At 72.0% G+C, this 54,919-nt stretch carries 57 protein-coding genes, 1 pseudogene and 1 riboswitch; of the genes and pseudogenes, 29 read left to right on the plus strand and 29 right to left on the minus strand.

The window, feature by feature from the left end:
* Positions 1-388 precede the first annotated feature (388 nt).
* A complete protein-coding gene (locus ACFW5B_RS15900; RefSeq protein ID WP_386439223.1) occupies positions 389-769 on the plus strand; it encodes an STAS domain-containing protein in 381 nt (126 codons plus the stop codon).
* Between the two features lie 57 nt (positions 770-826).
* On the opposite strand, the gene ACFW5B_RS15905 is transcribed toward ACFW5B_RS15900, so the two are convergent.
* The 3 genes from ACFW5B_RS15905 to ACFW5B_RS15915 form a co-directional block, all read right to left on the minus strand.
* On the minus strand, positions 827-1,315 hold the full coding sequence (locus ACFW5B_RS15905) for a glutathione peroxidase (protein ID WP_386439225.1): 489 nt from the start codon (positions 1,313-1,315) through the stop codon (positions 827-829).
* Positions 1,275-1,586: a hypothetical protein gene (locus ACFW5B_RS15910; RefSeq protein ID WP_386439226.1), complete on the minus strand. Its 312-nt coding sequence runs from the start codon at positions 1,584-1,586 to the stop codon at positions 1,275-1,277. The genes ACFW5B_RS15905 and ACFW5B_RS15910 overlap by 41 nt, the downstream gene beginning before the upstream one ends.
* A gap of 208 nt (positions 1,587-1,794) precedes the next feature.
* Positions 1,795-3,429 (minus strand): FAD-dependent oxidoreductase, encoded by a 1,635-nt coding sequence (locus ACFW5B_RS15915; protein WP_386439227.1) that lies wholly within the window; start codon positions 3,427-3,429, stop codon positions 1,795-1,797.
* Between the two features lie 249 nt (positions 3,430-3,678).
* Between ACFW5B_RS15915 and ACFW5B_RS15920 the strand changes: the two genes are divergently transcribed.
* From ACFW5B_RS15920 to ACFW5B_RS15950, 7 genes are all read left to right on the plus strand, one after another.
* Positions 3,679-4,797, plus strand: coding sequence for a SchA/CurD-like domain-containing protein (locus tag ACFW5B_RS15920; RefSeq protein WP_386439229.1), 1,119 nt, complete (start codon positions 3,679-3,681; stop codon positions 4,795-4,797).
* Between the two features lie 68 nt (positions 4,798-4,865).
* A complete protein-coding gene (locus ACFW5B_RS15925) occupies positions 4,866-5,300 on the plus strand; it encodes a cupin domain-containing protein (protein ID WP_386439231.1) in 435 nt (144 codons plus the stop codon).
* Positions 5,297-6,565, plus strand: coding sequence for a beta-ketoacyl-[acyl-carrier-protein] synthase family protein (locus ACFW5B_RS15930; protein WP_386439233.1), 1,269 nt, complete (start codon positions 5,297-5,299; stop codon positions 6,563-6,565). The genes ACFW5B_RS15925 and ACFW5B_RS15930 overlap by 4 nt, the downstream gene beginning before the upstream one ends.
* The gene (locus ACFW5B_RS15935; protein WP_386439235.1) at positions 6,562-7,812 is read left to right on the plus strand and encodes a ketosynthase chain-length factor; all 1,251 of its coding nucleotides are present in this window, start codon (positions 6,562-6,564) and stop codon (positions 7,810-7,812) included. Before ACFW5B_RS15930 ends, ACFW5B_RS15935 begins: the two co-directional genes overlap by 4 nt.
* A 15-nt stretch (positions 7,813-7,827) precedes the next feature.
* Complete coding sequence (locus tag ACFW5B_RS15940; protein WP_386439237.1) at positions 7,828-8,097, plus strand: acyl carrier protein; 270 nt, start codon at positions 7,828-7,830, stop codon at positions 8,095-8,097.
* Position 8,098: 1 nt separating this feature from the next.
* Entirely contained in the window at positions 8,099-8,572 is a 474-nt protein-coding gene (locus ACFW5B_RS15945) for an SRPBCC family protein (RefSeq protein WP_386439239.1), read from the plus strand.
* A gap of 55 nt (positions 8,573-8,627) precedes the next feature.
* Positions 8,628-8,960 (plus strand): TcmI family type II polyketide cyclase, encoded by a 333-nt coding sequence (locus tag ACFW5B_RS15950; RefSeq protein ID WP_386439241.1) that lies wholly within the window; start codon positions 8,628-8,630, stop codon positions 8,958-8,960.
* A 112-nt stretch (positions 8,961-9,072) separates the two neighbouring features.
* Here ACFW5B_RS15950 and ACFW5B_RS15955 read toward each other — a convergent pair whose 3' ends face one another.
* The 3 genes from ACFW5B_RS15955 to ACFW5B_RS15965 form a co-directional block, all read right to left on the minus strand.
* Positions 9,073-10,101 (minus strand): methyltransferase, encoded by a 1,029-nt coding sequence (locus tag ACFW5B_RS15955; protein ID WP_386439243.1) that lies wholly within the window; start codon positions 10,099-10,101, stop codon positions 9,073-9,075.
* Between the two features lie 7 nt (positions 10,102-10,108).
* Positions 10,109-11,209, minus strand: a complete 1,101-nt coding sequence (locus tag ACFW5B_RS15960; RefSeq protein ID WP_386439245.1) for a nitrous oxide reductase family maturation protein NosD — start codon at positions 11,207-11,209, stop codon at positions 10,109-10,111.
* Between the two features lie 493 nt (positions 11,210-11,702).
* Entirely contained in the window at positions 11,703-12,503 is an 801-nt protein-coding gene (locus ACFW5B_RS15965) for a TetR/AcrR family transcriptional regulator (protein WP_386439247.1), read from the minus strand.
* 433 nt (positions 12,504-12,936) lie between these two features.
* Here ACFW5B_RS15965 and ACFW5B_RS15970 point away from each other — a divergent pair.
* Positions 12,937-13,497, plus strand: a pseudogene (locus ACFW5B_RS15970) (ATP-binding cassette domain-containing protein); the annotation flags it as partial.
* 39 nt (positions 13,498-13,536) lie between these two features.
* Positions 13,537-14,397 (plus strand): siderophore-interacting protein, encoded by an 861-nt coding sequence (locus ACFW5B_RS15975; RefSeq protein WP_386439249.1) that lies wholly within the window; start codon positions 13,537-13,539, stop codon positions 14,395-14,397.
* Between the two features lie 7 nt (positions 14,398-14,404).
* On the opposite strand, the gene ACFW5B_RS15980 is transcribed toward ACFW5B_RS15975, so the two are convergent.
* Complete coding sequence (locus ACFW5B_RS15980) at positions 14,405-14,689, minus strand: VOC family protein (RefSeq protein WP_386439251.1); 285 nt, start codon at positions 14,687-14,689, stop codon at positions 14,405-14,407.
* A 430-nt stretch (positions 14,690-15,119) separates the two neighbouring features.
* Here ACFW5B_RS15980 and ACFW5B_RS15985 point away from each other — a divergent pair, with 430 nt between their 5' ends.
* Together ACFW5B_RS15985 and ACFW5B_RS15990 are read left to right on the plus strand one after the other, a co-directional pair.
* Positions 15,120-15,518 (plus strand): ArsR/SmtB family transcription factor, encoded by a 399-nt coding sequence (locus tag ACFW5B_RS15985; protein ID WP_386439252.1) that lies wholly within the window; start codon positions 15,120-15,122, stop codon positions 15,516-15,518.
* A 77-nt stretch (positions 15,519-15,595) separates the two neighbouring features.
* Positions 15,596-15,991 (plus strand): DUF6126 family protein, encoded by a 396-nt coding sequence (locus tag ACFW5B_RS15990; protein ID WP_386439254.1) that lies wholly within the window; start codon positions 15,596-15,598, stop codon positions 15,989-15,991.
* On the opposite strand, the gene ACFW5B_RS15995 is transcribed toward ACFW5B_RS15990, so the two are convergent.
* Positions 15,960-16,760 carry a CDP-alcohol phosphatidyltransferase family protein gene (locus tag ACFW5B_RS15995; RefSeq protein WP_386439409.1) on the minus strand — a complete coding sequence of 267 codons (801 nt, stop codon included), beginning with the start codon at positions 16,758-16,760 and terminating at the stop codon, positions 15,960-15,962. The two genes, ACFW5B_RS15990 and ACFW5B_RS15995, sit on opposite strands and share 32 nt — an antisense overlap.
* Positions 16,761-16,869: 109 nt before the next feature.
* Between ACFW5B_RS15995 and ACFW5B_RS16000 the strand changes: the two genes are divergently transcribed.
* From ACFW5B_RS16000 to ACFW5B_RS16020, 5 genes are all read left to right on the plus strand, one after another.
* Complete coding sequence (locus tag ACFW5B_RS16000) at positions 16,870-17,856, plus strand: zinc-binding alcohol dehydrogenase (RefSeq protein ID WP_386439256.1); 987 nt, start codon at positions 16,870-16,872, stop codon at positions 17,854-17,856.
* Between the two features lie 79 nt (positions 17,857-17,935).
* Positions 17,936-18,334, plus strand: a complete 399-nt coding sequence (locus ACFW5B_RS16005) for a 6-pyruvoyl tetrahydropterin synthase family protein (RefSeq protein WP_386439258.1) — start codon at positions 17,936-17,938, stop codon at positions 18,332-18,334.
* On the plus strand, positions 18,331-19,449 hold the full coding sequence (locus ACFW5B_RS16010) for a glycosyltransferase family 4 protein (protein ID WP_386439260.1): 1,119 nt from the start codon (positions 18,331-18,333) through the stop codon (positions 19,447-19,449). Before ACFW5B_RS16005 ends, ACFW5B_RS16010 begins: the two co-directional genes overlap by 4 nt.
* Entirely contained in the window at positions 19,446-20,318 is an 873-nt protein-coding gene (locus ACFW5B_RS16015; RefSeq protein WP_386439262.1) for an SAM-dependent methyltransferase, read from the plus strand. The genes ACFW5B_RS16010 and ACFW5B_RS16015 overlap by 4 nt, the downstream gene beginning before the upstream one ends.
* Entirely contained in the window at positions 20,318-21,424 is a 1,107-nt protein-coding gene (locus tag ACFW5B_RS16020) for a lysylphosphatidylglycerol synthase transmembrane domain-containing protein (protein WP_386439264.1), read from the plus strand. The genes ACFW5B_RS16015 and ACFW5B_RS16020 overlap by 1 nt, the downstream gene beginning before the upstream one ends.
* On the opposite strand, the gene ACFW5B_RS16025 is transcribed toward ACFW5B_RS16020, so the two are convergent.
* Positions 21,421-22,299, minus strand: a complete 879-nt coding sequence (locus ACFW5B_RS16025) for a RibD family protein (protein WP_386439265.1) — start codon at positions 22,297-22,299, stop codon at positions 21,421-21,423. The genes ACFW5B_RS16020 and ACFW5B_RS16025 overlap by 4 nt on opposite strands.
* Positions 22,296-23,048: a creatininase family protein gene (locus ACFW5B_RS16030; RefSeq protein WP_386439267.1), complete on the minus strand. Its 753-nt coding sequence runs from the start codon at positions 23,046-23,048 to the stop codon at positions 22,296-22,298. The genes ACFW5B_RS16025 and ACFW5B_RS16030 overlap by 4 nt, the downstream gene beginning before the upstream one ends.
* A 139-nt stretch (positions 23,049-23,187) precedes the next feature.
* On the opposite strand from ACFW5B_RS16030, the gene ribA reads away from it, so the two are divergent.
* Positions 23,188-23,871 carry a GTP cyclohydrolase II gene (gene ribA / locus ACFW5B_RS16035; RefSeq protein WP_386439411.1) on the plus strand — a complete coding sequence of 228 codons (684 nt, stop codon included), beginning with the start codon at positions 23,188-23,190 and terminating at the stop codon, positions 23,869-23,871.
* A gap of 90 nt (positions 23,872-23,961) precedes the next feature.
* Here the strand turns inward: ribA and ACFW5B_RS16040 are convergent, their stop codons facing one another.
* Positions 23,962-24,711, minus strand: coding sequence for a CbtA family protein (locus ACFW5B_RS16040; protein ID WP_386439268.1), 750 nt, complete (start codon positions 24,709-24,711; stop codon positions 23,962-23,964).
* Between the two features lie 15 nt (positions 24,712-24,726).
* The gene (locus ACFW5B_RS16045) at positions 24,727-24,945 is read right to left on the minus strand and encodes a CbtB-domain containing protein (protein ID WP_386439270.1); all 219 of its coding nucleotides are present in this window, start codon (positions 24,943-24,945) and stop codon (positions 24,727-24,729) included.
* 64 nt (positions 24,946-25,009) lie between these two features.
* Positions 25,010-25,095: riboswitch (cobalamin riboswitch) on the minus strand.
* 159 nt (positions 25,096-25,254) lie between these two features.
* Here ACFW5B_RS16045 and ACFW5B_RS16050 point away from each other — a divergent pair.
* The gene (locus tag ACFW5B_RS16050; RefSeq protein ID WP_386439272.1) at positions 25,255-25,827 is read left to right on the plus strand and encodes a histidine phosphatase family protein; all 573 of its coding nucleotides are present in this window, start codon (positions 25,255-25,257) and stop codon (positions 25,825-25,827) included.
* 135 nt (positions 25,828-25,962) lie between these two features.
* A complete protein-coding gene (locus ACFW5B_RS16055) occupies positions 25,963-26,403 on the plus strand; it encodes an SPW repeat protein (protein WP_386439274.1) in 441 nt (146 codons plus the stop codon).
* A gap of 159 nt (positions 26,404-26,562) precedes the next feature.
* Here ACFW5B_RS16055 and ACFW5B_RS16060 read toward each other — a convergent pair whose 3' ends face one another.
* Complete coding sequence (locus tag ACFW5B_RS16060; RefSeq protein ID WP_386439276.1) at positions 26,563-26,940, minus strand: hypothetical protein; 378 nt, start codon at positions 26,938-26,940, stop codon at positions 26,563-26,565.
* Positions 26,941-27,135: 195 nt separating this feature from the next.
* Between ACFW5B_RS16060 and ACFW5B_RS16065 the strand changes: the two genes are divergently transcribed.
* Positions 27,136-28,962, plus strand: coding sequence for an alkyl/aryl-sulfatase (locus ACFW5B_RS16065; RefSeq protein WP_386439278.1), 1,827 nt, complete (start codon positions 27,136-27,138; stop codon positions 28,960-28,962).
* Between the two features lie 99 nt (positions 28,963-29,061).
* Entirely contained in the window at positions 29,062-31,095 is a 2,034-nt protein-coding gene (locus tag ACFW5B_RS16070; protein WP_386439279.1) for an ATP-binding protein, read from the plus strand.
* A 16-nt stretch (positions 31,096-31,111) separates the two neighbouring features.
* Here ACFW5B_RS16070 and ACFW5B_RS16075 read toward each other — a convergent pair whose 3' ends face one another.
* Genes ACFW5B_RS16075 through ACFW5B_RS16095 form a run of 5 tightly spaced genes read right to left on the minus strand, consistent with a single transcriptional unit; the run spans position 31,112 to position 34,953 of the window.
* Positions 31,112-32,152, minus strand: coding sequence for a serine hydrolase domain-containing protein (locus ACFW5B_RS16075; RefSeq protein ID WP_386439280.1), 1,041 nt, complete (start codon positions 32,150-32,152; stop codon positions 31,112-31,114).
* Complete coding sequence (locus ACFW5B_RS16080) at positions 32,149-33,072, minus strand: DUF6895 family protein (protein ID WP_386439282.1); 924 nt, start codon at positions 33,070-33,072, stop codon at positions 32,149-32,151. Before ACFW5B_RS16080 ends, ACFW5B_RS16075 begins: the two co-directional genes overlap by 4 nt.
* Entirely contained in the window at positions 33,069-34,052 is a 984-nt protein-coding gene (locus tag ACFW5B_RS16085) for a DUF6895 family protein (RefSeq protein ID WP_386439284.1), read from the minus strand. The genes ACFW5B_RS16080 and ACFW5B_RS16085 overlap by 4 nt, the downstream gene beginning before the upstream one ends.
* Positions 34,049-34,750, minus strand: a complete 702-nt coding sequence (locus tag ACFW5B_RS16090; protein WP_386439286.1) for a hypothetical protein — start codon at positions 34,748-34,750, stop codon at positions 34,049-34,051. The genes ACFW5B_RS16085 and ACFW5B_RS16090 overlap by 4 nt, the downstream gene beginning before the upstream one ends.
* A gap of 17 nt (positions 34,751-34,767) precedes the next feature.
* A complete protein-coding gene (locus ACFW5B_RS16095; protein WP_018091704.1) occupies positions 34,768-34,953 on the minus strand; it encodes a hypothetical protein in 186 nt (61 codons plus the stop codon).
* Positions 34,954-35,562: 609 nt separating this feature from the next.
* On the opposite strand from ACFW5B_RS16095, the gene ACFW5B_RS16100 reads away from it, so the two are divergent.
* Complete coding sequence (locus ACFW5B_RS16100; RefSeq protein ID WP_386439287.1) at positions 35,563-35,970, plus strand: molybdopterin-binding protein; 408 nt, start codon at positions 35,563-35,565, stop codon at positions 35,968-35,970.
* Positions 35,971-36,023: 53 nt separating this feature from the next.
* Here the strand turns inward: ACFW5B_RS16100 and ACFW5B_RS16105 are convergent, their stop codons facing one another.
* Positions 36,024-37,265 carry a helix-turn-helix domain-containing protein gene (locus ACFW5B_RS16105; protein WP_386439289.1) on the minus strand — a complete coding sequence of 414 codons (1,242 nt, stop codon included), beginning with the start codon at positions 37,263-37,265 and terminating at the stop codon, positions 36,024-36,026.
* A 215-nt stretch (positions 37,266-37,480) separates the two neighbouring features.
* The gene (locus tag ACFW5B_RS16110) at positions 37,481-37,900 is read right to left on the minus strand and encodes a molybdopterin-binding protein (RefSeq protein ID WP_386439291.1); all 420 of its coding nucleotides are present in this window, start codon (positions 37,898-37,900) and stop codon (positions 37,481-37,483) included.
* A 308-nt stretch (positions 37,901-38,208) separates the two neighbouring features.
* On the opposite strand from ACFW5B_RS16110, the gene ACFW5B_RS16115 reads away from it, so the two are divergent.
* The 3 genes from ACFW5B_RS16115 (at position 38,209) to ACFW5B_RS16125 (ending at position 41,671) form a co-directional block, all read left to right on the plus strand.
* Positions 38,209-38,604 (plus strand): molybdopterin-binding protein, encoded by a 396-nt coding sequence (locus ACFW5B_RS16115; RefSeq protein ID WP_386439293.1) that lies wholly within the window; start codon positions 38,209-38,211, stop codon positions 38,602-38,604.
* Between the two features lie 150 nt (positions 38,605-38,754).
* On the plus strand, positions 38,755-39,558 hold the full coding sequence (gene modA / locus ACFW5B_RS16120; protein ID WP_386439295.1) for a molybdate ABC transporter substrate-binding protein: 804 nt from the start codon (positions 38,755-38,757) through the stop codon (positions 39,556-39,558).
* A gap of 91 nt (positions 39,559-39,649) precedes the next feature.
* The gene (locus tag ACFW5B_RS16125) at positions 39,650-41,671 is read left to right on the plus strand and encodes an ABC transporter permease (RefSeq protein WP_386439297.1); all 2,022 of its coding nucleotides are present in this window, start codon (positions 39,650-39,652) and stop codon (positions 41,669-41,671) included.
* 18 nt (positions 41,672-41,689) lie between these two features.
* Here the strand turns inward: ACFW5B_RS16125 and ACFW5B_RS16130 are convergent, their stop codons facing one another.
* From ACFW5B_RS16130 to ACFW5B_RS16165, 8 genes are all read right to left on the minus strand, one after another.
* Positions 41,690-42,136, minus strand: coding sequence for a nitroreductase family deazaflavin-dependent oxidoreductase (locus ACFW5B_RS16130; RefSeq protein WP_386439299.1), 447 nt, complete (start codon positions 42,134-42,136; stop codon positions 41,690-41,692).
* A gap of 271 nt (positions 42,137-42,407) precedes the next feature.
* Complete coding sequence (locus ACFW5B_RS16135; RefSeq protein WP_386439301.1) at positions 42,408-43,862, minus strand: SulP family inorganic anion transporter; 1,455 nt, start codon at positions 43,860-43,862, stop codon at positions 42,408-42,410.
* Between the two features lie 17 nt (positions 43,863-43,879).
* On the minus strand, positions 43,880-44,482 hold the full coding sequence (locus ACFW5B_RS16140; protein WP_386439303.1) for a carbonic anhydrase: 603 nt from the start codon (positions 44,480-44,482) through the stop codon (positions 43,880-43,882).
* A gap of 90 nt (positions 44,483-44,572) precedes the next feature.
* Positions 44,573-45,019 carry a hypothetical protein gene (locus ACFW5B_RS16145; RefSeq protein ID WP_386439305.1) on the minus strand — a complete coding sequence of 149 codons (447 nt, stop codon included), beginning with the start codon at positions 45,017-45,019 and terminating at the stop codon, positions 44,573-44,575.
* A gap of 121 nt (positions 45,020-45,140) precedes the next feature.
* Positions 45,141-46,451 (minus strand): MFS transporter, encoded by a 1,311-nt coding sequence (locus ACFW5B_RS16150; protein ID WP_386439307.1) that lies wholly within the window; start codon positions 46,449-46,451, stop codon positions 45,141-45,143.
* A 31-nt stretch (positions 46,452-46,482) separates the two neighbouring features.
* Positions 46,483-46,998: a hypothetical protein gene (locus tag ACFW5B_RS16155; protein ID WP_386439309.1), complete on the minus strand. Its 516-nt coding sequence runs from the start codon at positions 46,996-46,998 to the stop codon at positions 46,483-46,485.
* A gap of 52 nt (positions 46,999-47,050) precedes the next feature.
* Complete coding sequence (locus ACFW5B_RS16160) at positions 47,051-48,289, minus strand: hypothetical protein (RefSeq protein WP_386439311.1); 1,239 nt, start codon at positions 48,287-48,289, stop codon at positions 47,051-47,053.
* 131 nt (positions 48,290-48,420) lie between these two features.
* Positions 48,421-48,576: a hypothetical protein gene (locus tag ACFW5B_RS16165; RefSeq protein WP_386439313.1), complete on the minus strand. Its 156-nt coding sequence runs from the start codon at positions 48,574-48,576 to the stop codon at positions 48,421-48,423.
* A gap of 362 nt (positions 48,577-48,938) precedes the next feature.
* On the opposite strand from ACFW5B_RS16165, the gene ACFW5B_RS16170 reads away from it, so the two are divergent.
* Entirely contained in the window at positions 48,939-50,645 is a 1,707-nt protein-coding gene (locus ACFW5B_RS16170; protein WP_386439314.1) for an enoyl-CoA hydratase-related protein, read from the plus strand.
* A 91-nt stretch (positions 50,646-50,736) separates the two neighbouring features.
* Here ACFW5B_RS16170 and ACFW5B_RS16175 read toward each other — a convergent pair whose 3' ends face one another.
* Complete coding sequence (locus tag ACFW5B_RS16175; protein ID WP_386439316.1) at positions 50,737-51,282, minus strand: winged helix-turn-helix domain-containing protein; 546 nt, start codon at positions 51,280-51,282, stop codon at positions 50,737-50,739.
* 966 nt (positions 51,283-52,248) lie between these two features.
* Between ACFW5B_RS16175 and ACFW5B_RS16180 the strand changes: the two genes are divergently transcribed.
* The gene (locus ACFW5B_RS16180) at positions 52,249-53,205 is read left to right on the plus strand and encodes a hypothetical protein (RefSeq protein WP_386439318.1); all 957 of its coding nucleotides are present in this window, start codon (positions 52,249-52,251) and stop codon (positions 53,203-53,205) included.
* 155 nt (positions 53,206-53,360) lie between these two features.
* On the plus strand, positions 53,361-54,866 hold the full coding sequence (locus tag ACFW5B_RS16185; protein WP_386439320.1) for an amino acid permease: 1,506 nt from the start codon (positions 53,361-53,363) through the stop codon (positions 54,864-54,866).
* Positions 54,867-54,919: the final 53 nt, after the last annotated feature.

A 54,919-nucleotide genomic window follows, 5' to 3' on the forward strand; every position in this document is an offset into this window, starting at 1 on the left:
TGCGCGCCGGGCCGGATCCGGCCGCCCGGTCCGGGCATCTGGGCGGGATTGTCCCCCGCCGGCGGGGGCGCGGGCCCTTGGTCACCTATCTCGGCCACGCCTGCGAGGGGCGACTTTGAGACAACCTGCAGTTGTCGCGGGTGCCGGGACTTGGAGGCCGTAGCCTGCGGGTAAGCCGTAGACAACTACGGACAGCTGCAGAAACGCAGGACCACAGACGACACACCGCCGCACCACCACAGGCCCGGAAACGGGCCGACCGCCCGGATTGCGCCGGGCGCCCCCCACACCTACCGAACATCTCCGCCGCAGACGCGTGGCCATATCCCGCGCCTCGGCACGAAAGTGGGCCGGGCCGATGGATGAAGGTCAGTACTACCCGAGACTCGTGGGACCCAGCCGCGCGGCAGGCGGCACGACCGTGCTGGAGCTCCGCGGCGAGCTGGACATCCTCGCCGTGTCGGTGCTGTCCGACCGGCTGGACGACCTCACCGGGGCCCAGGGCGCCGATCTCCTGCTCGATGTGCGCGCGGTGACGTTCATCGACTGCGCGGGTATGTCGCTGCTCAGCCGCGCCCGCTACCGGGCCCGCCAGCGGGGCGGCCGGCTGCGGCTGACCGGGGTCACCCGCGGCGGGAGCGTGGCGCGGCTGCTGCACATGACCGGACTGACCGGCACGTTCGAGATCGTGTCCGACGAGGACGGTGCCGCGGAAGCGGCCGACGGCGCTGCCGGACCGGCCGAGGTCACGGGCGGCGCCGTCGCCTGACCGGCGCCCCGCCCGTACGCCCCGTGGCACCGTGCAGGCGCCGCCGCGGCAGTCGGCTCAGGCCGGGAGCGCCGCCTCGATGGCGGTGACCAGCTCCTCGGCCTCCGGCTCGGTCCGCGGCCGGAAGCGGCCCGCGACCCTGCCCTCGGCGTCGATCAGAAACTTCTCGAAGTTCCACTGGACGTCGCCGGCCGCACCCTCGGCGTCCGCGGCGCCGGTCAGCTGCGCATACAGCGGGTGCCGGTCCGCGCCGTTGACATCGGTCTTCTCGAACAGCGGGAAGCTCACGCCGTACGTCGCCGAGCAGAAGGTGGCGATGTCGTCGGCGGTGCCCGGCTCCTGGCCCGCGAACTGGTTGCTGGGGAAGCCCAGCACGCTGAAGCCCCGGTCCCCGTAACGCTCCTGCAGACGCTCCAGGCCCGAATACTGCGGGGTCAGCCCGCACTTGGACGCCACATTCACCACCAGCAGGGCCTTGCCCCGGTAGTCGGCGAGTGAAGCGGGCTCACCGGTCAGGGTGCGCAGGGGGATGTCGTACAGGCTCACGGTCATGCTCCTTGTCGCGGTTCCGCGGACGGGGACGTCCTTCGTCCGTCCCAACAGCGGTACCCGCGCGGATCTTCCCCGGATCATCGACCGGCCAGGAGACCACCGGCCGGATCTCCCCCGAGCGCCACTCCTTGAGCAGCTGGTCGAAGATCGGCGTCTCGCCCTCGGCCGGGCGCCGGGCCTGCGGGGCGGGGGGCGGCAGCGCCGGCGGCTGGTGGGGGAGCGAGAGGCGCTGAAAGGGGTGTGCGGCGGGCTGGTTGGCGTCCATGCCCGGACTCAACCGGAAATCGGCCCCCGAGTTGCGGGACGCGGCCGGGACGGCCCGCAGATGCCCCTGCGGTGGTGACGGGCAGAAGATACGTTCGCGCGCCGGAGGGGCCGGCGAAACGTCCGCCGGCCCCTCCGTCTTCGCTCGTCCCGTGCGCCGCGCGGCCCGGCCGCGGGAATGCGAACGGGGCCGGGGCGCGCCGGGCCGGTCAGCTCCGGCAGAGCAGCGCGGCGAGCACCTCCCGGAGCGCCGCCTCCGGGTCGGCCACCCGTCCCTCGGCCCGCCAGGCGACGAAGCCGTCCGGGCGCACCAGCACCGCGCCCTCCGGCGTCGTCCCGTGCTTCTCGGCCCAGTCGGCGCCCTCCTCGGGGGCCAGGTCGTCGTTCGGGCCGGTGCCGATCATGTAGCACTCCAGCCCCAGGGCGAACTCCTCGTTGGCACCCTTGGCCGCGGTGCGCCACATCTCACCGTCGGTGCCGGTCAGCAGGACGAAGGACTTCTCGTACAGGTCCAGGGTCGAACGGCGCTCGCCGGCGGCGTGCAGCCACATGTGCGGGGCGCGGGTGCCCGGCTCGCCGGTCAGCCGCAGCTGCTCGGGCACCACCGGCAGCTCGGGAGCGGCGCCGATGACCGCGCCGTGCGGGTAGCAGTACCCCAGGGCCACGGTGAGCACCCCGCGCTGCCGGCCGCCGCCCGTGCCGGGCGCCGGGACGTACCCCGGGTGGCTGTGCTCGGCGGAGCGGGCGGAGGCACGGGCGCTGGTCTCCCGTGCCACCGGCTGCCGCTCCGCCTCGTACGACGCCAGCAGGCCGGGAGCCGCCCAGCCGTTCAGCACGGCGGCGAGCTTCCAGGCGAGGTTGTGGGCGTCCTGGATGCCGGTGTTGGAACCGAACGCCCCGGTGGGGGACATCTCGTGCGCCGAATCGCCGGCGAGGAAGACCCGGCCGGCCGCGTACCGTTCGGCGACCCGCTCCGCGGCGTGCCACGGCGCCTTGCCGGTGATCTCAACCGGCATGTCCGGTACGCCCGTTGCCCGGCGGATGTGGTCGATGCACCGCTCGTCGGTGAAGTCCTCCAGGGTCTCCCCCTGGTCCGGGTGCCACGGCGCGTGGAAGACCCACTCGGCCCGGTTGTCCACCGGCAGCAGGGCGCCGTCGGCCTCGGGGTTGGTCAAGTAGCAGGCGATGAAGCGGCGGTCGCCCACGGCGTCCGCGAGCGCCGGTGCCCGGAAGGTGATGCTCACGTTGTGGAACAGGTCGCCGGGCCCCGTCTGGCCGATGCCCAGCCGCTCCCGGACCGGGCTGCGCGGGCCGTCGGCCGCGATCAGGTAGTCCGCGTGGACGGTGGTCAGCTCACCGGTCCCCCGGTTCTTCAGGACCGCGGTCACGCCCTGCGCGTCCTGCTCGAAGGAGCTCAGCTCGGTGGAGAACCGCAGGTCACCGCCGAGCTCACGAGCGCAGCGCACCAGCACCGGCTCCAGGTCGTTCTGGCTGCACAGGCACCACGCGGACGGGCTGAACCTGGCCAGGCCGCCGCCCGGGTCGATCTCCTTGAACAGCCACTCCTGGTCGTCCCCGGTGAGTGAACGGGCCTGCAGAATGCCGTGGTTGTCGGACAGCGTCGACGCGGCCTCGCGGATCCGCTGCTCCGCACCGGCCACGCGGTACAGCTCCATGGTGCGGACGTTGTTCCCCCGCCCGCGCGGGTGGTGGGAGGTGTCCGAGTGCTTCTCGACCAGCATGTGTCGGATGCCCAGACGGCCCAGGAACAGCGACGCGGACAGGCCGACCAGGGACCCGCCCACGACGAGTACCGGAACCCGGTCTTCGGCGGTGGGATTCATTGCGTGCTCCAGCTCCGGCGACGTGTACGGCAGATGGAGCACGAATGCCCGGCTCCGGCCGTGTTCGATCACGGTTCACCTGCATGGCTCACAGATCTCGCGCCACCCGTGGGTCCCGGCCACGATCGAATCCGGGACGCCCCCGGACACCGGGCGGGCCGCCCCCACCATCCGGCTCAGTCACCGGATCGCACCGGAACTGACGACGCACCACTGGGGCCGTCGGGCCCCGAAGGAGATGCGTAGACGATGACAACGCTGTCGGAACGAATATCCCAGTCAGCCTTCGACGGCTCGCGGCTTCGGGTCGTGCTGCTTCTGGATCTCCACGAAGGAGCCCAGCAGGACTTCCTGGAAGCCTACGAGCACCTGCGCAACCAGGTCGCGTCCGTCCCCGGGCACATCACCGACCAGCTGTGCCAGTCCATCGAGAACCCCTCGCAGTGGCTGATCACCAGCGAATGGGAGAGTGCACCGCCCTTCCTGGCCTGGGTCAACAGCGAGGAACACGTCAAGATGGTCCAGCCGCTGCACGGCTGTGTCCGCGACACCCGGTCGCTGCGCTTCAGCGTGCTGCGCGAGACCTCGAACATCGCCAGCCTCACGCCCGAGCCCCCCAAGGGGCGGCTGCAGGCCAACCCCCGTGTCGGGGACGGCGTCGTCCGGCACGCGCTGACCTTCACCGTGAAGCCGGGCAGCGAATCGATGGTCGCGGAGATCCTCGCCGGCTACACCTCCCCGGAGGCCCGGGTCGACGACACCACCAGGCTCCGCCGCACCTCCCTCTTCATGCACGGCAACCGCGTCGTGCGCGCGGTCGAGGTGCAGGGTGACCTCGTCGCCGCGCTGCGGCACATCTCCCAGCAGCCCGAGGTCAGGGCCGTCGAGGAAGCCATCAACCCGTACCTGGAGCAGGACCGCGATCTCAGCGATCCCAACTCCGCCCGGGTGTTCTTCACCCGTGCCGCACTGCCCGCGGTGCACCACGTCGCGGCGGGCGGGGAGCAGCCCGACGGCATCCGCCGGCACGCGCTGTACTACCCGGCCAAGGAAGGCTGCGGTATGGCGCTGGCCCGGATGCTGGCCCGCCAGGACGAACTGGCCGCCGACGACGCGTCCTGCCCCGTCGCCGGCAGCACCATCTTCCAGCGCGACGACGTCGTGGTCCGGATGATCGATCTCCGTATCCCCGTCGACAGCGACCCGATGCTGTCGCTCGGTGTCCGCGGTCCCCGCAAGACGGCCGTGCTGCGGCGTCTCATCGACACCGAGGTGGCCGGCGGCCTGTCGAACGACCGCGAGATCGCGCACTTCCTGGAGCACTCCGACATGGCCCTCATCACCGACCGCCGGGCACCGGGCGCCTGACGCGCCCCCGGCCGTCGCAGGCCTCACCCCCCATTCAACCGCCGGCCCCACGCCCTGGAGGAACAGCCATGACCACGCACCGCCCACGCATCGTGGACCTCAGCGAGACCCAGCCCAACCGCCGGCGCGGAGGTGATCTGCGCGCCATGCTGACACCCAGCGCGGTGGGCGCCACGAGCGGCTTCATGGGCATGGCACTCGTGCAGCCCGGCGAGCGCATCGGCGAGCACTACCACCCGTACTCCGAGGAGTTCGTGTACGTCGTGCAAGGCGCGCTCGAAGTCGACCTCGACGGGGAACCGTTCCCGCTGCGCCCGGACCAGGGACTGCTGATCCCCCCGTACATGCGGCACCGCTTCCGCAACGTCGGGGACGAAGAGGCCCGCATGGTCTTCCACCTCGGACCGCTGGCACCGCGCCCCGAGCTCGGCCACGTCGACACCGAGGGCACGGAGGAGAGCACACCGGCCGCGCCACCGGAACGCACGGAGCCGGTGTCATGACCCGCCGCGTGGCGGTCACCGGCGTCGGTATCGTCGCTCCGGGCGGCGTGGGTGTGCCCGCCTTCTGGGACCTGCTGTCCTCCGGTCGTACGGCGACCCGTGGCATCACCCTCTTCAACCCCGAGGGTTTCCGCTCACGTATCGCCGCCGAGTGCGACTTCGATCCCGCGGCCCACGGTCTGAGCGAGGAGCAGGTGGCCCGCTCGGACCGGTACATCCAGTTCGCGATGGTCGCCGCGGACGAGGCGCTGCGCAGCGCCGGTCTGGACACCGGGGCCGAGGACCCGTGGCGCATCGGGGTGTCCCTGGGCACCGCGGTCGGCGGCACCACGCGGCTTGAGCACGACTATGTCGCGGTCAGCAGCCACGGTGCGCGCTGGGACGTCGACCACCGGCCGGCCGGCCGGTGGCTGGAGCGGGCGTTCTCCCCGAGTTCGCTCGCCTCGGCGGTGGCGGAACAGATCGGCGCCCACGGCCCGGTGCAGACCGTGTCCACGGGCTGCACCTCCGGCCTCGACGCCATCGGCTACGCCTTCCAGTCCATCGAGGAGGGCCGGGTCGACGTCTGCATCGCCGGCGCCTCGGACTCGCCGATCTCCCCGATCACCGTGGCCTGCTTCGACGCGATCAAGGCGACCTCGGCGAACAACGACGATCCGGCACACGCCTCCCGTCCGTTCGACGCCAACCGCGACGGATTCGTGATGGGTGAGGGCGGCGCCGTGCTCGTCCTGGAGGAGCTGGAACACGCCCGCGCCCGCGGCGCGACCGTCCACTGTGAGATCCGGGGCTACGCCACCTTCGGCAACGCCTACCACATGACCGGTCTCACCCAGGAGGGCCTGGAGATGGCCGAGGCGATCAACCGCGCGCTCGGTCACGCCGGGGTCGACGCCACCCAGGTCGACTACGTCAACGCGCACGGTTCGGGCACCCAGCAGAACGACCGGCACGAAACGGCCGCGGTCAAGCGGTCGTTGGGGGCCCATGCGCACAAGGTGCCGATGAGTTCCATCAAATCCATGGTGGGCCACTCGCTCGGGGCGATCGGCGCGATCGAGATCGTGGCCTGTGTGCTGGCCCTCACCCACCAGGTGGTGCCGCCGACGGCCAACTACGAGACTCCGGACCCGGAGTGCGACCTCGACTACGTGCCCAAGACGGCCCGGGAACTGCCGCTGCGTTCGGTGCTCTCGGTCGGCAGCGGCTTCGGTGGATTCCAGTCAGCGGTGGTATTGACCCGACAGGGTGGGAGGGCATCATGAGCTCCCCGGAAGCACGTCGTTCCGTCGTCACCGGCATCGGTGTCATCGCCCCCAACGGGGTGAGCACCGAGACCTTCTGGAAGGCGACGGTGGAGGGCATCAGCGTCCTCGACCGCGTCACCCGTGAGGGGTGTGAGCATTTGCCCCTCAAGGTCGCCGGTGAGGTGCGGGGCTTCGATCCGGCGGATCTGATCGAGGAGCGCTATCTCGTCCAGACCGACCGGTTCACCCACTTCGCCATGGCGGCGGCCAACCTCGCGCTGGACGACGCCCGGCTCGGCCGTGCCGACTACAACGACTCACCGTTCGCGGTGGGAGTCGTCACGGCCGCCGGATCGGGCGGCGGCGAGTTCGGCCAGCGGGAGCTGCAACGGCTCTGGGGCCAGGGCTCCCGCCATGTCGGCCCGTATCAGTCCATCGCCTGGTTCTACGCCGCGAGCACCGGACAGATCTCCATCCGTGGCGGCTTCAAGGGGCCGTGCGGAGTCGTGGCCAGCGACGAGGCGGGCGGTCTGGACGCCCTCGCGCACGCCGGCCGCACCATCCGGCGCGGCACCGACGCCGTCGTCGTGGGTGCCGCCGAGGCACCCCTGGCCCCCTACTCGGTCGTCTGCCAGCTCGGCTACGACGATCTGAGCCGGCTCGACGATCCGGTCCGCGCCTACCGGCCGTTCACCAACGGCGCGTGCGGATTCGTGCCCGCCGAGGGCGGCGCGATGCTGATCGTCGAGGAGGAGACGGCGGCCGAGAGCCGCGGGGCGAGTGTCCGGGCCCTGCTGGCCGGGCATGCCGCGACCTTCACCGGGGCCTCCCTGTGGGAGGAGTCCCGGGAGGGGCTCGCCCATGCGATCCGTGGCGCGCTGGCGGATGCGCGGTGCGCCCCGGAGGAGATCGACGTGGTGTTCGCGGACGCGCTCGGCGTTCCCGCGGCCGACCGGGCCGAGGCGCTGGCGCTCGCGGACACCCTGGGCCGGCACGCCTCACAGGTCCCGGTGACCGCACCCAAGACGGGCACCGGGCGGGCGTATTGCGGCGCCCCCGTCCTGGACACCGCGGCCGCGGTGCTCGCGATGGAGCACGGCGTCGTGCCGCCCACCCCCAACGTCGTCGACGTCTGCCACGACCTTGACGTGGTGACCGGCCGGGCCCGCCCTGCCGAGTTGCGGACGGCGCTGGTGCTGAGCCGGGGACTGATGGGCTCGAACGCGGCGATGGTGCTGCGGAAGGGCCCCGGGTCCCCCTCATGAGAAGGAGAACCTCAGATGACCGCTCAACTGACGCTCAATGAGCTGGCCGCGCTGATGAAGTCGTCCGCCGGCCTCACCGTCGACCCCAAGGAGCTGGCGAACCGGCAGGACGCGACCTTCGCGGACTTCGGCCTGGACTCGCTCGGCCTCCTCGGCATCGTGGGCGAGCTGGAGAACCGGCAGGGCCGGCCGATGCCGGTCGACGCGGAGCGCTGCAAGACGCCGCGCGACTTCCTCGCCCTCATCAACACCGCCAATGACACCGTGCCTACGACAGGAGCCTGACATGCCCGGCCACACCGAGAACGACATCACCATCGCGGCGCCCCTCGACCTCGTCTGGGACATCACCAACGACATCGAGAACTGGCCGCAGCTGTTCAGCGAGTACGCCTCGGTCGAGGTGCTGTCCAGGGAAGGCGACAAGACCACCTTCCGGCTGACGATGCACCCGGACGACAACGGCACGGTCTGGAGCTGGGTCTCCGAGCGGACCGTCGACCGCCGGAACCGCTCGGTCCGTGCCCGCCGCGTCGAGACCGGCCCGTTCGAGCACATGGACATCCACTGGAAGTACGCCGAGATCCCGGGCGGGACCTCGATGCACTGGACCCAGGACTTCGCGATGAAGCCCGACGCCCCGGTCGACGACAAGGGCATGACCGAGATGATCAACCGCAACTCCCGGATCCAGATGGAGCTCATCCGGGACCGGATCGAACAGCGGGACCGCGAGCTCCGGTCCACCACCGTCAGCTGACGGCCCGCCAGGCCGCCGCTCGGACCGCCACCCGGCGGCAACGAAGGGACCCCTGATGCATCACGCTCTGATCGTCGCCCGCATGACACCCGGTTCGGCTCCGGACATCGCCGAGGTCTTCAAGGCCTCCGACCGTACGGAGCTGCCCCACCTGGTCGGTGTCTCGCGGCGGACCCTCTTCCAGTTCGGTGACGTGTATCTGCACCTCATCGAATCCGACCGGCCGCCCGGCCCGGAGATCGCGAAGGTGACGGAGCACCCCGAATTCCGCGCCGTCAGCGACAAGCTGTCCGCCTTCGTCAGCGCCTACGACCCGGAGACCTGGCGAAGCCCCAAGGACGCGATGGCCCAGCAGTTCTACAGCTGGCAGCGCGACGGCAGCAGCTGACGCGCACGCGGAGCCGGGGCGCTCCTCCGGCTCTCGCGCCTTCCCGGACAGGGGCGAGGTCGCCCGGCGGGGAGCAGTCTTCCCGCCGGGCGACCTGCCGTGCCCGGACCGGTCATTCAGGGACCGTGCACTCGAAGGCGTGCAGATACGGGTTGACGACCAGGATGTCGCCGACCTTCAGACCGGCCTCTGCCATCCGGCTGACCAGGCTCGCCTTGGTGTGCTTGGCGCCGCCGACATTGAGCAGCAGCAGCAGGTCCATGGCGGTGGTGAACTTCATGGAGGGGCTGTCGTCGACGAGGTTCTCGATGATGACGACGCGGGCGCCGGGACGGGCGGCCCGGACGACGTTCCGCAGCGTGCTGCGGGTGCTCTCGTCGTCCCACTCCAGGATGTTCTTGATGATGTAGACATCGGCCCGGACCGGGATGTCCTCGCGGCAGTCCCCGGGCACGATGCGTACCCGCGGGGCCAGCGCGCCGCCGTCCCGCAGCCGCGGGTCCGGGTTCGCCACGACCGTGGGCAGATCGAGCAGCGTGCCCTCCAGCGTGGGGTACTTCTCCAGCAGGCCGGCGAGGACGTGTCCCTGCCCGCCGCCGATGTCCGCCACCGAGGACGCCCCGGTCAGATCCAGCAGTCCCGCGATGTCCTGCGCCGACTGCTTGCTGGACGTGGTCATCGCCCGGTCGAAGACCTCGGCGGACTCCCGTGCGTCCTGGTGGAGGTAGTCGAAGAACCCCTTGCCGTAGAGGTCGTCGAAGACGCTGCCGCCGGAGCGCACCGCGTCGTCCAGCCGCGGCCAGGCCTCCCAGGTCCACGGCTCGGTGCACCACAGGGAGATGTAGCGCAGGCTGTTCGGGGTGTCCTCCCGCAGCAGCCGGGACATCTCGGTGTGGACGTACTTCCCGTCGTCGGTCTCGGCGAAGATCCCGTAGCAGGCCAGCGTGCGCAGCAGCCGGTCCAGCGGCCGCGGCTCGGCCTGCACCGCGGCGGCCAGCTCCTCCGCAGTGGTGGGCCGTTCGCCGAGGGCATCGGCGACGCCGAGGCGCGCCGCCGCCCGTACGGCCGCCGCACACGCGGCTCCGAAGATGAGCTCCCGGAGCTGCATGGCGGGCTGGGGGGTGGGACTTACCGTGGTCATTGCGCCTCTATTCTCCCGTTGCGGACGGGTTCAGCCCGTCCCGGTGCAGCGGCCGGCACAGCCCGGCCGGCTCGGAGGTCCGGCACACGTTGCGGATGAACCGGTTGCCCTTGCCGGGGAGGTCCCGGTTGGCCAGGTCCACCGGCTTGTTCCGCAGCACGATGTTGTGGCTGATGACGTTGTGGTGGTTGAGCACCTTCACGAAGCTGTGGAAGAGCACGACACCGCCGGACAGCGGGGACTTGCCGCGGTTCTCCCGGATCACGTTGCGCCGCACCTGTACGTGCTCGGCGCCGGTGAGCACGATGCCGGAGCCCTGGATGTACGGCAGCCGGCTGTTGCCGGGGCAGTACTTGTTGTTCCGGTAGATCGAGTTGTTCCGCACCGTCAGCGCACCGGCCTGGGGACGGGACTCGTCGCCGACGATGAACACCCCACCGCAGTTCCTGGTGATGGTGTTGTAGCCGACCGTCAGGTTCCTGACCCGGCGGATGGTGACGCCGATGCGGTTGCCCGCGAGGTAGTTGTCGCTGATCACGGCGCCCCGGGTGTCGGTGCCGCCGCCTTCTTCCCTGGTCTTGTTCGCGATGAAGATGCCCGCGTCACCGTTGTCGACGACGGTGTTGTCCCGGAACATGCCCCGGATCGACTTCTCCTGCGCGATGCCCCACACGCCGTTCTTCCGCACGGTCACGTGGTGCACCGAGAGCCGGTCGGTCCCGGAGGCAAAGATCCCGTTCTTCTTGAAGCCCCGGACGGTCAGAGAGCGGATGCTGACGTCCCGCAGCCTGCCCTTCCCGACGACGCAGATGCCGTTGCCGCTCTGCCCGCAGGCGTTCGTGGCCCGCTTGCCGGACGGGCTGATCACCGTCCGGTGGCCCGCGCCGACCAGGCGCAGCCGCGACTTGTCGATCAGCACACTCTCCCGGTAGTGGCCGGGCCGGATGACGATGGTGTCACCCGGTCTCGCCCGGTCCACCGCGCGTTGGATCGACTCGCCGGCGTGGACGACATGGCGTCCCGGAGCGTCGCACGGCGACGCCGCACCCAGGCCGCCGACCATCATCGCGGCGACGCAGCCCATGTATTTCATCTGTCGTAGCACCATGAGGCGAAGCTATGGGTGATCACTTCCGCTCGCCACATGTGGTGAGCCGATCATCACGGTGTGTGCATCGGCCAGCTTTCGACACGCCGTCAGCTCCATTGCCCCGCCCGCCATCGGGCCCGCCATCAGGGCCGGTCAGCGGGCCTTTCCCGGTCCTCGCCGGGAGTGCCGGGCGGATCGGGGAGGGGGCGGGAATCGGCCGGTGCGGAATCAGCTGACCGGGTATCGGACGGGGCGTCGGAGGGCGTGTCCGACGGTGCGTCGGACCCCGTGCCGGGCCGGGTGTCCGACGGGTCGTCAGCCGGCCCGTCCGGCCACACCTCGGTCAGGAACGCCGCGAGGCTGGTCGGCAGAAACCACGGACGGGCGCGGAAAACGGTCACGGAAGAACAACGCGCCAGGCCCGGCGGACGACACCGCCGCGAGGGAAGCGAGCCCGCTTGATCACCCCAACGGCCGCGCGGAAGGCGGCACACCGGCCCCGGGGGGCCGCTCAGCGGCCCTGGCGGACCGCCGCCTCGATGCCGTCCAGGATGACGGTGAGTCCGATGTCGAACGTGCTGCGCGCCTCGCGCTCCAGATAGGGGACCGAGCCGTCCGGGTCCGGCGCGGCGCCCTCGGTCTCCAGCCGGACCAGCAGCGGATAGCGCTCCGCGAAGTCGGGGACCATCTCGGTCAGCATGCCGGAACGGGCCTGCCACCACTCCTCGTCGGACGCCCCCGTCGAGGCCGCGGCCTGCCGGGATTCGGTCACGGTCTGCGCGGCGCCCCGGATGAAGTGGACCAGTGCCCCGACGATCCGCCGCAGCACCGCGGAGCTCAGCCCGGTCGCGTACAGCAGGCCGAGCAGGGTCTCCAGCGCGCGGTACTCGTTGGGGCCGAGCACCGGGCGGCTCTGGGAGACCTGGAGCACCCAGGGGTGGCGGAGGTAGAAGTCCCAGGTGTCCCCGGCCCAGGAGGTCACCGCCGCGCGCCAGCCCGGCGTCAGGTCGTACTCGGTGGGCAGCTCGGCCAGCACCTGGTCGTACATCAGGTCCACCAGCTCGTTCTTGCCGGGGACGTAGGTGTAGAGCGCCATCGCGGTCCGCCCCAGCCGCTCGCCGACCGCGCGCATGGACAGCGCCGCCATGCCGTCGGCGTCCGCGACCGCCACTCCGGCCTCGACGATCGCCGCCACGTTCAGCGCCGGCTTGGGCCCCGGCCAGCGCCGCGTCCGCGCCCCTGGGGTGCCCTCCGCCTGCCACAGCAGGGCCATCGAACGACGGGCGTCACCCTGGCCCGCGAAAACCACCACTTGCGACTCCTTACGGCATAAAGTAACGTCCGCGGCCGAACTCTTTACAGTGTAAAGATATCAGAGGGGCGGCAGCGCACATGGGGGACCAGCAGACCCGTCGAGGGCCGGACGGCAGGGAAACATCGGCCGCGGACGGGCACGACAGAGGGCCTCGGCCGGGTCTCGGCGATCGACACCGGCCAGCTGGTGGACACCGAACTCTCCCTCAACGAGGGGGCGATCACCGCGCCCGGTTTCACCGTCGGCTCGTGGTACTGGCAGACCCTCGCCCACTCCGGATTCTTCGACCCGGACGTGAAGCTCAAGGACTACACCCCCGCCCAGTGGGACGACTTCCTGGTCACCTTCGTACGGGCCCTCGACGACCACCGGACTGCACCCGCACGACATCCAGCGGATGAACGACCTGCTGTTGCGGCTGCGCGACCGAATGGCGGGGGTGGCCTCGGTGTGCGAGGCGTGCGAGGGGAGGCGGTTCACCCCCAAGGTCCTCACCTACACCCTGCGCGGCAAGAACATCAGCGAGGTGCTCGCCATGTCGGTGCCCGAGGCCCGGGAGTTCTTCCCCACCGGGCAGGCCCGCACCGTCCTCGACCGCCTCGCGGAGGTGGGCCTGGGCTATCTCGGCCTGGGCCAGCCGCTCACCACCGTCTCCGGCGGCGAACGGCAGCGGCTCAAGCTCGCCCTCCACATGGCGGAGCGGGGCGCCGTCTACGTCCTCGACGAGCCCACCACCGGACTGCACCTCGCCGATGTGGACCAGCTGCTGGGCCTGCTGGACCGGCTGGTCGACGACGGCAACACCGTCATCGTCATCGAGCACCACCAAGCCGTGATGGCGCACGCCGACTGGATCATCGACCTCGGCCCCGGCGCCGGACAGGACGGCGGCCGGGTGGTCTTCACCGGCACCCCCGCCGGTCTCGTCGCCACCGGCGAATCGCTGACGGCACGTCACCTGCGGAGCTCTCTGCAGGTGCCCACCGCCTGAGTGCCCGTTCCCTGCCCCTGCTGCCCCAAGGAGGACCCGATGACGGCCGCGCCCGTCGCACTCATCCAGGTCACCGACGTCCGGCGGATCACCCCGCACATGGTCCGCGTCACCTTCGCCGGCGACGGCCTCGACGACTTCCCGGCCTGGCCCGACCAGCAGCTCAGACTGCTCTTCCCCAGGGCGGGCCGGCGCGAGCCCCGGCTGCCCGACACCCCCGCCGACGACGCGATGGGCTGGTACCAGGCCTACCTGGCCCTTCCCGAGGACGAACGGCCGTGGATGCGCAGCTACACGGTGCGCTCCCACGACCCCGTCCGGCACCGGATCACCGTCGACTTCGTGCTGCACGGCACGGCGGAGACGGCCGGCCCGGCGACCCGGTGGGCGGCCTCCGCCACCGTGGGCGACCTCCTCGCCCGGTACGGCCCGGTCGCCGCGTACGCCAGGCCGCTGCCCCTCGACCGGGCCGACTGGCTGCTGCTGGCCGGCGACGCGACCGCGCTGCCGGCCATCGGCTCCCTCGTCGAGGCACTGCCGGCCGGTGCCCGCGCGCTGGCCTGCATCGAGGTGCCCGGCCCGGCCGATGAGCAGCGCTTCACGACCCGGGCGGATCTCACCGTGCGGTGGGTGCACGCGGACGGGCGCCATGACGCCCTGCCGACGGCCGTGCGCGCCCTCACCTTCCCGCCCGGGGAGGTCTTCGCCTGGCTGGCCGGCGAGGCGGGCGCGGTCCGTGCGCTCCGGCGTCATCTGGCCGGGGAGCGCGGTGTCGGCAAGCGGCAGATCGATTTCAGCGGGTACTGGCGCCGCGCCCTCACCCAGGACGACGCCCCGACCGAGGAGGACCTCGCCGAGGCACAGGAGCGGCTCGCCGCCGCCCGCTCCCCGCAGGGCTGAGGCAGGCTCAGCCCGTGGCCGACCACCGGCGGGCGGACGGGACGGGCCGTTCGGCCTCCTCGTCGCGGCTGCGGTCCTGCGGCTGGAGATCCAGGTGCACCCGGTTCTTGCCGGCCTTGGCCCCGGGCACCGCGATGAACAGCAGGGCGGCGCCCGCGGCCGGGACCGTGGCCTCCGGGTCGCCCGGCAGACCGTCCTCGGCGAGGGAGCCGTCCAGCACCTTCGCCCAGAAGCTCGCCAGACGGTAGGCGTCGGTGCAGTCGATGGTGGTGTGCCTGACCAGTGAAGTCATGGGCAAGGCTACGTGGTTGAGGGACGAAGCCGTCCACCGGAACAGGGGGCGGGGTGCACCGGGGGGCCGGGACCCGCGGCCGGCGCAGGTCCGCCCTCCCGGCGTCCGACCTCGGCCGTCTCGTCGGCCCGTACCGCAACTGCGCGCGGCTGCCGCGGAGTTCGGCCGGCGGGGCGGTCCGGTGGTGAGCGGACGGTGCGGGACGCGCCGGCCGAGCCCGCGTGCCTCCCCGCACCCCCGGTTTTCCGCCGCACCCATTCAAGTGGCCCGCCCCCGTCGTCTACAGTTGCAGAATTCCGCAATTCAACAGATGACGCGATGGCCGTGCGGCCTGAACGCGGAGGACATGCGTGGGCGGTTTCGCCGGATCGGCAGGGGAACGGGTGTGTGCGGGGTGCGCCGCGGCTGCTCCCGGGAGCGGGGCGCGGACATGAACGGTGCGCGGTTCCCGGTCTGTCAGGCCAAGGCCGATTTCTTCCGGATGCTGGGCCATCCGGTCCGTATCCGGGTGCTGGAACTCCTCCAGGGCGGCCCGATGCCGGTGCGCGGGCTGCTCGCCGCGATCGGCGTGGAGCCCTCCGCGCTCTCCCAGCAGCTCGCTGTGCTGCGCCGCTCGGGCCTGGTGACGGCCACCCGCAGTGGCTCCACCGTCGTCTACGAGCTGGCCGGCGACGAGGTCACCGAGCTGCTGCGGGCCGCCCGCCGGGTCCTCTCCGAGGTCCTCGCCGGACAGCACGCGCTCCTCACCGAACTCCGGCAGGCCGAGCCCCGCACCCGGCCGACGGCCGACGGGGTGCCGGCGGCCGGCGGGGTGGGGGCGGTCTCGTGATCCGCCCGCTCCGCTCCACGAACGGTGACCGGACGGCATCCGCCTCCCCGCGCCCCACCGGAACGGGGTGAGCGCGGATGTCCGGTACGCCACGGCGTAAGGGGCCGCCGCCCTGGCGGGCGGTCCGCTCCCGCACCTGCATACCCAGCCCCTCCGGTCCGGGCACCGTACGGCCCTGCCGGGGGCGCCCCTCCGGGCGCGGCACGATCCGTACGGCACCCGGCCGCGGCCCGGCCTGCCCGCAGGGCACCGCCCGCCCGCACCCCTCGGCACGCTGTGGCGTCCGGCGGCCCCGGGCGACCGCGGTCCGCCCCGGGACCCAGCTCGCGCGGCTGTCCGGCGCGGTGCTGCTCACCCACCCGGCTCCCCGGCGCAGCCTGTGGCGACGGCTGTTCCTCTACGTCGTCGTCAGCCATCTGCTGCTGGTGTTCCTGGTGCTCGTCATCTATCTGGGCCGGCACGCCGGGACATAGCGGCCAGACCGGCTCCGGCCGGATCGCGGCCGGGCGCCACTGCCGGGCCGCCCGCGAACCCCCGCACCCGCCACAGCCAGCCGACATCCCGCCCGAAGGACCACACCAGCAGCGCCAGCGCCCCGCTCACCGCCGTGGCCGCGGCGGCCCGCGGCAGCACCCCGGCTGCGGCCACGACCAGCACCACGCCCTGCAGCGCCGCCACGGTCTTCCGGGCCATGCTGTGCGGCAGCCCGCCGCTCAGCCACGGCCAGACCCAGGACGCCGCGACGAAGACGTAGCGCATCAGGCCGATGCACAACACCCACGCGCCCAGTGGCGGCACGAGATAGACACAGAGCACCAGGATGAGGAAGGCGTCGACCTCCATGTCGAAGCGCGCCCCCAGCGGGGTCACCGTGCCGGTGCGCCGGGCCACCTGACCGTCCACGGCGTCCAGGGCCAGCGCCACCGCGGCGAGCGTGACCAGCACCGCGACCGGCACCGGCCGCTCGAAGGAGTCCGCGACCAGCGCGGTCACCCCGCCGACCAGGATCGTGCGGGCCAGTGTGACGCGGTTGGCCATGCCGAACGACGGGGTCCAGGAACGGCGCAGCGCGAGGGTGAGCACCACCCAGGTGGCCACGGCGAACACACCACCCGTGAGCCACCCGAAGGTGCCCAGACCGGCCACCCGGCGGAGCGCTTCCACAACGAGCAGCTGCACTCCCGTGCCCGCCGTAATGTCCGGTCCGAACGGCCTTGTGTCGTAACGCTCTTGTACGGCCACCATGCCTCCCGGGATGTGTGGCGGAGTCGAGAGGTGCCGCGTAGGGTGACGGCGTTCTCATGATCCCCAGCATCGACGAATCGTCGCCGGAGCGTCCAGGAGGATTCCGATGCCGCGCGTCGCTTGTGCGTTTTGGATAAACGCTCCAGGTCAGGGTGAAATCCGGAAGGTACCCCTGCCGGACCCCGGTGCCGACGAGGTTCTGGTGCGCACACTGTGTTCCGGAGTGAGCCGCGGAACGGAGACCCTGGTCTTCCGCGGCGGCGTCCCCGCGAGCCAGCACTCCGTGATGCGGGCGCCCTTCCAGGAGGGCGACTTTCCGGCACCCCTCAAATACGGCTACCTCAACGTCGGCGTCGTCGAGGAAGGGCCGTCCGCGCTGCTGGGCCGCACGGTCTTCTGCCTCTATCCGCACCAGACGCACTATGTCGTCCCGGCGAGCGCGGTCACCCCGGTACCCGGCTCCGTCCCCGCCTCGCGGGCCGTACTGGCCGGCACCGTGGAGACCGCGGTGAACGCCCTGTGGGACGCCGCGCCGCTGGTCGGCGACCGGATCGCGGTGATCGGCGCGGGCATGGTGGGCTGCAGCGTCGCCGCGGTCCTCGCCCGCTACCCCGCGGTCCGGGTGCAGCTGGTGGACGCCGATCCCGCGCGGGAGGCGACCGCCAGGGCACTGGGTGTGGACTTCGCGCTGCCGCAGGACGCCCTGGGCGACTGCGACCTCGTCGTGCACGCCAGCGCCACGGAGGAGGGGCTGACCCGTGCGCTCGAACTGCTCGCCCCGGAGGGCACCGTCATCGAGCTGAGCTGGTACGGGGACCGGCAGGTCAGCCTGCCGCTGGGGGAGGCCTTCCACTCCCGCCGGCTGGTCGTCCGCAGCAGCCAGGTGGGTGCGGTCTCCCCGGCCCGCCGCGCCCGGCGTACCTACGCCGACCGGCTCGCCCTCGCCCTGGACCTGCTCGCCGACCCCGCCTTCGACGCGCTGATCACCGGCGAGTCCGCCTTCGAGGAGCTGCCGGGCGTGCTGCCCCGGCTCGTCTCCGGCGACCTCCCGGCGCTCTGCCACCGCATCCGGTACGCGCCGGCCGACGGCTGACACCCCACCCGGAACCACCCTGACGTCGCCCCCGGCGACACCCCCCACTGAGACCGACATCACACCGGAGGAACCGGCTTTGTTCAGCATCACCGTCCGCGATCACCTGATGGTCGCCCACAGCTTCCGTGGCGCGGTCTTCGGCCCCGCGCAGCGTCTGCACGGCGCGACCTTCATCGTGGACGCGACCTTCCGCCGCCCGGAGCTCGACGCCGACAACATCGTCGTCGACATCGGTCTGGCCACCCGGGAACTCGGCGCCGTGGTCGGGGAGCTGAACTACCGCAACCTCGACGACGAGCCCGCCTTCGCCGGCATCAACACCTCGACCGAGGCGCTGGCCAAGGTCATCGCCGACCGGCTCGCCGACCGCATCGAGGCGGGCAACCTCGGCGAGGGCGCCCGCGAGCTGGCCGGACTGTCGGTCACCCTGCATGAGTCACACATCGCCTGGGCGACGTACGAGCGCACTCTGTGACCCGCACCGGCGCCCCCGCTGCACAGCGGGTGGTGCACTTCGTTCTGCCCGGTGACATCGACGACCCGGCGGCACCCAGCGGCGGCAACACCTATGACCGCCGGGTGTGCCGCGACCTCCCGGCCGCCGGCTGGCACATACAGCCGTATCCGCTGCCCGGCAGCTGGCCCCGGCCGGACGCCACCGCACGCGCCGGGCTTGCCGGACGGCTGGCGGCGCTGCCGGACGGCGCCGTGGTCCTCCTCGACGGGCTGGTCGCCTGCGGTGTCCCCGAGATCCTCGCCCCCGAGGCGGCGCGGCTGCGGCTCGCCGTCCTGGTCCACCTCCCGCTGGGCGACGAGACCGGCCTCGACCCCGCCCCGGCCGCCGAGCTGGACGCCCTGGAACACCGCGCGCTGCACACCGTGGAGGCCGTCGTGGCCACCAGTGACTGGGCCGCCCGCCGGCTCGTCACCCACCACGGACTGGCGCCCGAGCGGGTGCACGCCGTCCGGCCGGGCGTCGACCCGGCGCCCCTCGCGCCCGGCACCGACGGCGCGACCGGGCTGCTCTGCGTCGCCGCGGTCACCCCGCGCAAGGGGCAGCACCGGCTGATCGACGCACTGGCCGGTGTCGCCGAGCTGCCGTGGCGCTGCGCCTGCGTCGGCGCGCTCGGCCGCGATCCCGGCTACGTTGCCCAACTCCGCGGCCAGGTCAGCGAGTTCGGCCTCGACGACCGGATCACCTTCACCGGGCCGCGGGCGGGCGCGGACCTGGAGGCGAGCTATGCCGCCGCCGACCTGCTGGTGCTCACCTCGTACGCCGAGACCTACGGCATGGTCGTCACCGAGGCGCTGGCGCGCGGGATTCCGGTGCTGGCGACGGCGGTGGACGGCGTACCGGAAGCGGTGGGGCGGGCGCCCGACGGCGGGGTGCCCGGTCTGCTCGTCCCGCCCGGCCGGCCGGAGGCGCTCACCGAGGCGCTGCGCGGCTGGCTCGGCGATCCACAACTGCGGGACCGGATCAGGAGTTCGGCGCGCGCACGGCGTGCCATGCTGGAGGGGTGGGAGATGACGTCGCACAGTCTGGCCGGGGTGCTGGAACGGCTCCGGCACGAGCCCCGGGGCACGCGATGAGCGCGCCCGACAGGCCTCGATTCGCGCCGCGGTGGCTGGAGTTGCGGGAGCGCGCGGACGCCGCGGCGCGGGCGCCCGAGCTGCTGCGCCCGCTGCGCGCGTGGCTTGCGGAACGGCCCGCGCCGGGTCCGCCCGGCGGCGAGCGCCGGCTGGTGATCCGCGATCTCGGCTGTGGCATCGGCTCGATGGGGCGCTGGCTCGCTGTGCGGCTGCCCGGCCCGCAGCAGTGGGTGCTGCACGACCTGGACCCCGATCTGCTCGCCCTCGCCGGGGCGCGGATGCCGGTGACCGCCGCCGACGGCACGCCCGTCACCGCCACCACCGCACGCGGCGACCTGGCCGCCCTCACCGCCGCCGACTTCGCCGGCACCTCGCTGATCACCGCCTCCGCGCTGCTCGACCTGCTCACCCACGACGAGGTGGAGAACCTCGCCGAGGCCTGTGTGGGCGCGGGCACCCCGGTGCTGCTGGCCCTCTCCGTCGCCGGACGGGTCGAGCTGGCCCCGGCCGATCCGTTCGACGCCGAGCTCGCCGACGCCTTCAACGACCATCAGCGGCGTACGGATCAGGGCCGGGCACTGCTCGGTCCGGACGCGGTCGCGGCGGCGGCCGCGGCGTTCGAACGGCGCGGTGCGACGGTGGTGGTGCAGTCCAGTCCGTGGCGCCTCAGCTCCGCCGAATCCGCGCTGATCGCCGAATGGCTGCGCGGCTGGGTAGGTGCCGCGCACGCCCAGCGGCCCGAGCTGGCGCCCGAGGCCGTCGCGTATCTGCGGCGGCGGCTGGAGGAGTGCGCGGCGGGCGAGCTGAGCGTGGCGGTGCACCACACCGATCTGCTGGCGCTGCCCCGGCACCCGTCCGGGAGCGCCTGATGAAGCGGTCCGGCTGGGTGGCGTGGCTCAGGATGCTCGCGGGGCTGGGCATCCTGGTGGCGCTGGTGTGGCATCTGGGGTCGCAGGCCTTCCTGGACGGACTGCGCCGGATCGACGCCGCCACCCTGTCGGCCGCGCTCGCCATCGGCGTGCTGACCACGGTGTGCAGTGCCTGGCGCTGGTGTCTGGTGGCCCGCGGCCTCGGCCTGCGGCTGCCGCTCGGCCGGGCCGTCGCCGACTACTACCGGGCGCTGTTCCTCAACGCGGCGCTGCCCGGCGGGGTCCTGGGCGATGTGCACCGCGCCGTCCATCACGGCCGCAGCTCCGGCGATCTGGGCCGGGGCGTCCGCGCGGTGGCCCTGGAACGGACCGCCGGCCAGGTCGTCCTGCTCGTCACCGGGGCGGTGGTGCTGCTCGTCCGGCCGTCGCCGGTCCTGGCGCCGGTCACCCGCTTCCTCGCCTCGCCCGCGGTGGCCCTGTCCGTGGCCGCGGTGGTCGTGCTGGTGGCGGCGCTGGCCGTCGTGCTTCGCCGGCGCCGGGGTGCCTCCCGTGGTGCACGCGCCCTGCGCACCGTACTGGCCGAGGCACGCCAGGGCCTGCTGGCCCGCGGCGTCTGGCCGGGCGTCGCGCTCTCGTCGATGGCGGTGCTGGCCGGCTACCTCGGGATGTTCGTGCTGGCCGCCCGGGTCGCCGGAGTCACCGCACCGACCGCCGAGTTGGTGCCGCTGGTGGTGCTGGCGCTGCTCGCGATGGCGCTGCCGGTGAACGTGGGCGGCTGGGGCCCCCGGGAAGGCGTCGCGGCCTGGGCCTTCGGCGCCGCCGGGCTGGGCGCCGCGCAGGGCCTCACCACCGCCGTGATCTACGGCGTCCTCGCCTTCGCCGCCGGCCTCCCGGGCGCCGCGGTGCTGCTCGGACGGGTCACTCCGCTCTCCGCGGCGGAGCCTGCGACACCGAGTCCCCTGCCGCACACGGCGGACCGGCATCCCCGTACCGCGGCGGGTACGGGGATCATCCGGCAACGGGGCGCAAAGGCCCCGCGGCGAGTGGCCGGGGGAGTGCGGCACGAGGCGTCGCAGGTCCACGCGGAGCGGCGCGGGGTCAGCTAAGGGCCTGCCGGCGCCGCCCCCGTTTCGGCGACGCCCTCCTCCGCCGCCTCCTCGGACGGCACGCCGTCCGCCCGCAGTTCGAGCTCGAAGAGCGTGTCCTCGCCGAGCAGGGCGCGCCGCAGCGGCGGGCGCAACGCCTCCCGCATCACGGGCGTGCCGGGAAACCGCAGGCCGGGGATGCCGTCGCCGAGCAGGACCGGTGCGACGGTGACGTACAGCCGGTGCAGCGCCCGCTCCCGCAGGAACCGCGACACGGTCACCCCGCCCCCTTCGATCAGTACCCGGCCCAGCCCGCGCCGCGCCAGCACCGCCAGCAGCCGCGCCGGGGCGAACGCGGCGGCGTCCGGCAGCGCCAGGACCTCGACCCCGGCGCCTGGGGTCGTGGTGGTGACCTCCGGCCCCACCACCCACAGCGTCGGCGCGGCGCCGTCCGTGAACACCCCGCTGCCCTGCGGCACCCGGCCCCGCGGATCGAGCACCACCCGCACCGGGTTGTCGCCCGCACAGGCGCGTACGGTCAGCTGCGGATCGTCCGAGGCGGCGGTTCCGGCCCCGATGAGCACCGCGTCCGACAGCGCGCGCAGCCGGTGCAGGTGGCAGCGGTCCTCGGGGCCGGTGACATAGTCGGCATCGCCGGTACGGGTCGCGATGAAGCCGTCCAGACTCTGCCCGAGCTGGGCGAACGCGACCCGCGGGCCGGCCAGGCAGAGCGGCAGATAGCGGTCGGCGAGTTCCACCGCCTCGGGGGTTGCGGGCGGCCCCCAGCGCAGCCCGCCGTCCCCGTCCGCCCTCAGCCCGGCGGCACCGGCCTCGTCCGCCGTACGGATGCGCCGCAGCCGGTCCCAGGCGGCCGCCGCGTCGAGTACCTCAGTCATCGGCTGCCACCCCCGCCGTCGAAGAGCGCGGCATATTCGCCGAATGCCTCGGCCAGCCCGGCCAGCAATTCCCGGCCCTTCGCGGCGGACGCCAGCGACGGCCGTCCGATGACGCCGGATTCGGTATAGGCCGACATGCCCAGGGTCAGCAGCTGCTTCCGGTCATCGGCGATGCAATCCGCCGATTCATAGCCTTCCTTGACCAATTCGGGATGGGCATACAGCAGAATGGACGTCTCGACCTCGCCCGCATGCATATCGGTGTGCGACGGTGTCACCACCCCGGCCCGGGTGCGCGCCGCGTCCCAGTCGGCCGATCCGGGGAACAGTGCCATCCGTACCCCGCGCCCGGCAGATTCCTGAACGACATTGCGCAGGACGTAATTTCCGCCGTGTCCGTTGATGAGAATCAGGGTGTCGATACCGGACCGGCCCAGCGAATCGGCGATGTCCGTGACGACCGCGTGCAGGGTGCGCGCCGAAATGCTGACGGTCCCCGGCCAGTCGGCGTGTTCGTGCGAACAGGACACCGTCAGCGGCGGCAGCACCTGGACCGGCCGGCCGGCCGCCACCTCCCGGGCGATGGTGCAGGCGATCACGGTATCGGTGGTCAACGGCAGGTGGGCGCCGTGCTGTTCGAAGCTGCCGATGGGCAGCACGGCCATCGTCGGCCGCCGTGCCCGTACGTCCTCGGTGGTGTCCGCGGGCAGCGGGCCGGGGGCCGGAGTCGGGTGTCCCGAAGCGGTCATGGGATGCTGCGGCCTTTCGTCGCCGACTCGCGGAGTCGTGGTTGTCACGGCATCGGTTGTCACGGCGTCGCAGCATACTTGTTGTCTTTATGAGTGAGTTCTGCCGATCATTTAGCCGCGCGGGTACGATCGCGCCATGATGGACCCCGACGACTCAGCCGGCGCCGACCTCCGTGTCGCAATCGATGATGCCCTCGGCCAAAAGCCGGGCGTGGAACAGGTGGTGACGGTCAGGCTGCCCACGACCTACGGCGAATTTCTCGCCGTCGGCTATCTGGACCGCCGTACCGGTATCGAGCAAGTGGCTCTGGTCCACGGCGATGTCGTCGTGCCGGAGCCGGTGCTGACCCGGGTGCATTCGGAATGCCTGACCGGTGATGTCTTCGCGTCCACGCACTGTGAATGCGGCGATCAATTGTCCGCGGCGCTGCGCGAGATCGTGGCGGCCGGGCGCGGCATTCTGGTCTATCTCCAGGGGCATGAGGGCCGAGGTATCGGGCTGCTGGCCAAGCTCCGCGCGATGCGGCTCCAGGAGGACGGGCTCGACACGGTCGAGGCGAACATCGCGCTCGGGCTGCCGGTCGACGCCCGGGAGTACGGGGCCGCGGCGGAGATCCTGCAGGACCTCGGCGTCCGGTCCGTGCGGCTGCTGTCGAACAACCCGCGGAAGCGCGAGGCGCTGCTGGCGCACGGTATCGCCGTCGACGAACAGGTCCCGCTTTTGATGCCGCCCCGTGCGGAGAACATCCGCTACCTCCGCGCCAAACGGGAGCGCCTCGACCACGATCTGCCCCATCTGGACGGCATCCATGGTCTGACCTGACGCGGACCGCACCCGCCCCGCACACCACGAGGGAGGGCGCGCGACACGAGGTCGCGGGCCCTCCCTCGGTGGCTGCGTACAGCCGGCGGGTCAGGAGACGGCGGGTGCCGCCTCGGCCGCGGGGGCCTCCCGACGTGCCGGGACGACGCGCTCCGCGAGGTGGCCGAAGACGAGCCCGAAGGCGGTCCACAGCACCAGTTGGACGGCGAGCGCCGACAGCCGGAACTCCCACAGCAGCGTGCCGGGGAAGCCCGCGGGCACGTTGTCGTAACCCGGCAGGAACGCATAGGCGAGGCCGATGGCGACCACGAACGCGGCGCCGGCCACGACCGTGGCGTTCCAGTTGCCCAGCTTCGGGGCCAGCCGCCGGCCGAGGAGCGTGGCGGAGACGGCCAGCAGGATGCCGAGCAGCATCATCAGGAAGAACAGGGCGGTGCGGGTGCCGATGGTGTCGGGGTCACCGACGGCCGGCGGATTGGCCGGGTACTTGAGGAACGGTACGAGGTAGACGACCAGCAGCGCGGCGCCGGAGAGCAGCGCCGCCGTGGTGCGGGCACCGAACCGGCCGATCCGCCCCAGGGCGAAGCAGAAGACCAGTGCGGCGATCCCGCCGAGCGCCACGCCGTAGACCAGTACGCCGGTCGCCAGCCCCGCCGTGGACTGCAGACCGCGGCTGACGACCTCCATCCCGTGTTCGTGGCTGTGCGCATCCTCGAACGCGATGGCGGCATCCACCTTCGGTTCGCCCAGCAGATAGGCGACGACGAGGGCCAGGAGACCGGCGGCCAGACCGGCGAGCATCCCACGCACCAGAAGGTTTCTGATGGTGACGGAGTTCATGGGAGCTACGTCCGATCAGTGGCAGGGGAAGCCGAGGAGATGACGCCCGTCGTGGACCCACTCGTGGACGTCCGTACCCGAGAGCAGCGAGGTGGCGCCCTGCTCGGCGCCGATGAAGTACAGCAGAACCAGCATCAGGACGCCGACGAAAAGCGCCCACGGAGCGATGGCCTTGAGGGGGATGGGGGCCGGGGCGACGGCGCCGGTGGCCGGGGGTGCGATGGTCTGAGCCATGGCAGGACCTCCTGTGCGGGGGAACTCGCGTCCCTGTTCGTTGGAGTGCGTTACGACATGCCGGGTCTGGCTCGCCCGGTCCCGGCCTGGTGGGGCCGTTCAAAACCGGACATACAGTGGCGCGACCGCGCCGGGATCTCACCGGCTTCCGTCATGTCGTCGTCAATATCATCGGGAAGGTACCGCGAACCGACCGCCCGGCCAAGGCCGCGGAGGGGGCGGAGAGGCGCAGGGCAGGGCGCGCCCTCCGGGCAACTCCCTTGTGCCGCCTGCGGGTTGCCGTCCCGGAGCGGAGCGAGAGGAGAGGACATGACAACTCGGGTGATGTTGGTCTCACCGGCCGCGGGGGACGCCCAGCGCGAGGTGCGCTTCGATGACGACGGTCCGCTGAACGAGGCCGGGCTGCGCCGGGTCCGGGCCGCCGCCGGAGCATTGCCGCCCGCCGACCGGGTCTTCGCCTCGCCCTCCGTCCGGTGCCGCCGCACGGCCGAGGGGCTCGGGCTGCCGGTGCGGCCCGCGGGGGAGCTGGCGGGCTGCGCGATGGGCGGCTGGCGCGGGCGGACGCTGGCCGAGGTCGCCGACGCCGAACCGGCCGCGGTCTCCGCCTGGCTCGCGGACCCGGATTTCGCCGGGCACGGCGGGGAGTCGCTGCGGCAGCTGTGTGACCGGATCGCGGACTGGCTGGCACGGCTGGCGCCGGACGCGGGCCGGGTGCTGGCCGTCGTTGAGCCGGATGTGGTGCGCGCCGCGGCGGTGTGCGCCCTGCGGGTCCCGGCGGAGGTGTTCTGGCGGCTGGATGTCCGGCCGCTGACCGTGACCGAGCTGAGCGGCCGGGGCGGGCGCTGGAATCTGGGGCTGGGGTGGGAGCTGAGCCGCAGGTGACAGCAGTGCGACCGGAAAACTTTAAAATTCACCTGCCCCCTGAACTACACATAAAGGCGACATAAGCGCATCATAAAGATGCGTGGCCAGATGCCACGCGAAACGGCCGGTTTGCGAACGAAGGAGGCGAGTCGCATGGCCGACGTCTCACACCACAGGGGAGATCTCGCAGGTCACCCCGATGCTTCTGAGATGCAGGCGCGGTATGAGCGGGTGCTCGGCGGGCGTGATGTGGTCCTCGTCGACGGACCGGTGCTCCTGGTCGGCCTGTATTGCGCCGTCTCCCCGTGGATCCTCCACTTCTTCGCCGCACAGCCGGCGCTCATGGTGCACAACCTCATCCTCGGCATCGCGATCGCCCTGATGGCGGTCGGATTCACCGTGGCACCTGAGCGGATGTACGGGCTGAGCGGTGCGATGTGCGCGATCGGCGTATGGATGATCATCTCGCCGTGGATCGTCGGCAGCTCTCCGGACGCCGGCGTGATCTGGAACAACGTCGTCATCGGTGCCCTGACCTTCCTGCTCGGCGCCATGTGTGTCGGCGCGGCCGCAAAGAGCCGCCGCGGCACCTGAGCGCGCTCCCTCCGGGGGCGTGAAAAAGCCGCCGGCCGCTTGCCTCTGACGGGGCAGGTGACCGGCGGCTGTGCGTGCGGGAGCGCGGTGCGGCGTACGGGGCCGGGGCAGAGACCCGGCCGTACGGGGCCGGGGCTCAGGCATCGCCCGGGCCCCTGGTCAGCGCCGGTCGCGGCCGTTCATGGAGAGCTGGCCCAGCAGGCCGGCCAGCACCAGCCCGGTCGCGAGGAGCAGCCCGTGGGGCAGCGCGATACCGGCGGCCAGACTGCCCGCCGCGACGGCCGGTAACAGCCAGGCGAGGCGGTGGGACGGCCACGGCCGGGCCGTGCGGCGTAACGGGGAACGGGGATCGGGGCGGCGGGCGGAGCCGTGCCGGAACGGCTCGGTGAGCTCACCGAAAGCGCGGTCGTGGTGCGGGGACAGGGGTGTCCCTCCTCTCCCGGTCGTACGGACGGCCGCGCCGTGCGACCGGGGCCGGAGGGCCGGGACGCCCGTCCGGTGATCGCGCGAAGCCGGGCTGTCCGGCCAAGGCGTCAAGGATGCAGTGGCGCCTGCGTAGTTGTGCCCGGCCGAGCCGCACCCGTAACGCGTCGGCCCGCGAGGTGTCGCACGGCCCGCCCGCGGGCGGGCCGCGGTGGGCACCCGCACGCATGCGGCAACCCGGCAGATTGGGTTAAATCAGTGACATGGGTCTTCCGACTGTGGCCCGCCGCCCCGGAGAGGTAGCGCCCCGTGACCGCTGTACCCGTGGATGACCACCAGGACTTCGCCGACGCCGACCGTGGCTTCATCGCCGCGCTCGACCCGCCCCAGGTCACGGCGGACGACGGCCGGGTGATCTGGGACGCGGAAGCCTATGGCTTCCTGGCCGGGAACTGCCCCGACACCGCGCACGAGAGCCTCTGGCGGCAGGGCCGCCTGGTCAGCCGGCAGGGTCTGTACGAGGTCACCGACGGTATCTACCAGGCGCGTGGTCTGGACCTCTCCCATATGACGCTGGTCGAGGGCGACCACGGCGTCCTCGTCATCGACCCGCTGCTCTCCACCGAGACCGCCGCCGCGGCCCTGGAGCTCTACCGCAAGTACCGCGGTGACCGGCCCGTCACCGGCCTGATCTACACCCATTCGCACAGCGCGCACTTCGGCGGCGGGCGCGGTGTGCTGCCGCCCGGCCACCACCCCGTACCGGTGCTCGCCCCGGCCGGCTTCCTGGCCCACGCGGTCGGTGACGGCATCTATGCCCGTACGGCGATGAACCGGCGGGCCGTCTACATGTACGGGTCGGAGCTCCCCAAGGGGCCGGCCGGCCAGATCGGCTGCGGACTGGGCGCCGCCCGCTCCACCGGCACCACGACCCTCATCCCGCCGACCGTCGACATCACCCGCACCGGCCAGGAGGAGATCGTCGACGGCATCCGCCTCGTCTTCCAGCTCACCCCCGGCACCGAGGCACCCGCGGAGATGAACTTCTGCTTCCCCGCGCACCAGGCCCTCTGCCTGGCCGAGAACGCCACCCACACCCTGCACGGCATCCTGACGCTGCGCGGTGGCGCCGTCCGCGACGCCCGCGCCTGGTCCCGGCACCTGGGCGAGGCGCTCGCCCTCTTCGGCGACGAGGCCGAGGTCGCGTTCGCCTCCCACCACTGGCCGACCTGGGGCAAGGACCGCGTCCGCACCCTGCTGGCCGACCAGCGCGATGTGTACGCCTACCTGCACGACCAGACGCTCCGGCTGCTCAACGAGGGCCTCACCGGCGCCGAGATCGCCGAGGAGCTGCGGCTGCCGCCGGACCTGGAGCAGGTCTGGGCCCACCACGGCTACTACGGCTCGCTCAGCGACAACGTCAAGGCGGTCCACCAGCGTTACCTGGGCTGGTTCGACGGCAACCCCGCCCATCTGTGGGAGCATCCGCCGGCCGAACAGGCCCGGCGCTATGTCGACACCCTGGGCGGCGTCGAGGCCACCGTCGACGCGGGCAAGCGCTACGCCGCCGACGGCGATCTGCGGTTCGCCGCCACCCTCCTCAACCACGCCGTCTTCACCGCCCCGCAGAACCTCCGCGCCCGCCGCGAACTGGCCCTCGTCTACGAACGGCTGGGCTACGGAGCCGAGAACGGCATCTGGCGCAACGTCTACCTCACCGGCGCCATGGAGCTGCGCGGCAGCCTCGCCGAGGCGGCGCCGGACACCGTCCACCCCGACCTCGCCCTGGCGCTGACCGTCGACCAGCTCCTCGACGCGCTCGCCCTCCGTGTCGACGGCCCCCGGGCCTGGTCCACCGCGCTCACCCTCGACCTCTACCTCCCCGACGAGGACCGCACCTGGCAGCTGACGCTGTCCCACGGGGCGCTCACCTACGTCAGTGCGCCCGGCGCCCCCGCCCCGCCCGGGGAACGCACCCCGGACCTGACCCTGACCCTCACCAAGCCCCAGCTGCTCGGCCTGCTCACCGGCCAGGGGCCGGGCGACGCCGCCCAGGACGGCGAATCGGGGGCCCTGCACCAGCTCCTGGGCCTGCTCGGCACGCCGGAACCCACCTTCCCCGTCGTCACGCCCTGACGGCGCAGCCGCCGCCCGGCCGGCGGCCGTCAACCTCGTGCCCCGGCCCGCTGCCCCCACCGGGCCGTGGGATCCGCCCGGCTGGGGCAGACTGGGCCGGTGGCGAGCAACATTCCCGAGGAGTCGACCAGCTTCGTCGGCCGGCAGGCCGAACTGCGCAGGATCGACGACGAGTTGACGGAGCACCGACTGATCACGCTGACCGGACCCGGTGGCGTGGGCAAGACCCGGATCGCGATGCGGGCCGCGCGTGCGGCGGCGGCGCGGTTTCCCGACGGCGTCTGCTGGGCCGATCTGTGGCCCCTCCAAGGGGACGGACTGCTGGTGGCCGGTGTCTGCGATGCCGTCGGCCTGGCCGACCACACCTCCCGGACCCCGGTGGCCGCACTGTGCGAATGGCTCGCCGACAAACGGCTGCTGCTGGTGCTGGACTCCTGCGAACACCTCGTCGACGCCTGCCGCGACCTCCTCGGCGATCTGCTGACCGCCGCCCCCGCCGTGACCGTGCTGGTCACCAGTCGGCAGCCGCTGGACATCGTCGGCGAGTGGACCACCGAGATCGGCCCGCTGCCGTGCACCGGCGACAACGACGCCCTGACCCTGTTCACCCAGCGGGCCGGCGCCGCCGCCCCCGGACTGCGGCTCACCACCGGGCTGCACGCCCAGGCCGCCGCCGTCATCTGCCGCCGCCTCGAAGGCATCCCACTGGCCCTGGAACTGGCCGGCGCCCAGCTGGCGCACAGCTCCGTCGAGCGCATCGCCGAGCGGCTCACCTCCCGCTTCGACACCCTCGACCCCGCCGGCGGAACGGTACGGCCGCCGCGGCACCGGACGCTGCGCTGCGCCATCGGCTGGAGCCACGAGCTGTGCGCACCGCTGGAACGGCTGCTGTGGGCCCGGCTGTCCGTCTTCCGCGGCACCTTCGACGCGGAGTCCGCCGCTGCCGTGTGCGCCGGGGGACCGCTGACCGGACCGGGGGTACGCAGCACCCTGGCCGCGCTGGCCGCCAAATCGGTGCTCACCCGCGAGGGCACCCGCTTCCGCATGCTCGACACCCTGCGCGAGTACGGCCGGATGTGGCTCGCGGAACTGGGCGAGGTGACCGCCCTCGCCGGCCGGCACGCCGCACACTTCGCCGACTTCGGCCGCCGCGCGGAACTGGGCTGGCTGGGCCCCGAACAGGTCAGCTGGTACCGCCGGGTCGCCGACGCCCATGTCGACCTGTGCACCGCACTGGACCACCTCCTGGTCACCGACCCGGAACGCGCCCAGGAACTCAGCGCCTCGATCGGCCTGTTCTGGAGCTGCTGCGGCCATCTGCACGAGGCCCGCGACTACGTGGCCCGCGCCCTCGCGGCACACCCGGGCCCGAGCCCGGCCCGCACCCGGGCGCTGTGGGCGCTCGGCGTCGCCGTACTGCTCCAGGGCGATCTGGCGCTGGCCGACGCCCTGGGCCTGGAGTGCGCCCGCGCGGCGCAGGCGTCCGACGACGCCGAGGCGGTGCTGGCGGCCGGCTACCTCATCGGCCTCACCCATCTGATCGCCGGCCGCCCGATGTCCGCGCACACCGTCGTGGAACAGGTGCTGGGCCCGCTGCCCCACGACCCGTTCGACTCTCCCGCACGGCTGCGCTGCCGGCTCGTCCGGATCTTCGCGCTCACCGGCCTGGGCGAGCTGGCCCGCGCCCGCGCCGAGGCGACCGAGCTGCGCCGCGGCTGTGTGGAGCGCGGCGAATACTGGACCCGCTCCTACACCGACTACCAGCTCTCGCTGATCTCGCTGTTCCAGGGCCGCCCCGGGGAATCCGCCGAGCACGCCCGCGCGATGCTCGCCGCCAAGCAGGGCATCGGCGACAAATTCGGGATCGCGCTCGGCCTGGATCTGCTCGCGGCCGCGGTCGCGGCCCAGGGCGACGGCGCCGCGGCCGCCCACGTCTACGGAAGCGGCCAGGCCATCTGGCGCACCGTCGGACATCCGCAGCGCGGCACCCCCGAACTGCGCGCCGTACGCGAGGAGTGTGAGCAGCGGGCCCGCGCGGCGATCGGCGACGCGGCCTATACGGAGCTCTTCCAGCGGGCCAGCGAGGAACGCCCCGGCACCTCGCTCGCCCGGATTCTGGCGGGCGACCTGTGAACGGCGGCCGCCCCGTTCACGACGAGAGGTCGCCGGCCAGCCCGTACAGCAGCTCGTAGGCAGTGGTGATCATGTTGCAGGTCCGGCCGCGGCGGGTGGCCAGCGCGACCAGCCCGGTCTGCGACGCCGGGTGGTAGCCGAGGAACGCCTGCTGGCCGAAGGTCGCTCCGACGTGGAAGAGCAACGGGCCGTTGGCGGCCGGGTGCTGGTACCACGTCAGGGTGTGGGTGTCGTGTTTCCGCAGGCCGCGACGGAGCTGCGGCACCTGGACGTCGCGCAGCGGCCCGGCCAGCGGGGTGTCGTCGGGGGAGAGGTGCGCCTCGAGGTAGGTGAGCAGGTCGCCCGGGGTGGCGCGCACCGACCCGGCGGCGACGAACGCCCCCATGTCGGCGCTGCGCACCGGCGTCACCCCGTTCGTCCGGTGCCCGATGGCGTCGGTGCCGGTGGTGCCGGGGCCCAGCGTCGTGTCGGTGAGCTGGAGCGGCTTCAGCACCCGGTCGGTGAGCAGGGTGGGGTAGCCGGCGCCCGCGGCACGGGACAGGGCCGGCCCGAGCAGTGCCAGCCCGAAGTTGGAGTAGCGCCAGCGGGTGCCCGGCTCGTGCCGCGGCCGGGTCCGGGCGAAGGTGTGCAGCAGACGCTCGGTGTCGTAGCGGGCGTAGCCGTTGGCGTACGGGTGCACCAGCGCACCGGCGATCAGATCGGCGGGAATCCGCGGCAGCCCGGAGGTGTGGGTGGCCAGATGCCGCAGGGCGATCCGGCGGGAGGACGGATGCGGCAGCACCAGCCCCGGCAGATGGGCCGCGAGCGGATCGTCCAGGGACACCACACCGGCCCGGGCCAGTTCGGCCAGCAGCAGCACGGTGAAGGTCTTGGACAGCGATCCCAGCTCGTAGCGCAGCGCATGCCGCGGGGTGGGCGGCGCCATGGCCGAACCGCCGGTCATCACGGTGCGCCGGCCGCGCCGGGTGACGGCCAGCACGATGTCCGGGGCGTCGATCAGGGTGACCGCGTCCGCCAGACGGTCGGCGAGCGCGGTGCCGGGGCGGTCGGGGCTCATCCGACGGCGGACATGGCCCGGGAGGTGGCCATCGCGGAGGCGAACGCGGCCACCAGGGTGGGATGGTGGACCAGGTCGAAGACCCGCGCCGGGTCGCCCTGCGGCATCGCGCGCTGGATGGGCATCGCGCCGGTGGCCGATTGCGCGGCGGCGTACCGTTCCCACAGCTCCGCGTCCAGGGTGGGCCGCGGCAGACAGGCGTCGACGACGAGGAGTTCGCCGAGCAGATCCCAGTGTTCGAGGTCGGCCCAGTCGTCCATCCAGGCGGGCAGGAACCGCGTCAGGTACTCGGCGATGGCCGGGGGGATGTGCTCGGGGTTCTCGCCCCAGTTGGTGAGGTGGAAGACGGTGTGGGTGAGGTCGTAGGCGATGTGCAGCTGCACCGTCCACGGCTCCGGCAGCTGTCCCAGCCAGGTGCGCGCCACCGCCTGGTCGAAGTCGCTGCTCGGCGGCAGGCCCAGCTTGCGTTCCGCGTTGAGCACCCCGAGCCGCCGGTTGGGCATCATCTCCAGCGCGGTCCAGGTGGAGGTGTACCGGCACACCTCCAGCGCGGACTCCAGCCCCGGATGACGGTGGCCCAGTTCGTGGAAGGTCGCATAGACCTCCAGCGGCACCGGGGAGAGCGGCTCGTCGTGCTGGAGCCGGGCGAGCACGTTCCCGCCGTCCAGCAGCTCCCGCCAGGTGAAGTCCAGCAGCTGCCCGGCCCGTGCCTTCTGCCGGGAGCCGGCCACGCCCTCCCGGAACAGCACATGCATATTGAGCGCCAGCTCCCCGATGGGCTTGAGCCGCTCGACGACCGCGCCGTTGCTGGCGAAGTCCTCGGGGGTCAGCCGGAAGTGCTCACGGTGCTCGTCGAGCCAGGTCAGGGCCCGGTCGCCGACACCGTGCAGCAGAGCGGGGGATGCGGCCGTCACGGTCACGGGGCAGTCTCGCTTTCGCAGGGCGTCCGCCCGGCCGCCGTCGCCGCGTTCCCGGCCGGCGGACCGGCCTCGGCCTCGTCGGAGGCGATACGGGCGAGGGTGGCGGCGAACGCGGTCACCAGGGTGGAGTGGTAGCAGGCCGTGAACGCCTCGGCCCGGTCGCCCGAGGACGGTGCGGCCCCCATCTCGGGCACACTGCCGTCGGCCGCCTGTGCGCCGGCCAGCCGCTGCCAGGCCGGCGCGTCATAGGGGGCCGCGGGCAGACAGGCCGTCACGGCCAGCAACTCGCCCACCAGGTCCCACAGTTGTTCGTCCAGCCAGTTCTCCAGCCAGGCGGGGACCCACAGCCGCAGGTAGTCGGCGAGTTCGGGGGCCAGCCGCTGCCGGTTGCGCCCCCAGTCGGTGAGGTGGAAGACGTCGTGGGTGATGCCGTACGCCGCCTTGCGGTCCAGCGCCCAGGGCTCCGGCAGCCGGCCGAGGCCGGTCAGGGCGAGCACCGCCCCGAAGTCCGCGTGCCGGCGCAGCCCGGTCCGCCGCTCCGCGTTGAGCACCCCGAGCGTACGGGTGTGGTCCTCGCGGGCCACCCGCCAGCCGCGCAGCCGCGTCATCAGCCGCACCAGCGCATCGGCCTCGGCATGGCGCAGCCCGGCCTGTGCGAAGACCCCGTAGAGCTCCACCGGATAGGTGGCGAACGGCTCACCGCGGATCAGCTCGGCGAACAGCTCGCCGTCGCGGGTCTCGTTCCAGGCGAACGCGAAAAGTCCGCGGGCCGTCTGCCGGATGTCGTCCCGCGGGTGCAGCGTCCCGATCAGCTGGGTCAGTTCGGCCAGCTCACCGAGGGGTTTCAGGGTCAGATTCGGATCGGCGTCCGTGGTCACGTTCGGGGGCAGCCGGAAGAAGGGGCGTGCCTCGTCCAGCCACCCCAGGCTGTCCCGGACCATCCGGTCCAGCAGCCCGGGGTCGCCCCGGCCCCCGGTCACCAACCCCGTCCGTAGAAGCGCTGGGCCGCCGCCACATGCAGCGTCACCCGGGGATCACCGCCACCCATCTGACGGACGAACGCCAGCCCGCTGTCGAGCCCCAGGGTCTGCGGCGCCTCCGGCAGCCGCGCCAGCCAGCGCCCCAGGCCGGCCGCCTGCAGCCAGTCCCGGCGGCGGACCGCCCGGACGAAACCGCGGGCCAGATCGTCGGTGCGGACGGCCAGCTGCTCGGTGAGACCGGGAGCCAGCCCCGGCAGGGCGAGCGCGGCGAGCTGGGACACCCGGTGCGAAAGCCTGGGCCAGGGGTCGTGGTCGACCCAGCCGGCCGTGGCGTCGGGCGGCGACGGCCAGTGCGGTGCGCCTCCGGGGAGATACGCGTGCGAGGCCTCGACCAGGCCCCGGTAGCTCCACACCGAGACCTCCGAGGCATCCGCTCCCGGCGGATAGGCCGCGAGCGCCTGCCGGACCACCGCTTCGTCGTCCGCGCCGACGGGCATCCCGGGAAGGTCCATTGCGTACGGTGCGAGCGCGTCGGCGCCGAGCACCCGGACGGCGGCCGGGCTCAGCGCGTCACTCTGCCGCAGAATGCCGGACAACGCATAAGGGTCGCCCTCACCCCGCAGGGCGAGGGCGACCCCGGTTGCGGCATCGGCGATCACAGCGCTCAGCGGGACTGCTCCCTGCGTCTGTTCAGCCAACGCTTTTCCCCTCAGCTTCAGCGAACGTCCGTCTTGGGCCGGGGGGTGGGGGGCGAGATCAGGAGCAGCGCGGCCAGCAGCAGCGCACCTCCACACTCGCGGGTGTCGCGGAAAACACCGTCGGCCTCGGCGGGCTCAAGCAGTCCCTCGACCTCGGCGGCCAGGGCGGCCGTCTCGACCGGCGCTGTGCGATCCGTAACCATGCGATCAACTCCCGTTTTCGACGAATGGGATACCAGATTCACATCGTCATAATTCGGACGCAAGAGGAGAAATGGGGCGAATCGTAATCTTTCGGGTTGGTGTGATGGGTGTTCAGTGCGCCTTGAGTCCGCCAACTCGCTTGCCGTGCTTGTCAGATGGCGCATCGGCCAGCTCGGCAGGCGGGCGTATCGAGCGATTGCGCCATGTGTGAGGAAGCCGCACCGATGGCGGATCGGATTGCTCTGTTCGGATGCACCCGCCCGACACGGATGGACCCGCGGCCCGCACCGGAGCGGCCCGTACCGGGCCCGGAGGACGTAAACCGGCCCATCCGGGCCCGCTCTCCGGTTGCCGGACGACGCCCGACGCCGCATAGCGCCCTCCCGTCCACGGTGCACCTCCCCTTCCACCGCACGGGTGACCCGGGCCCGTCCCACGACGGATGTCCCCGGCCACGGGCGGCAGTCACCGTGGAGGTCCACGGGCGGACGGCGCCCCTGGACCGGCGGACGCACCCGGCCCCCGCGCCGGACCGGGCCCGAAGCGGAGGCCGCTGCGGGGCGGCGCGCAGTGACGGGCCGTCCCGCCCGCTGCCCTAGAGTGCGGGGGTGCCGACGTACAGCATTGGTCAGGCAGCGGCGCTGCTGGGTGTGAGCTCGGAGACGGTCCGGCGCTGGGCCGACGGCGGCCGGCTGCGGATGGAACGGGACGGCGCCGGGAACCGCGTGCTCGACGGAGTGAGTCTGGCGGCGTTCGCCAAGGAGCGTGCCGCGGGACAGCATCCGATGCCGGGCGAGGTGCTGACCTCCGCACGGAACTCGTTCGCCGGGATCGTCACCCGGGTGACCCTCGACGCAGTGATCGCCCAGGTCGAGATCCAGTCCGGACCGCACCGGGTGGTCTCCGTGGTCAGCCGGGAGGCGGTGGAGGAGCTGGGGATCGAGGTCGGGGTGACCGCCACCGCCCGGGTGAAGTCCACCCATGTGCACATCGACCCGCTGGACGACCGGCGCTGAGCTGCCGGCCCGGACGCTGCGCCCGGCCCGCCCGGTGCCGTCGCCCGCGCCGCTCAGCGGCAGAGCAGTGCCGCCTGGAGATCCAGCTTGTGTTCGAGCCGGGACAGATCGCGGCCGGTGAGCAACTCGATGCGCTGGATGCGGTAGTGCACCGAGTTCACATGCAGCTGTAGTGCGGCGGCCGTCCGTGCCCAGGAACCGTGGTGCGCGAGGAAGGCCTCCAGCGTCTCCAGGAGCATCCGGTGCGAGCCGCCGCTGTGCGCCAGCGGGCCCAGCACCCGGCTCCTGAAGGCCGTACGGACCTCCGCGGGAACCCCGGAGAGCAGGGCGCCCAGGGTGCCGAGGTCCTCGACGGTGGTCACCCGGCCCGCTTCCGGGGACTGCGCACGGGCCGCCGCCAGCGCGTAACGCGCCTGATCCAGCGCGGAGTTGAGGCCTTCCGGGTCCCGTACCGGAGCGCTGACCCCGGCGTGGAGCGCCGTCTGCGGCCGGTCGGCGTACAGCGCGGGCCACAGCTCGGCGAGTGAACTCCGCCGCTCGGCGTCGGGGGCGCGGGTGGGGGCAGAGGCCGGGTCGAGGTCGGCCCGGATGACGGCGACCGCCTCGCCGCCCGGGAGCCGCCCGGCCGCGAACGGCTCGCCGGAGGACGGTCGCAGCGCCGCCACCGGCACACTCGACGCCCCGCCGCACTCCTCGCCGACCGTCGTGGCGACCACCACCCGGTACGGCCCGGAGGCGGGCAGCCCGCAGGCGCGCAGCGCGGCATCGAGCGCCGCGCCGTCGGCCGGGCCGGCCGCGATGAGCGCCACCAACGCGTCCGCCACGCCCTGGTGTTGGGTGGCTTGATCTGCCTCGACGGTTCGCTCGGGCAGCTCGTCGGGCCCGCTGGGCCGGCCGTCCGGATCGCCCCGTCGATGCGGTATCGCTGCCGTCGCCGCCTCCGTGAGGGCGCGGAACGTGGTGTGTGCGGGCACCGCGATCAGCACGACGCCATGCGCACGGCAGGACTCGACCAGATCGTCCGGGACCGCGCCACGGGCCTTGGCGCCGGCCAGCAGCACGGTGGCGCCCGCGGAGCGCAGCGCCGCGACAAAGCGGTCGGTCCGGGCGCGGCCGTCGTCGGGCGTCCACCACTCCAGTCCGCTCAGCACCAGCTCGCCCGGCCGCAGACACCCGGCCGGGGCCTCGTGTCCGGCGGCGGTGACACCGCTGATCTCCTGTGTGAGCGCGGGGCCGTCGCCCCACAGCAGGGTCAGACCGAGCGCATCGAGCTGGAGGAGGTCGTGGACGTGCATGTACTGGCTCCTTGGGCGGCTGCCGGACACGATCCCGGCATCTCACATTCACCAGGCGAATATGACAACTCGCATGGTAAATGCCAGATGATCAAGGCCATAGCCCTCTTGTCCGGTCGTCCAGTGACCGGGGTGGTGCGGGGGAGCTTCCGACAAGGAGCGGATTCGGCGATGCGCCGGTCCTGCCACGGCCGTGGACGGGCGAGAGGTCCGGCTCAGGAGGCGGCGAGGGCGATCTCGGTGGATTTGATCAGCGCGGTGACCTCACAGCCGGCGGTCAGGCCCAGGTCCTCGACCGCCTCCCTGGTGATCGCCGCGGTCAGTTCACCGCCCGCCACGGCCACCTTGACGCCGGCCATCGCACCGCCGGTGGCCACCTCGGTGACGGTACCGGGGAGCCGGTTGCGGATGCTGAGGCCCTCGACCGCGCCGGTGGCGAGCGCCACTTCGGTGGACTTGATCAGCGTGCGCACCGCGGAACCCGCCTCGATGCCCAGCTCCCGTACGGCCTCCCGGGTGATCGCGGCGGTGATCTCCTGACCACCCGTCAGCCGGACCCTGACGGTCGCCATGACCTCGCCGGGGGTGACGGAGGCGACGGTGCCGGGAATCTGATTACGGATGCTCAGGCTCATGGACATGCCTCACCGGGGAGTGGAAATGCAAAGACGGTGCTGGGGAGACGTCATATATCTCCGGTTTTGCTGAGCACTTTAGGTCGCCTTCGCGCGGTTGTCCGGGATGCGCCGCGGGGTCGGGGGAGTGTCCGCTTCTGCCCGGCTGAGTGCGCATGCGGTGTGCGGCGTAGGGCGGCGCGAATCCGCAACCGGGGGCGTGGGGCCGGACAGGGGCTTCGTGTTTTTCTCCGACGCGCCTGGCATTTGCTATAGAGCTTCGGCTCAACAATTGCAGATGCGAGCCAATGTTGCCTATCTTGTCGCACATGCAGTCCTATACGATCGGCCAGGCGGCGCGGCTGCTGGGGGTCAGCCCCGATACCGCGCGCCGCTGGGCGGACGCCGGAAGGGTCGCGACCCATCGCGACGACGGCGGCCGCCGCCTCATCGACGGCCGTGATCTGGCCGCCTTCTCCATCGAGGTGGCGCAGAGCGGCACGGGTGAGGAGGACGCCTCGTACACCTCCGCGCGCAATGCCTTCCCGGGCATCGTCACCGCCGTCACGCTCGGCGACGTCGCCGCCCAGGTCGAGATCCAGGCCGGTCCGCACCGCCTGGTCTCCCTGCTGACCCGGGAAGCGGTGGAGGAACTGGGCCTGGAGGTCGGCATGCAGGCCACCGCCCGCGTGAAGTCCACCAGCGTGCACATCGACCGCACCTGACCCCTTCGCGGTACCACCCCAGCCGGTCCGCAAGCACCGTCCCCCGGCGGCCGGCTGACTCACCCCAGCGGCGTCGCCCGTCCCACGGCGCGGCTTTTCCCATCTGCTCGGACGACACCGGTCGTCCTGCGTTCCAAGGAGTCCCGCCTCATGTCCCAGCTCGTCACTGCGCGCCGCACCGCCGCCGCGCTCGTCACCGCCGCCCTGCTCGTTCCGCTCACCGCCTGCGGCGGCAACGACGACGGGACGAAGGACCAGAGCACCGAGAAGTCCGGCAGCGCCGTCCCCAAGGCGGACCTCACCGTGCTCGCCGCCTCCTCGCTGACCGATGTCTTCAAGAAGGCCGCTGCGGTGTACGAGAAGGAGCACGCCGGCACCAAGGTGAACTTCTCGTTCGCCGGGTCCCAGGAACTGGCCGCCCAGGTCCGCGAGGGTGCCCCCGCCGACGCCGTGGTCACCGCCGACACCAAGACCATGGACGGGATCAAGCCGGATGTCGGCAAGCCCACCGTCATCGCCAGGAACCGCCTGGTCATCGTCACCGGTGAGGGCAACCCCAAGAAGATCGGAAGCCTGAAGGACCTCACCGACAGCAAGCTGAAGGTGGTGCTCGCCGCCTCCCAGGTACCGGTCGGCCGCTACAGCAAGCAGGTCCTGGATGCGCAGGGGCTGAACGTCCGGCCGGTCTCGCAGGAGCCCAATGTCCGCGCGGTGCTCAGCAAGGTCGAGTTGGGTGAGGCCGACGCGGGGCTCGTCTACAAAACGGACGCCGCCACCGCGCCGACGAAGGTCGACGCCGTCGACCTCCCCGACGAGCAGAACGCCGTCGCCTCCTACCCGGCGGCGACGCTGAAGATGTCCCAGCACTCCGCTGCCGCCGCCGCGTTCGTGAAGTGGCTGAGCGGGCCCGAGGCACAGCAGCTCCTGCAGCGGGCGGGTTTCCAGAAGCCGTGATCCGGTCCGGCACGTACGGGACCGCCCGGCCCGGGGAAGCGGGCGGCCCGTGCGCGCACCACCCGGCCCCGCCCCGAGCCGAGGAGGCCCGATGAGAAGCCCCCGCACCCTCGCCCCGGTCCGGGCAGGCCGGTTGCGCGCGCCCGGTGCCCGCACCCCCGTCGTGCTGGCCGTGCCCGCGCTGGTCGCCGTAGCCTTTCTGCTGCTGCCGCTCCTCGGCATCCTGGCCCGCACCACCTGGCGCGACCTCGGCACCCACTTGACCAGTCCGGGCGTCCTCGAAGCGCTGCGGCTGTCGCTGCTGGTGTCCTTCTCGGCGCTGGGACTCGCGCTGTTGCTGGGGGTGCCGCTGGCCTGGCTGCTGGCGCGGGTCGACTTCCGGGGCAAGGCGCTGGTCCGCTCGCTGGTGCTGCTGCCGATGGTGCTGCCGCCGACCGTCGGCGGTGTCGCGCTGCTGCTCGGCTTCGGCCGCCGGGGCTTGCTCGGCCCCTGGCTGGAGGACACCTTCGGCATTGTGCTGCCGTTCCACACCTCCGGTGCGGTGGTCGCGGCCACCTTCGTGGCGATGCCGTTCCTCGTCATCAGCCTGGAGGGCACCCTCGCCGGGCTCCGCCCGAGCTACGAGGAGACCGCGGCCTCGCTCGGTGCCTCTCCCGTACGGGTCTTCCGCACCGTCACCCTTCCCCTGGTCGCCCCCGGTCTCGCCGCCGGTGCCGCGCTGACCTGGGCCCGCGCGCTCGGCGAATTCGGCGCCACGATCACCTTCGCCGGGAATCTGCCCGGCACCACCCAGACCCTGCCGCTCCAGGTCTATCTACTGCTCCAGGACTCCCCGGAAGCCGCCACCTCGGTGTCGCTGCTGCTGCTCGTCATCGCGATGGCCGTGCTGGTCTGTCTGCGCGGACGCTGGACCGGCGCCACCGGCTACCGCGCGGCCCGCCCCGTGCGTGCTGCCGACGCCGGCGGCCCCGACAACAGCGGCCCCGACGACGGCAACCTCGGCGACTGCGGCACCGACGACGCCGGCCTCCCGGCCCCGCCCGCCGCGGGCACCGAGGAGCCGGCCTCGCACACGGAGCGCTGGGGGCTGCACGCCGAGGTCGCCGGATTCACCGAGCTGACGCTGGACGCCGGACCGGGCACCACCCTCGCCGTCGTCGGCCCCAACGGCGCCGGCAAGACCACCTTGCTGCGCGCCCTGCTCGGCCTCACCCCGCGCGCCCGCGCCGCGCTCCGCCTCGGCGACACGGACGTCAGCGCGCTGCCCCCGCACCGCCGAGGCGTCGCCTGGGTCCCTCAGGACGGTGCGCTCTTCCCGCATCTGACCGCCCTGAACAACACCGCGTACGGGCTGCGCGCCCACGGCGTCTCGCGGGCGCACGCCCGCCACACCGCACAGCAGTGGCTCGACCGGCTCGGCGTGGGCCACCTCGCGCACCGCAAGCCCGCCCAGCTCTCCGGCGGGCAGGCCCAACGCGTCGCCCTGGCAAGGGCGTTGGCCGCCCGGCCCCGGCTGCTGCTGCTCGACGAGCCGCTCGCCGCGCTCGACCAGACCACCCGCGCCCGGGTACGGCACACCCTGCGCGGCCATCTCGCGGACTTCGGCGGGGTCTGTCTGATCGTCACCCATGACCCGGTCGAAGCGGTCTCCCTCGCCGACCGGGTCCTGGTCCTCGACGGCGGGCGCGCCCTGCAGGAGGCCCCGCCCGCCGAGGTCACCCGGCATCCGCGCTCGCCCTGGGTGGCCCGGATGCTGGGCCGGAACGCCTGGCCGGGCACCGCCGCCGGCGAGGCCCTCGCACTCGCCGACGGCGGCCGGCTGGTCGTCGCCGACCCGCTCCCCGACGGGGTACGGGCGCTGGCGATCATCGCTCCCGAGGCGGTGTCCGTACACCTCGACCGTCCCACGGGCAGCCCCCGCAACGTCTGGCCGGGCATCATCCGCGAGATCACCTCGGCCGGCAGCCGGCTGCGGGTCCTCATCACCTCATCCGAGGCCCCCGATCTGGTGGCTGAAATCACTCCCTCGGCGGCTTTGGAACTCGGCCTGGCCGACGGCGTTTCCGTATGGACCAGCGTCAAAGCCACCGAGGTGTCCCTCGTGACGCTCTGAGCGCCGACCGGGGCCCGGTCAGTGCTCCATGGCCGCCGGTTCCAGTACGAACACCGGGATCTGACGTTCCGTCTTCTTCTGGTAGTCGTCGTAATCGGGGAACGCCTCGACGGCCCGCCCCCACCACAGGGCCTTCTCCGCCCCGCTGACCTCACGGGCGGTCATGTCCCGGCGCACCGGCCCGTCCTGGAGCTCCACCCGCGGGTCGGCCACCAGGTTGTGGTACCAGACCGGGTGCCGGGGAGCGCCTCCCATGGAGGCCACCGCGGCATACAGACCGTCGTGCTCCACCCGCATCAGCGGGCTCTTGCGGAGCCTGCCGCTCCTGGCGCCCCGGGTGGTGAGGATGACGACCGGCATACCGCGTATCGTCGTGCCTTCCCTCCCGCCGGAGGACTCGTACTGCTCGACCTGATCGCGTACCCACTGTGCCGGGCTCGGCTCGTACTCTCCCTGAAGAGGCATGCGGTCCGTCCCACCTCCGTAGACAACGTGACTTCGCTCGCGGCCGGGCGGCGGTGCCGCCCAGTAGCGCCCCTGACCTTCGCTCAACAAACGCGGCGTACGCAATCTTCCCGGCCCCGCCGTCGTGTCCACGCTGACAGCACGGCGCCGGCCACCGGCGGCCGCCCCGGATCGCCTCATCGGCGGGTACGGGAGCAGCCGGACCGGTGGCCGGCGCGGGAGAGCGGCTACTGCGCACCCGCCGAAACCGGGCGGGTGCGCAGGCCCGTTGTCAGGACACCAGCTCCACCTCGCGGGCGCTCCGGCGGTGCTGCTCGGCCCAGTTGGTGAGCGCGGCGCCACAGGCGTGGTCGAGATGGCGCAGCCCGCTCAGGTCGAGCTCCACGTCCCGGTCCGCGGGCAGCGTGTCGAGCTGGTCGAGGATCTTGGGCAGCCGAAGGAACGTGGCGTTTCCGACGGCCCGCACCTGCACCGGCTCCGCCGCGTCCTCCGGGACCTTGACCTCGAGGTGGACATGGGAGGTCTCCCAGGCCGTCTTGGCGACGGCCATCAGCAGACCGATGAGCACGCCCTCGAACATATTGACCGTCACGATCGCGATCGCGGTGACCAGGAGAACGACGGCCTCGCCGCGGTGTTCGCGCCACAGCGGCCCCAGCGCACGCAGTGGGATGAGCTTGCAGCCCGCGTGCACCAGGACGCCCGCCAGCGCGGCCACCGGCACCACACCCAGCGCGGCCGGGAACGCCGCGGCGAACACCAGCAGCCAGACGCCGTGCAGCACCCGTGAGGCCTTGGTCTGCGCGCCCGCCTGCACATTGGCGGCGCTGCGGACGATGACGGCGGTCATCGGCAGGGCACCCAGGACACCGCAGACGGTGTTGCCCGCACCCTGGGCCATCAGCTCCTTGTCGTAGTCGGTCTTCGGCCCGTCGTGCAGCCGGTCGACCGCGGCGGCGCTGAAGAGGGACTCGGCGGAGGCGATCAGCGCGAAGGCGAGGACCGTACCGAGCACCCCGAAGCCGCCGAGCCGGCCGAGGTCATCGAGGCCGGGCGGCTGGATGGCGTCCAGCAGCCCGCTGACCTGGACCCGTGCGACGGGCATGTCCAGCGCCCACACCGTGAGGGTGGCGAGCGCCACCGCGACCAGCGGCGCGGGAAGGACCCGGGCGGCGGCCTTCCAACGCGGCCACAGCACCAGGACGGCGATGGTGCCGGCCCCGATGGCGAGCGCGGCCAGCGCGCTGTCCGACCGCACGGTGGACGCGACCAGGCCGGGGAGCCCGCCGATGTTGGCGAGTCCGCTGCCCGGAGCCTTGGCGTCGGTGAGGGCGTAGAGCTGACCGGCGATCAGGACCAGGCCGATGCCGGCCAGCATGCCCTGGACGACCGCGACCGAGATGGCCCGGAACCAGCGCCCCAACTTGAGGGCTCCCATGGCCAGTTGGAGCAGACCGGCGGCAAGTACCAGCGCACCGAGCGTGCCGAGGCCGTACTCCTTGACGGCCTCGAAGACCAGCACCGTCAGACCGGCGGCGGGGCCGCTGACCTGGAGGCTGCTGCCCGGGAGCAGACCGGTGAGCAGTCCGCCGACGACACCGGTGACCAGGCCCAGTTCGGCCGGGACACCGGAGGCGACCGCCACCCCGACACACAGCGGGACGGCCACGAGGAACACGACGAGGGAGGCGGTGAAGTCCGCCCGGAAGGAGGTGAATCGCTTCATGAGAGCCTGCCCCGCCTTCACAGGGGGAGGAACAGGTCGGTGGCCGGATGGTGCGCGGCCACCAGGCCGGTGTGCACCTCGTAGAACCAGCCGTGCAGAGCCACCTCTCCGGCGGCCAGCCGCTCCTGGACACAGGGGTAGTCGCGCAGCCGGTTGACCTGTTCGCGGACGTGCTGCTGCACCGCGGCGGCGACGGTCGGCTCCCCGTCCTGGGGCAGCTCGTCGGACAGCGCCTGCGCCAGCCAGTCCCGTACGGCCGGAGCGCCGGTCAGGTCCTCGCCGCGGGCCTTGGCGCCGACCGCGCCGCAGTGCGAGTGGCCGCAGACCACGATGTCGGCCACGCCGAGTACCCGCATCGCGTACTCGATGGTCGCGGCCTCGGCACAGGCCGCCATGTCGTCCCGGTAGACGGGCACGGCGTTGCCGGCGGTCCGGAGCTCGAAGAGTTCACCGGGCCGTGCTCCGGTGATCAGGGACGGTACGACCCGGGAGTCCGAGCAGGTGATGAACAGGGCGAGGGGCGACTGACCGGCCGCGAGCCGGCCGTAGGTCTCTTGTTCGTCGCTGCCCTCGGCGATACGGGCCATCAGGCCCCGGGCATGCTGGATGAAGGTCTCCACGAGGGGTCTCCTGCTGATGAGTGGTGCCACTGTGGGGGTGGTGGCGGGAAGGGTGAGGTACGGCAGGTGGAGCTGGCCACCACGCCGTGCTCAGCAGCGGAAGACGCAGTGGAGAAGGGGTATTTCGACGGGTCTGGACGCGGCCTTGGTGGAGCTGCCGGCCGTGGGTCCACCCGATGCCGGGGTGGTGTGGGGCGCCGGGCCGCCACCGCTGAACGGGGGGAGCGGACGCCCGGTGTGGTGCGGGGTGCCGACGGCGGTGCGGACCGTGCGCCGGGGCTGGCCGCGCTCGGCCGCGCGCTTGGTCTTCTCCTCGGTGGTGCTGTAACTCGGCTTGACGGCCGGCTGGGCGCTGACGGCCTTCACCGCGGACCGTCCGGCGTTCGCGGGCCGGTCCGGGTCAGGAGCCGATGCGCCGCCCAGTACGAAGGCGAGGATCACCAGGAGGGCGAGCAGCGGCGTGCGGAACCCGTGCTGCACCGGTGCGCCCGGTATGCAGGTGTCCTTCCGCACTGTTGCCCCCCGTGGCTCGTTCACACGGTTCCACCCTGCCCTCACAGTGCAGCATCCAGGTTTCCGTTGTGAGAACGAGAAATGACGCCAAGTTTCAAGATGTCCCCCGTTTCGATTTGGGCACATCCATGTGACGAACGGGTGTTCATTTTGGTTCCGGCTCCGCGTGGGGAGTCGCAGGGAGGCTGTCGATGTGCAAAGGCCGGCGGACCGCCCACGCGACCACGGGCACGACCGCGAGGGAGAGTACCGCGCCGCCCAGCGCCAGCGCCGGATAGCCGCCGAGGACGACGACCGGCCCCGAGGACATCCCCCCGGCCGCGCCCGCAAGGGCTATCCCGACGTCCACCAGGCCCTGTGCCGAGGCGCGCCGGGCGGGAGGCAGTGCGTCGGTGACGATGGCGGTGCCGCTGACCAGGCCGAAGTTCCAGCCGAGGCCGAGGAGTACGAGTGCCGTGGCGAGCGCGGGGACGGAGTCCGGCGGGGCCGCGGCGGCCAGCACTCCGGCCGCCGCCAGCGTCAGCCCGGAGGCGCCGGCGATCCACCACCGGCCGAGGCGGTCGACGAGCAGCCCGGTGAGCGGGGAGGGCAGAAACATCGCTCCGACGTGCAGGGCGATGACCAGCCCGGCCGCCTGGGTGCCATGGCCGTGCGCCTGCATATGGACCGGCGTCATGGTCATGACCGCGATCATCACGAGCTGAGTGAGGATCATGACCATGGTGCCGGCGGCCACTCCGTGCCGTTGCGGGCGGGCGTCCGGCCGGTCGCCGGTGTCGTCCGCGGGGTGCGGGTCCGCCGCCGCGGCCTCTTCCGCCGCCAGTTTCTCGGCCAGCCGCAGCGGATCGGGCCGCAGCAGCGCGGCCAGGGCCAGCGCCGCCGCCCCGAACGCGGCCACGGCCAGCAGGAACGGCCCGGCGAGCCGGGGGATGCCCCAGGAGTGGGCGACCTCTCCGGTGACGGTCACCAGGTTGGGGCCGACCACCGCGCCGAGCGTGGTGGCGAACAGCACCGTGCTCACCGCCCGGCCGCGCCGCTCGGACGAGGCCAGGTCCGCGCCGGCATAGCGCGCCATCAGATTCGTCGCGGTGCCCGCCCCGTAGACCAGCAGGCCCAGGAACAGCAGCACCGCACTGCCGAGGGCGGCGGCCACGACGACCCCGAGGCTGCCGAGCGCCCCGACGGCGTACCCGAGTGCCAGCCCGGGGCGGCGGCCGTGGCGCCGGCAGATCTGGCCGATGCCGAGGGCGCCCAGCGCGGCCCCGGAGGTGAACAGCGCACTGGGCACGCCGGCCAGACCGGTCGAGCCGAGCATCTCCTCGGCGAGCAGCGCGCCCACGGTGATGCCGGCGGCGAGGCCGGCTCCGCTGAGGATCTGGGCGAACACCAGGACGCCCAGAATGCGCCGCTGTTCGGGCACCTCGCGGCCTGCCGTGACGTCATTCCGGTCCGTCATGATTCCTTTCGGTTCCAGCGGGGGACAGGTCTCAGACAGGGGCCGGCATCGGTTCGAGCGCCGCGATGTCCGCGAGCGACAGTCCCATCTGCTCGTGCAGGAAGCGCACGATCGTCCAGTGCGGCAGCGCCCCCTCGTCGAACGGGCCGAACTCCCGGCAGTACAACGGAATCCAGCGCAGGGCCTCTTCGAGTGCCTGCTCGCGGCCCGGCTCCTGTTGGTAGTCCTCGTAGGCGATGCTGCGGTGTTCGATGAAGAACTGCCCCGGCAGTCTTTCCTCGCACAGCGACCGGTATTCGCGGGTCTGCAGGATGAGGTAGTGCCAGATCTCGTCGATGTCCTGCTCGACCGGCAGGAAGAGGCCGCCGAGCCGGTCGTGGTGCCGGGAGACGAGGTAGAGATAGCGCAGACACTCGGTGACCTGGCGCGCCACGAACTCCCGTGGCGCGGCGCTCTTGTCGCCGAAATGGTCCAGGACCTCGGCGTGCAGCGCCTCGCCCAGCAGTTCCTTGAGGTCGTCGGCGGATATCCGCGGCTGGCTGGTCATGCTTCTCCTGTCCGAGTGGCACGGACGTCCGGGGACGGGGACGTCCGTGGGGTCAGCTGCCGGTCGTGAGCCAGGCGTACTTTCCCGACTTCCCGATGGGGATGTGCGTACGGTGCGCGAGCCGGCAGTGCCGACCGGTCAGTTCACCGATGCCCGCTTCCAGCGCCGCGGTCTGCGCGGGTTCGACGGGCGCGCCGTGGAAGGTCGTGTACACCAGCTGCGCTTCGTCCTCGCCGGTCAGCTGCAACTGGTAGAGGAAGACGTCCGAGCAGGTCTCGGCGATGCAGCGGTCGAGGTCGCCCTGGGCGACGGGACCGTGCGGCGTACTGAGCAATTCCTTTTCCCGGCCGCAGAATTGGGCGATCTTTCCCGGGTCGGGCGTACCGTCCAGGGTCCGTACGCAGTCGCCCGAGCGGTAGCGGATCAGCGGCATATACGGATTCCGCACGCTCGACACGATGAGCTGGTAGATCGTGCTCCCGTCGGCGACCGGCTGGAGCTCGACGCTCATCTTGTCGAGATGCGGCCAGTAGGTGCCGCGGCGGTCGCTGTAGTAGAGGTAGCCGAGCTCGGTGCTGCCGAACAGGTCGATGACCGGGCAGTCGAAGTGCTGGTGCAGAAAGCGCCGGACATTCGCCGGCGTGTATTCGTAGGCGTGAATGATGCTCGCGGGCGGTGGGAAATCGTCCCACAGTCCCCATTCACCGACCTTTCGCATCAGATGCGCCAGGTGATAGCCGGAGCAGTCGAGGTGGTACCAGCCGCGCGGATGGGCCTGCCGGGCGTCCCGGATCTCCGCCAGCATCCGCACCACCTCGGCGCGCTCCCACAGCGCCGGGTCCAGCCGCAGATTGACGTAGCAGGTCCGCTCGTCGAGGCGGCGGTCGTCGAGGGCGGGCACCGGGTCCGGTGCGGTACCGCGCCGGGCGGCATTGACCCGCGCGACGTGTTCCGTCGCCAGCACCGTGGTCAGCGATACCCGGCGGCAGCCCGACTCCCAGGTGCCGGCGATATCGGGGTGTTCGCGCCACAGCTGGTAGTAGGAGCGCAGCAGGAAATACGGGGGCCGGATGATCTGCATCCGGGCATGGTGGGTGCCGGTGGAGAGGACGAACTCCGCCTCGCCGGACTCCAGCGCCGCGGCCAGCCGGGGAGTCATCCAGTTGTCGGGAAAGCCGCGCGCTATCTCGGGCTTGTCGAGTACCGGGAAGTAGCCCTTCGCCAGCGACTCACGGTAGATCGGTATGTCGCGGATCTGCTCGATGACCTCGGCGGTCGGCTGACCATCCATGGAATCCTCGTCGGTTGCTGGGAGTGCGGTGCCACACGGGGAATTCGGGGCCGGTGCCCGGGAGCGGGCGGCGGACGGCCGGGTCGTGCGCCGCCGCCGGACCGCTCCCGGGCCTCGGGTGGGTGCGAGGGTCAGGAGATGCAGCCGGCCTTGGGCGCGGCGCTGATGCAGCCGGCCTTCGGGGCGGCACTGATGCAGCCGTTCTTCGCTGCCTGCTGTGCGGAGTTGGCGGCGAGCCAGTTCTGCCAGACCTTGTCCTGAGCCATCTTCTTGATGAGCTGCTCCATGGGAACCTCCGAGAGAGAGTGCGGAAGACGGACTGGAACGACACGCGGCGCTGACCTGCGCGGATGCCGTGGCACTGAAGGTAAAAGTATGACCAAGTAGATGTCAATTAAAGGCAATGGCCGAGTCTGCGGTTGGGCGGCCGGTGCGCCAACTTTGGCGGAATCCCGTCGAGCTGATCGGCGGCGGAACCTTCCTGACGGGTAGTCAGCCAGGGGCTCTCCCTCCGGTCCTCCGGCTCCGCATTGGGCCGCACGGCGGCCGTCGATCGGGTGACCCGTAGCGCGGGTCCGGAGCCCGGTGGCCGCCGGTGCGGGACGATCCAGCCATCCGCCCATCGGTCCCAGTTCCAGGGGAGTCTGCTGTGCGCATTCTGCTCGTCGCCGGCGCGTTCAACAGTCTGACGCAGCGGGTGTACGCCGAACTCGGCGACCACGGCCACCGTGTGAGCGTGGAGCTGGTGACGCGGGACACCCCGCTCCCCGAGGTCGTACGGCGTCATGACCCCGACCTGATCGTGGCACCGATGCTCAAGACCCCCATCCCCCGCGAGGTGTGGTCCACCCGCATCTGCCTGATCGTGCACCCCGGGCCTGTCGGCGACCGGGGCCCGTCCTCGGTGGACTGGGCGGTGCACCTGGGCGCGGACCGGTGGGGCGTCACGGTCCTGCAGGCCAACGACGAGATGGACGGCGGGGACATCTGGGGGGCGGCGGGCTGTCCCGTCCCCGTCGTGGGCAAGAGCGACCTCTACCGTAACGAGATCGCCGATGCCGCGGTCGAGGCGGTCCTGGCGGCCGTCGCCCGTGTGGCCTCCGGCACCCACCGCCCGCAACCACAGGCCGAGCTGCCCGACGCCGCCCGGACCGGCCGCCCCCGTCCGCCGTTCCGCCAGGACCTGCGCCGGATCGACTGGCACGCCGACCCCACCGACACCGTCGTACGCAAGCTGCGCGCCGCCGACTCCCAGCCCGGCGTACGGGACGAACTGCTCGGTGACATCTGGCACTTGCACGGCGGCCACCCGGAGGACACCCTGACGGGCCGGCCGGGCGAGCTGCTCGCCACCCGGAGTGGCGCGATCTGCCGGGCGACGGCCGACGGCGCGGTATGGATTCCGGAGCTGCGGCCGCCCCGCGCGCCGGGGCGGCCCGGCACCCTCAAACTGCCGGCCACCCTGGCGCTGGGCGACCGCCTCCCGCCGCTCCCCGAGGTCCCGGCCCCGCTCGGCCCCGGCGACGGCCCGCGGACCTGGACCGACATCCGCTACCGCGAGGAGGGGCCGGCCGGCTTCCTGGAGTTCTCCTTCCCCGGCGGCGCGATGAGCACCGACCACTGCCGGCGGCTGCTCGCCGCCTACCGGCACGCCTGCGCCCGGCCGACCTCCGTGCTGGTTCTCGGCGGTCGCCGGGACTTCTTCTCCAACGGCATCCATCTGCACGTCATCGAGGCCGCCGCCGACCCCGCCGAGGAATCCTGGGCCAACATCCAGGCCATGGACGATCTGGTGCAGGCCGTCCTGACCACCACCGACCGGCTGGTGGTCGCCGCGCTCGGCGGCAATGCCGCGGCCGGCGGCGCGATGCTGGCCCTCGCCGCCGACGAGGTGTGGTGCCGCGCGGCCGTCGTGCTCAACCCCCACTACCGGCTGATGGGGCTCTACGGCTCCGAATACTGGACGTACACCCTGCCGCGCCGGACCGGCCCCGACGTGGCCGCGGAACTCGCCGCGCGCGCCGTACCCATCACGGCCGCGACCGGGGCGCGGCTCGGCCTGGTGGACCGGATCGTCGACTGCCCCGCGCAGGACTTCGCGGCGCGGACGGCCGAACTCGCCACCCGGCTGGCCGCGGCGCCCGCGACGCAGGCCCGGATCGCCACGAAGAAGGCCGACCGGGAGCGCGACGAGGCGCACCGCCCGCTCGCCGTCTACCGGGAGCTCGAACTGGCGCAGATGCACCGCATCTTTTTCGACCCGGACCAGCCCTACCACGCCCTGCGCCGCGCCTTCGTCCGCAAGGAACCCGCGGCGGCGGCCGCGCACCTCGGCTCGTCGGCGGCCGGGAGCTGAAGGGGGCCGCCCCGTCCGTGCGGCCCGCACCCGGACCGAACGGCAGCGGGCCGGTGACCGCACACGGCGGCCACCGGCCCGCTGCTGGGCGTCAGCCGTCGTGACCCGGTCTGGAGGCGGGCAGGTACTTGTAGCCGATGCCGAAGACCGTGCTGATGGAGTCGCGCAGGCCGGGTCCCAGGCGCCGGCGCAGCCGGGCGACATGGACGTCGACCGTGCGGTTGCTGGACTGGCAGCTCGGCCAGACGGCGGCCATCAGCTGCTCCCGGGTGAAGGCGCGCCGCGGATGCAGCACGAGATGGGCCAGCAGGTCGAACTCCAGTCGCGGCAGGTCGAGTTGGCGGCCCCTGATGAAGACGGTCCGGGCCGCGGTGTCGATCCGGATCTGCTCCGGCCGTGGCCGGCCGGCCGGTGACGCACCGGCCGGTTCCTCGCGCGGTGGTGCCAGGATGATGTGGACCTCGTCCGACGGCAGCCGCTCCACCGAGACGGGCTCCAGGTCGTGCAGGGTCAGTTGCCATGTGCCGTCAGGGAGCCGGTCGACCGCCAGGGGTGGCCCTTCGCCGGTCCCTGCCGTGGGCGTCCGGCCGAAATCGGCGTCCGGTCGCAGCGCAAGCGGGGTCGTCGAGGAGTTCATTAACATGATCTGGGCCCATTCCTCTTGCAAAGCAGGCGTGTACGGACAGACATGGCGGTGCTCGACGTTCAGCGGTGCTGAGGTGCTCTGCGGCGATCGCGGCGCAGCCCGGTGGTGCGGCCGGTGGCGACCAGGCACTTGTGGTGCAGGTCCGCCCAGCGGGGGCGATCGCTCCGTTCGAGCCGTCGGAACGCTCACACCCATGCCCGTACCTGGCCATGACGTGGTGTGAAGTCACGGCCTCCGGTCCGGATGAACGCTACATGTGATCGCGCGCTTCCGGAAAGTAGCATCCGCTAATTCGGTTGCTCTTGAGCCGAATTTGTGGTGTGCGGCGCCAACGCCGCCGCCGCGCTGGGTTGGCGCCGGGCGGGCCGCTGTTCCGTTCAACAAGTGCACGCGGAATTCCTTGAATGTTGTCGCGTCGGCGCCCTCGCCGCCGGGCGACGGACACGGCCTGCCGGGTGGTGTGCCGTCCCGCGGCGGGGTATCCGTTCCGGCCGGTGTGGCCGGAAAGCGTCGGTGCGTGCGCGGTTGGCCCCAAGGGAGTTGTGAATGGTCCGGGCCCGGAGCTGACTCGTCGTCCGGGTTCGGTCGCGCCATGGGTGCCGTCCGGGCCGTACGGAGGGGCGGCCGTGGAAACAATGGATACGGAGGGGTAATCGGTAACGATGTGCACTTGTGGAGGAGTTGCAACCATGTGAATATGCCAAATAAATGGCCTGTAGCGAACGGAGCGGCAAAGTGGAGAGTCTCTGGAGGTTCGCTGTGGGAAGTTGTTTCTCCTTCAATCTCATCGAGACTAAAAGGTGCGGAACCAGATATTCCAGGCGGCTTGTTTTCGCAATGAGTTGATGATGAGTAGGGTGTGGCCGCTGTCACTTGACCGGTGGCAGAGGCCCAGCTGAATTCGGCGCAGCTGGAATGCCGTGTGGGGGAAGACGCCTTCGTGACCGGGAGGGGACCATGGCGGCCGGCTCTTTCGAGGGGCAGTATGTGTGGAGTCCAGCGGCCGATGACCGGGCGCTGGCGCGCGCGTGTATGGATGTCAGGGCCGGACGCTACTTGAGCGCGCATGAGGTCCTCCAGGAAGCGCGGGCGGATTTCGAGGTGCGGGCGCACCGGTCGCTGGTACTGGCGTCCGTGGCGGCCGATTCGGACCTGGCCGAGCGCTGGCTGGACGAGGAGCCGGGCCCGGAAGCCGCGTTGCTCTGGGCCCGGGTGGCGATGCTCCGGGCGCTGCGCATGGCCGACGCCGGTGACCGGCGGCAGGGCGCCCTGGCACGGATAGCGCAGTCGGCGTGCGAAAGGGCCGCGAAGCTGCTCCCCGAGGACCCCACCCCGTGGGTGGCCCAGCTGGCGCTGACCCGCCTCGACCGCCCCCAGGACCCCGCGCCGCAGGGGCTGCTGACCGCGCCGGCCGGCCCGTGGTACCTCTTCGCGCACATCCTCCGGCTCGACCCCTGGCACCGCGAGGCGCACCACCGCTTTCTGTCGTTCTTCTTCACCCGCTACGGCGGTTCGTCCAGCGCGAGCTGGGACGTCGCCGCGTTCCTGAGCCAGCGCGCCCCCGCCGGCTCGCCGCTGCGGCTGCTGCCGCTGGTGGCCCTGGTCGAGGACTACAACCCGTCCGCGCTGCTCGCGGACCACACCTGGGAGCAGCCCCAGTGGATCAGCACCGCGATGGGCATCTACCACAACTGGTTCCCGCAGGTGACCCGTTACCGCTTCACGCCGGTGCTGGACCTGGCGTATCTGGCCCATGCGCTCTTCATGGCGAAACGTGAATTCGAGGCGCGCGAGGTCTTCACCGCCATGGGGCCCTATGCCTCGCGCATGCCCTGGAGCGCATTCGGCGATCCGGCGGAGCAATTGACGAAAGCCAGGCGTTCCTGCGGGCTCCCCGTGCCCCATGGCGACTGAAATGCCGACACGGCGATGGCCGTGTGAATTCTGCTTCGCGAAAGGTGGTCCATTCGGCACCGTCCATTCGAACAACTCGACCCGTTCCCGTCACCCCGGTTCCCCCCCAGAAAGGTTCGGTTGTGTCCGAGCGTACTTCCCCGGCTCGCTCGCAAATGCCCCACGCGAAAAATTCCGCCACCCTTGACGACGATGCCACGCTGCACGCCATGGGGTATCCGCGGAAACTGACCCGCAGGTTCCGCGCGTTCGACAATTTCGCCATTTCCTTCACCATCATCAACATCATTTCCGGCATCTTCTCGTCCTTCGGCTTCGGGATGAACGCCGGCGGCCCGCGGATCCTGATCTTCGGCTGGATCGGTGTCTCGGTCATGGTGCTGTTCGTCGGCGCCGCGATGGGCGAGATCGCCTCCGCCTACCCGACCAGCGGTGCGCTCTACTTCTCGGCGGGCAAGCTGGCCAAGCGGCACCAGGGCGCCTGGTCCTGGTACACCGGCTGGCTGAACTTCGTCGGCCAGGTCGGCGGCACCGCCGCCACCAACTTCGCCGCCGCCACCTTCATCCAGGCGTTCATCGCCATGCAGTGGCCGGCCTACGAGGCGACGCCGCAGCAGACGGTCGGTATCACCGCGGCCATCCTTCTCCTCCAGGCGCTGGCCAACACCTACACCGTGCGCCTGGTCGCGGTGGTGAACCGGATTTCCGTGTGGTGGCTGCTGATCGGCATGGTCGTGATCGTCGGCGCGCTGACCGTGATACCCGACCACCACCAGTCGCCTTCGTTCGCACTGCACTTCGCCAACAACACCGGCTTCACACAAGCGATTTACGGCGGAATGCTGGGACTCCTCGTCACCAGCTGGACCTTCACCGGTTTCGACGGCAGTTTCCACATGTCCGAAGAAACGGTGAAGGCAACGGTCAACGCGCCCCGGGGCATCATGCGGGCGATCAGCTACTCCGCGATCACCGGGCTGATCCTCATGCTCGCGCTGGTGTATGCGATCCGTGACTACGGACATGCGGCGAGTGCCGAGGCGCCGCCGGTGCAGATTCTCATCGACGCGCTCGGCCAAAGCACCGCCAAGTTCCTGCTGTTGATCGTTATCGGCGCCATGCTCTTCTGCGGGCTCGCCAACATGACCAGCAATACCCGGCAGATCTTCGCCTTCTCCCGGGACGGCGCGATGCCCGGTTCCCGTTGGTGGCATTCGGTGTCCGCGCGCACCCGTACCCCCGTCAAGGCCGTCTGGCTCGCCGCGGCCTGCCCGCTGGTGCTGGTGCTGCCCGGCTGGTGGTCGCACACCGCCTTCACCGCGGTGGTGAGCGTCAACGTCGTCGGACTGTTCCTCGCCTACGCCGTACCCATCTTCCTGCGGCTCCGGCTCGACGATTTCCAGGCCGGTCCGTGGAACCTCGGGCGCTGGGGCAAGCCCGTCGCGGCGATCGCCGTGATCTGGATCCTGATCAGCAATGTGCTGTTCATGCTGCCGCAGGCGTCCCCGATCACCCCCGCCTCGTTCAACTACGCGCCGATCGCGCTGGCGGTGGTGCTGATCATCGCCACCGTGTGGTGGTTCGCCACCGCCCGGCAGCGCTTCCAGGGACCGGTCAGCTACGGCCGTCCCGACGAGGTCGCCGCCATGGACCTCATCTAGAACGGGCCGGACAGGCGGCGCGGGTGGGCCCTCCGGAGAGGTTCCGGAGGGCT

The sequence above is a fragment of the Streptomyces sp. NPDC058773 genome (assembly GCF_042746015.1).
Lineage (GTDB): Bacteria > Actinomycetota > Actinomycetes > Streptomycetales > Streptomycetaceae > Streptomyces.

Bases quoted from the DNA above. Each gene is read 5' to 3' on its own strand.
- ACFW5B_RS15975 (WP_386439249.1), top strand. From the start codon at position 13,537: ATGACGGCCGCGCCCGTCGCACTCATCCAGGTCACCGACGTCCGGCGG.
- ACFW5B_RS16105 (WP_386439289.1), bottom strand. From the start codon at position 37,265: ATGCACGTCCACGACCTCCTCCAGCTCGATGCGCTCGGTCTGACCCTG.
- ACFW5B_RS15930 (WP_386439233.1), top strand. From the start codon at position 5,297: ATGACCCGCCGCGTGGCGGTCACCGGCGTCGGTATCGTCGCTCCGGGC.
- ACFW5B_RS16030 (WP_386439267.1), bottom strand. From the start codon at position 23,048: ATGACCGCTTCGGGACACCCGACTCCGGCCCCCGGCCCGCTGCCCGCG.
- ACFW5B_RS15935 (WP_386439235.1), top strand. From the start codon at position 6,562: ATGAGCTCCCCGGAAGCACGTCGTTCCGTCGTCACCGGCATCGGTGTC.
- ACFW5B_RS15940 (WP_386439237.1), top strand. From the start codon at position 7,828: ATGACCGCTCAACTGACGCTCAATGAGCTGGCCGCGCTGATGAAGTCG.
- ACFW5B_RS16025 (WP_386439265.1), bottom strand. From the start codon at position 22,299: ATGACTGAGGTACTCGACGCGGCGGCCGCCTGGGACCGGCTGCGGCGC.
- ACFW5B_RS16075 (WP_386439280.1), bottom strand. From the start codon at position 32,152: ATGAGCCCCGACCGCCCCGGCACCGCGCTCGCCGACCGTCTGGCGGAC.
- ACFW5B_RS16175 (WP_386439316.1), bottom strand. From the start codon at position 51,282: ATGAACTCCTCGACGACCCCGCTTGCGCTGCGACCGGACGCCGATTTC.
- ACFW5B_RS16115 (WP_386439293.1), top strand. From the start codon at position 38,209: ATGCAGTCCTATACGATCGGCCAGGCGGCGCGGCTGCTGGGGGTCAGC.
- ACFW5B_RS16000 (WP_386439256.1), top strand. From the start codon at position 16,870: ATGCCGCGCGTCGCTTGTGCGTTTTGGATAAACGCTCCAGGTCAGGGT.
- ACFW5B_RS15925 (WP_386439231.1), top strand. From the start codon at position 4,866: ATGACCACGCACCGCCCACGCATCGTGGACCTCAGCGAGACCCAGCCC.
- ACFW5B_RS16150 (WP_386439307.1), bottom strand. From the start codon at position 46,451: ATGACGGACCGGAATGACGTCACGGCAGGCCGCGAGGTGCCCGAACAG.
- ACFW5B_RS15920 (WP_386439229.1), top strand. From the start codon at position 3,679: ATGACAACGCTGTCGGAACGAATATCCCAGTCAGCCTTCGACGGCTCG.
- ACFW5B_RS15985 (WP_386439252.1), top strand. From the start codon at position 15,120: ATGAACGGTGCGCGGTTCCCGGTCTGTCAGGCCAAGGCCGATTTCTTC.
- ACFW5B_RS15910 (WP_386439226.1), bottom strand. From the start codon at position 1,586: ATGGACGCCAACCAGCCCGCCGCACACCCCTTTCAGCGCCTCTCGCTC.
- ribA (WP_386439411.1), top strand. From the start codon at position 23,188: ATGGACCCCGACGACTCAGCCGGCGCCGACCTCCGTGTCGCAATCGAT.
- ACFW5B_RS15950 (WP_386439241.1), top strand. From the start codon at position 8,628: ATGCATCACGCTCTGATCGTCGCCCGCATGACACCCGGTTCGGCTCCG.
- ACFW5B_RS16015 (WP_386439262.1), top strand. From the start codon at position 19,446: ATGAGCGCGCCCGACAGGCCTCGATTCGCGCCGCGGTGGCTGGAGTTG.
- ACFW5B_RS16020 (WP_386439264.1), top strand. From the start codon at position 20,318: ATGAAGCGGTCCGGCTGGGTGGCGTGGCTCAGGATGCTCGCGGGGCTG.
- ACFW5B_RS16130 (WP_386439299.1), bottom strand. From the start codon at position 42,136: ATGCCTCTTCAGGGAGAGTACGAGCCGAGCCCGGCACAGTGGGTACGC.
- ACFW5B_RS16110 (WP_386439291.1), bottom strand. From the start codon at position 37,900: ATGAGCCTGAGCATCCGTAATCAGATTCCCGGCACCGTCGCCTCCGTC.
- ACFW5B_RS16045 (WP_386439270.1), bottom strand. From the start codon at position 24,945: ATGGCTCAGACCATCGCACCCCCGGCCACCGGCGCCGTCGCCCCGGCC.
- ACFW5B_RS15915 (WP_386439227.1), bottom strand. From the start codon at position 3,429: ATGAATCCCACCGCCGAAGACCGGGTTCCGGTACTCGTCGTGGGCGGG.
- ACFW5B_RS16125 (WP_386439297.1), top strand. From the start codon at position 39,650: ATGAGAAGCCCCCGCACCCTCGCCCCGGTCCGGGCAGGCCGGTTGCGC.
- ACFW5B_RS15980 (WP_386439251.1), bottom strand. From the start codon at position 14,689: ATGACTTCACTGGTCAGGCACACCACCATCGACTGCACCGACGCCTAC.
- ACFW5B_RS16160 (WP_386439311.1), bottom strand. From the start codon at position 48,289: ATGGATGGTCAGCCGACCGCCGAGGTCATCGAGCAGATCCGCGACATA.
- ACFW5B_RS15955 (WP_386439243.1), bottom strand. From the start codon at position 10,101: ATGACCACGGTAAGTCCCACCCCCCAGCCCGCCATGCAGCTCCGGGAG.
- ACFW5B_RS15990 (WP_386439254.1), top strand. From the start codon at position 15,596: ATGTCCGGTACGCCACGGCGTAAGGGGCCGCCGCCCTGGCGGGCGGTC.
- ACFW5B_RS16135 (WP_386439301.1), bottom strand. From the start codon at position 43,862: ATGAAGCGATTCACCTCCTTCCGGGCGGACTTCACCGCCTCCCTCGTC.
- ACFW5B_RS16055 (WP_386439274.1), top strand. From the start codon at position 25,963: ATGGCCGACGTCTCACACCACAGGGGAGATCTCGCAGGTCACCCCGAT.
- ACFW5B_RS16040 (WP_386439268.1), bottom strand. From the start codon at position 24,711: ATGAACTCCGTCACCATCAGAAACCTTCTGGTGCGTGGGATGCTCGCC.
- ACFW5B_RS16185 (WP_386439320.1), top strand. From the start codon at position 53,361: ATGCCCCACGCGAAAAATTCCGCCACCCTTGACGACGATGCCACGCTG.
- modA (WP_386439295.1), top strand. From the start codon at position 38,755: ATGTCCCAGCTCGTCACTGCGCGCCGCACCGCCGCCGCGCTCGTCACC.
- ACFW5B_RS15945 (WP_386439239.1), top strand. From the start codon at position 8,099: ATGCCCGGCCACACCGAGAACGACATCACCATCGCGGCGCCCCTCGAC.
- ACFW5B_RS15960 (WP_386439245.1), bottom strand. From the start codon at position 11,209: ATGGTGCTACGACAGATGAAATACATGGGCTGCGTCGCCGCGATGATG.
- ACFW5B_RS16155 (WP_386439309.1), bottom strand. From the start codon at position 46,998: ATGACCAGCCAGCCGCGGATATCCGCCGACGACCTCAAGGAACTGCTG.
- ACFW5B_RS16050 (WP_386439272.1), top strand. From the start codon at position 25,255: ATGACAACTCGGGTGATGTTGGTCTCACCGGCCGCGGGGGACGCCCAG.
- ACFW5B_RS16165 (WP_386439313.1), bottom strand. From the start codon at position 48,576: ATGGAGCAGCTCATCAAGAAGATGGCTCAGGACAAGGTCTGGCAGAAC.
- ACFW5B_RS16180 (WP_386439318.1), top strand. From the start codon at position 52,249: ATGGCGGCCGGCTCTTTCGAGGGGCAGTATGTGTGGAGTCCAGCGGCC.
- ACFW5B_RS16095 (WP_018091704.1), bottom strand. From the start codon at position 34,953: ATGGTTACGGATCGCACAGCGCCGGTCGAGACGGCCGCCCTGGCCGCC.